Raw genomic sequence first — 57,671 nt, 5'->3', positions numbered from 1 at the left:
AGGACCGTGACGTGCACCTGTGGAGCCTGGCCGATCCGAAGGCTCCGGCGCGGGTGGCGGCCTTCGCGGCGCAGCCGTACACGGTGCAGCGGGCGGTCTTCAGCCAGGACGGGCGGTGGCTGGCGACGGCCGGGCTCGACGGCACCGCCCGGTTGTGGGACGTCGCCACGCCCGCGCGCCCCCGCCACCTAGGCACAATGTCTGGACATGTCGGAGGTGTCCAGTCGGTCGCGCTCAGCCCCGACCGGCGCGCGCTCGCGACGGCCGGCATGGACGGGACGGTCCGGCTGTGGGACGTGCCCGGCACGGGGCGGCCTTCGCTGCGAGCGGTGCTGTCCGGGCACGGGGACCGGGTGCACGCGGTCACGTTCGGGCCCGGCGGGCGCACCCTGCTCACGGCCGGCGAGGATCGTACGGCGCGGTTGTGGCCGACGGATCCTGAGCGGGTGGCGGCGCAGGTGTGCGCGCTCGCCCATCCTCGGGTCACCACTGCCGAGTGGGCGCGGTTCCTTCCTGGGATCGACTATCGGCTGCCGTGCGGGGCGGCCGCTTCCTGACGCCCGGATCTTGCTGAGCTCAGGGCCCTCCTGAGCTCAGGTCCCTTCCCGGTAATCCTGCAACCGGTTGCTAGCCGTTTTGGGCCGCTTCCTGGGCGGATGTCCGGCATACGCCTAGATCACTGCAACTGGTTGGCTTATGCTCTGGGTGTTCCGAGCCGGTAGGGAGCCACCCGTGTCCGACCCCGCCACGCCAGACCCGCCTCCATTCCGGGCACCCGGGATCAACCGCCGCGACGCCATGCGCACCATGGCCGCCTCCGCCCTCGCCACCCCGATCCTCCTCACGGAAGCCACACCAGCCGCCACCCCCGGCCCCTGGGCCCGCGCCAACCGGATAGCCGCCCGCGTACGAGGCCCGAAGTTCCCCCGGCGCCGCTTCGACATCAGGAACTACGGCGCCGTCGGGGACGGGGTGACGGACTGCACGGCGGCCATCCGTACCGCGATCAGAGCCTGCAACCAGGCCGGCGGCGGCCACGTGGACGTGCCGGAGGGACGCTTCCTCACCGGCGCCGTCCACCTGCTGAGCAACGTGGACCTGCACGTCACCGCCGGGGCCACGCTGCTGTTCAGCACCGACCCGAAGGCGTACCTGCCGCTGGTCCTGACCAGGTTCGAGGGCGTCGAGCTGCTCAACTACTCCCCGCTGATCTACGCCTACGGCCGCACCAACGTCGCGGTGACCGGGTCGGGCGTGCTCGACGGGCAGGCCGGCGACGACCACTGGTGGCCGTGGAAGGGTTCAGGCGACTACGGCTGGGAGCCGGGCGAGCCACGCCAGGCGGAGGCGAGGGCGGCACTGTTCGCCCAGGCCGAGCAGGGGGTGCCGGTCGCGCGGCGGACGTACGGGGAGGGCGGCTACCTGCGCCCGTCGTTCATCCAGCCCTACCGCTGCCGGAACGTGCTCATCGACGGCGTCACGATCGTCAACTCGCCGATGTGGGAGATCCATCCCACCCTGTCGGAGAACATCCTGGTACGGAACGTCACGGTCTCCAGCCACGGCCCCAACAACGACGGCTGCAACCCCGAGTCCAGCCGGATGGTCGTCGTCCGCGGCTGCACGTTCGACACCGGCGACGACTGCATCGCGATCAAGTCGGGCCGCAACGCCGACGGCCGCCGGGTGAACGTGCCCAGCGAGCACATCCTGGTCGAGAACTGCACCTTCCGCGACGGGCACGGCGGAATGACGATCGGCAGCGAGATGTCCGGCGGCGTACGCGAGGTGTTCATCAGGGACTGCGCGATGTCCAGCCCCAATCTCGACATCGCGCTGCGCTTCAAGACGAACTCAGTGCGCGGCGGCTTCGTCGAGGGCTTCCACGCCAGGGACCTCGAGATCGGCGAGGTCGGCGGCTCGGTCATCGACATCAACTTCTACTACGAGGAGGGGCCGGGGCACGGGTTCAACCCGGTGGTGGGCGGTATCGACGTGCGGAACGTGACCGTACGGACCGCCAGACGCGCGCTCAACCTGCGCGGGTACGCCGACGCGCCGATCCGCGGCATCACCCTGACCGACGTCGACTTCGGCACCGTCGCCACCGCGAACGTCATCGAGCACGTCGAGAACCTCGTACTCAGAAACGTCACCGCCAACGGCGCCCCCGTCACGGTCTGACACACCCGCCGCCGTCACGACCCGACGCGCGCCCCTCGTCACGCCCTGACATCCGCCCCCGTCACCGCCTGCTCCCCTCCGCCATCCGTACAATCCGGAAGTCCCTGGCCGCACGACGAAAGAGACCTCCGGCATGGCCGTCATCCACCACACCACCCTCACACCGACCAAGCTGGAACTGCTCACCGCCTGGCTCCCCACCCGGCCGTGGTACCGCGGCGGCCAGGCCGGACCCGACCTGGCCAAGGCGGGCGGCTTCCGGCTGGACGACCCCGAGGGCGCGGTCGGCATCGAGTTCATGGTGGTCAACGACAACTCGGACGAGCGGGCGACGGCGTACCTGGTGCCGCTCACGTACCGAGGGGCTCCACTCGACGACGCCGGCCACGCACTCATCGGCACCGCCGAGCACGGGGTGCTGGGCCGGCGCTGGATCTACGACGGGTGCCACGACCCCGTACTGATCGCCGAACTGACGGCTCTGATCGAAGGCCACGTCCAGCCCCAGCACCAGAACACCACCGACACCCCCGACCCGCACGTAACCCGCTCCTACACCGCCACCTCGGCAGAAGCTCCAGCAATCGGCACCACGGACGACGCGGAGGGCACCGTCCTACCCGGCCCGCCCGGCACAACCCTCCGCCTGCACCGCGTCCTCCACGAGGCCGCACCTCTCCCACCGGAGGCAACCGGCCACGTCACCGGCGTCTGGTCGAAGCCGGACGGCACCCAGTCCCACGGCCCGTTCCTCACCGTGCACCCACACAACTGAGCCACCACGGCACCGCCGGCGGGCGGCTCGGCGATCGGCCCCGTGCTCCACACCGTGGATCAGATCTAGCGCTGCTTGAGCCGGGCCGCCTCCTTACGCGCCTCGGCCTGAATGGTCCGCTCGCGCTCCAGCCACTCCGGATTCTCCGCCTTCAACTGCTCAATCTCCGCAGTGGTGAGCGGTTCGGTGATCCCGCCCCTGGCCAGTCCGGAGATGGAGACACCCAGCTTCGCGGCGACGACCTGCTTGGGATGCGGACCGTTACGGCGCAGGTCGGCGAGCCAGGCGGGAGGCGCCGACTGCAACGCGTTCAGCTCGTCCCTGGAGACAAGACCCGCCTGGAACTCGGCGGGAGTGGCGGCGAGCAGCACCCCCAGCTTCTTGGCCGCGGTCTCGGGCTTCATCGTCTGAACGGTCTTAGACTTGGACGAGGTCATGGCGTCGAGGGTAGCCAGTCAGAACAGGTTTCATGACATCGATACCCTGAGCCCATGACTGATGGGGAAACCGGCACCGAGTTCCGGCTGGCCTACGCACCCGGGGTGACCCCCGCGAAATGGGTCAACACCTGGACCGAACGCATACCCGACATCCCCATCACCCTCACCTCGGCCCCAGCCGCCGACCTGGTGCCTCTCCTACGCGATGGCTCCGCCGACGCCGCCTTCGTCCGGCTCCCGATCGACCGCGACGGCCTGAGCGTCATCCCCCTCTACATGGAGACCACGGTCGTCGTCATCCCCAAGGACCACGCGATAGCCGCCGTAGACGAGCTCATCCTCGCCGACCTGGCCGACGAGGACCTGTTCCACCCCCTGGACGACACCCTCGACTGGCCGTCCGTCCCCGGCCAACCGGCCTTCACCCGCCCACCCACCACGGCCAACGCCATCGAACTGGTGGCCTCCGGCACCGGCCTCCTCCTGGTCCCGCAATCCCTGGCCCGCCTCCACCACCGCCGCGACCTCACATACCGCCCGGTCCAGGACGCCCCCCAATCCCAGATAGCCCTGGCCTGGCCTGCGGAAGCCACCACCGACCAGGTAGAGGACTTCATCGGCATAGTCCGCGGCCGCACCCCGAACAGCTCCCGAGGCCGCACCCAACCCACCCCCACCAAGAAAACCCCCAAACCCCAACAATCCACCCGCAAGCCCACCCCCCGCCGCACCCCACCCCCACGCCACAACCGCAAGGGCCGCCAGGGCCGCTAATCCGCTCGCATCCGGCTCCCGACACGTACGGCAGGTGGAAGGGGCGGAACCGGCCTCCCCTCAGTAGCAGCGCCAGTCCCAGTCCCAGTTGTGGGAGTCGTACGCCTCGACGATGACCCGGCGCCCACCAGCAGAGTTCACCTCTCCGAAATACACCGAGATCATCGCCTTCTGCTCGACCCCAGCAATCGTGGCACCGTCATAGTGACGGCGTACCTCCTCCGGCGAGAGCGAGGTCTCCAGCGTGATACGAACCCGATAGTCGCAATAGGAGCCACTGCCTCCCACAAAATTCTTCCCAAAGGTCACATCGCGATCCTGAAGAAACGCTTCCTGGCTACCCGGCGGAAGCGGGTAGGCGGCCACACGCTCATAAAAAGCCTCCAGTCGGGCGTCATCACGCCACACCGGATTCATGACCAGCACAAACAACCCGGCCAGCGGAATGACCACACACGCGGCCACAACCACCCACACGACCCGCACCACGCCTCCCGCGACGTCCGTACGCTCACATCGGGTGCCCGTCTATCGGATCACCGCCACGACCGACACCTCGTACCGATGAACACCCTGATCGGCCGCAAGTCCCACGGCTTCGCCAACTCCCTCGATCCCACCTCCCTGCGACCGCACATGACGGCTCGGGCGGCGGCAGAACGCCCGCACGAGGAGCGGCAGAACGCTCACAGAGAAACCGGCAGAACGCTCACGAGACTAGCGGCAGAACGCTCATGCACGTCCTCCACCTGCGATAATCTAAGGGATCATGACGCACACCGACCTGTACCCGCGACGGAGCCAAGCCATGGCCATCGAAGCGCTGTCAGACACTCGCGTGGTGGTCGTGAACGGTGCTCGGCAGGTCGGCAAGAGCACGTTGGCGGGTCTGATCGCCGACCAGACGAGTGGCGCTCGTCAGCTCTATCTGGACGATCCGGCGACCTTGTCGGCAGCCGGGGATGATCCGGTCGCCTTCGTCCGGCACGACGGACTCCTGCTGATCGACGAGATCCAGCGCGCTCCTCAACTTCTCCTGCCGATCAAGCATGAGGTCGACCGGGACCCACGTGCGGGCCGTTATCTCCTCACCGGTTCCGCGCGCCTGTTGGGACTACGCGATCTCCCCGATGCCTTGCCCGGCCGAACGGAGACCATCGAGATATGGCCACTGTCGCAAGGGGAGATTGACGATGCCCCCGACGGCTTCGTGGATCATGTCTTCACGCACGATCTCGACGCCGCTATGCGCCCCTGTGCCCTTCGTAAGCATGACTACGTCGACAGAGCGCTGCGGGGCGGCTATCCGGAAGCCGTTCGACGGGACCCGGGGCGTCGACGCAACAGGTTCTTCGATTCGTACATCACTGACCTGGTGACCCGGGACGTGCGTCAGATCTCCGATATCGAGCGCCCAGCCGAAATGCGCAGGCTGCTGAGCGTCATCGCCGCCCGCATGGGCGGATTGGCAGTGGTCCAATCAATCGCCGGCGACGTCGGACTTCATCGGGCGACCCTCACACGCTACCTTGACCTCCTTGAATTGGTATTCGTCATCAAGCGAATACCTGCGTGGTCCTCCAATCTCACCCGCCGCGCCATCTCCACTCCCAAATTGATCGTCACGGACAGCGGTCTGGGCGGCCGCCTGATCGGCATGTCATCCGAACGCGCCAGGGATGTCACAGCTCCCGTCGGCCCTTTGCTCGAGAATTTCGCAACCGGCGAGATAGCACGCCAGCTCACCTGGGCCGGCGAGCCCGTCCAACTGTTCCACTACCGAGACCGCGACCAGGTCGAGGTGGACATCGTCCTGGAACACGCGTCCGGCGAAGTGGTCGGAGTGGAGATCAAGGCCGCGGAAACCGTGCGGAGCGACGACTTCCGCGGCCTGCGCCACCTGGCGAACCGGCTCGGAGCAAGATTTCGCGCCGGCATCGTGCTTTACACCGGAGAACAGGCACTGCCCTTCGGCGAAAAACTGCGCGCCCTTCCCATGGCGGCGTTGTGGACGCTCGGGGCCACCACCGGAGACACGTAGAGATCGGACGCGCCCACCCCTCCGATCATCTTGCGATCCGCTACCGCTTCTCAGCCCGGTAGCGTTTGAGGAGCGTCGTGATTCTGTCGTGGTCACGTGCGCCGTTCAGCTCCTCGAGCAGGCTGTCCGGACATAACTCGTAGAGATCGCCCCACCAGCGGCGCGCCTTGTTGTCCCAGATCCGATATCCACCGGAAACACCCCTGGCGACGTAGCGTCTTCTGCCCATAGTCCGGCACCGTGCCAGCTACCAGTGCAAAGAGCAAGAACGAAGATCAGCCGCGCTGCTCAGTGGGCCGGAGCAAGAAACGACGCCTTGAACCTGTGACCGCCCCTGACCACGTTCGATCGGCCGACCACACCGTGTCGCCCATAGGACTGCGGCAATGCGACGACGTGCCAACCCCTGACCGGCGTGTTGGCTCCGCGCACCAGTACGAGCGTGCGACGCTCCCGCCCGGCGCCCAACCCAATACCGAAACCGCCCTTTCGAACCACACGGCCAAACAGCGGGCGCACGCGGGCAGTAGCTTAGGCTCCTCCCACGGGCATAATCGGCATACTGTCCGCACGGTGATCCCGCCTCCCACGTCGGCTCAAGGCACGCCGACCGACGGCGCGGCCCACCGGACGCCAAGCGGCACGCTCATGGCGCGACGACGCTGGTTCAGGAGATACGCATGAACGAAGAGGACAGGACGGTGTTCACGCTTCTCCGCGGACGTCGACCCATCGCCGAGTTGGTGGTCGTCGATGACTACTTCCCCCGTACCTACTGCGAAATCCGCGCCCTTCCCGGCTTCGAAGAGGTCCGCCCCATCTTGGAGAAGGCTTGGGAGATGGTCGGGAGCCAAGCGATAATCCGACCACTCCTCCACATATCGCGCGCGCGATTACTGCGATTACGCTTGCAGCCCAGCTATGGCGGCCCCCGATCAAGCGAGTCATGTTGATCCTCGACGGCGATCGAGCCACACTGCGGTACAGCTACGGACGCTTGGGCGCTTGGCGTCTTCGGCGCTGGCGAAAGCACGTAGACCGCGAGTGAACAAGCGACAGCAACCGCGTTCGTTTTTGATCATCGCACGCATAGTGCACGGGCTGACAGGTCAGTTCTGTGGACAACATTCCGGTGGGCACGCGAGGCCACCGCCATACGAGCCACGAGATCGCTCGTCGTCACTCAATACGCAGTACGGGCACTGCCCCAGCGCAGGAGCCCAGACATACTGGTGCTCTGGACGATTGGGGCACTGCTGCACGACGCGATGCGTGACTCCAACAGGCTCAGGCGCCAACGGATCCATACAAAAAGATTAATAAAACGGCGGTTCGATTAACAGCCACCTTGACCAGGCACGCCGAATGTCGGACGCTTCCCCACCTTGGTCAATGCCTGACCGACCAGCACTACACCGGGATGCGTCCGTGGCGCTGAGGTCGGCGAGGTCCCCTTGACGAAACGGCGTGGCGCGTCAGACCCTCACCAGAAACCTGAAGGCGAACCGGGTCGGAGACCCTTGTCATGCCGCCCACTCTCGTGGGCATCATGGCGCCATGCCGGAGTTCATCAATCCGAGCGGCACATTGCTGACGTCGTTCCTGGCCGCGGTAGCCGAGTTTCGTGCCGACCATGATTATCCGGTCCTCTGGTTCGTCGACGACGTCGACCCGAAGGCTCTGGTGGACCCGGCGGCCTTCGAGGCGTACACCGCGCGCGTCGTCGCCGAGCGGACGTCATCGGGCACCCGCCCCGGATTCGTGCCGATGACCACCCTGTGGTGGATCGACGGCGAACGATTCCTGGGAAGACTGGCCATCCGTCACCGGCTCACTCCGGCGCTGGAACAGTCCGGCGGCCACATCGGCTATGACGTCCGCCCCAGCGCACGCCGCCAGGGCCACGCGACGGCCATGCTCGCCGCGGCGCTGCCGATCGCCCGGTCCCTGGGCATCTCCGAGGCTTTGGTCATGTGTGACAGGACCAACATCGCCTCGCAACGAGTCATCGAAGCCAACGGCGGCCAATTGCTGAACGTCACCGAGCAGAAGCGTCGCTACTGGGTTCCGACCACGAGGTTCGATCCTCACCATCCCAACTAAGGGCGCGGGGTTCGGCTGTGAGTTGTTCGCGCTTCCCGACCCACGAATGTACCCGTCCAGATACTCACCGTCATGGCGTGTGGGCGCAGAATAGGGCTCGCGCGCAACGCATCGGGGGCCAAGGACTGCGCCGCGCATGATGAGGGGGTACGCAGATGAGCGATGCCGAAGTCGCACGAGAAGTGCTGGGCACCTATAAAGCGTTACAGGTCGCCAATCCCATCGGCAAGCCGCCGGACCCGGAGAAAGTAGAAGCCGCGAGAAAGCTCGAGACGAAGATCGCGTTCCGCCAGCCCTCGGACGATCACACCCTGGTCCCGGCCGTGGCGATGAAATGGAAGGAAAGCCCTGAGTACTGGGTCACCGGCGGTGAGATCGTCGCACAGAACCTGAACCGGCCGCTGACGTGCATCCTGTTCGCCCACCTGTGCGTCTACGCGCTCAAAAAGGGCGCGCCGACGTTCACCGTTCCCATCGAGGTCGTCGAACTGAAGAAGGGCGGGTTCGACAACCACTACATTCTCGTCGCCGGCCGGACGACCGGCGCCCTCGGCGACAAGCTCTCCGAATGGAACCAGGACGCCTTCATCATCGACCTTTGGGGCCATAACCAGAATCGCGGCAAGCTGGTGGCCCAGCCTCCCGCCATCATCGTGAGCGACATGGAGGACGCTTCACGTAAGACTGTCGCCACCATTCCAGCCTGGGGCGTCTAGACCCGGGGATCGTCCAGCAGGCGGAATCCGTCAGCGTCGTCCTCCTCCAACCGCTCAACGCTGAAGCGCCGGCCACGCAGTTCGCTGGCGGGCAGGCCGGCCTGCTGGGCGATCCGAGCCGCGGGCACATTCAGCGGCGCCGTGGCCGGGTGCAACGGTGTGACGAGCTCGGCGACGTCACCGACGGTGATGATGATGACGGCTAATACCGCAATGGTGCCGGTCGTAGTAGATCTCGAACTCGACGATGATTGATAAGGAGGGTGGGATCACGGGATTCTGATGCTCCGAGACGTATCCGGGAGCGGTTCCATACCCACCCTCCCTGAGTTGCGGGCACGAAGGCTCTCAGACCAACTCCAACAACCCAGAGTTTAGATCTTGTGGTTTCGGCGCCACAAGGGATGCACCCTGGCCTGCCTGTATGCCGCCGTCCCACCCACAGGCCGGCGCCGGCCGCGGGGCTGCCCCGGCCGCCATCCGGAAGCGATCAGCCCTACGCTGCGCGACCGAACCCGAGACGTACGCGCTGATCTACCGGCACAGCACGCCGGAGGCAGATGGCAAGATCGCTGACGCCGTGGAAAGCGAGATCGCAAAGCCCCGACGCTCAAGCCGAAGAGGTCGCCCAAGATCGCCCGCGTCGGCTGATGGCACGTTGACGGCACGAAGCCCCGTTTCCATGATCGGAGACGGGGCTGATGTCGCAGGTGGGCGGTACTGGGTTCGAACCAGTGACCCCTCGCTTGTAAGGCGAGTGCTCTACCGCTGAGCTAACCGCCCCTGATCGGCACTACACCTTACGACACCAACGGCCCCGGTCGCACATCCACCGCCCACCCGGGCCCCAGTTCAGGCCGTCCCGCCGCGCGCCAGCCCAGCAGGGACGCTCCCAGCATGCCGGCGTCCACCCCGAGGGCGGCGGGGATCAGCGGGGGTGCGTCGCGGAAGGCGAGGCGTTTGATGAGGCGGGTGCGTACCGGGTCGAAGAGGGCCGGTCCGGCTTCGGCGAGGCCGCCGCCCAGGACGATGACGGACGGGTCCAGCAGCAGCGTGTACGTGGCCAGCGCCAGCGACAGGGCCTCCACGGCCTCGTCCCAGACCTCTATGGCGATCGGGTCGTCCGAGGAGACCACCTCTTCGGCCTTCACGCCCTCCAGCCCGGCTCGCTGGCTGTAGCGGCGGCCGACCGAGGCCGCGGACGCGTACGTCTCCAGGCAGCCGAACTGGCCGCACGCGCACTCTTCACCGTCCGGGAAGACCGGCGTGTGGCCGATTTCGCCGGCCCAGCCCGAGGAGCCGCCGTACGGTTCGCCGTTGATGATCGTGGCGCCGGCGATGCCCGTGCCGATGGGCAGGAAGAGGAAGTCGGACAGGCCGCGGCCCGCGCCGAGGATGCTTTCCGCGAGTCCGCCGGTGCGTACGTCGTGGCCGAGCATCACCGGGATGTCCAGGGCGGTGAAGTCGGTGGCGGGGACGTCGCGCCAGCCCAGGTTGGCCGCATAGAGAGCGGCGTTCTCCGACACCAGGCCGGGCACGGCGAGCCCGACTCCGGCGGGGATGCCGTCACCCGAGTCGGCGAGGTGGCCGATGAACTCGGAGATGGCGGTGACGACCGCCTCAGGGCCCTCCGTCCGGGGGGTGGGGCGCCGCTCGCTCAGCAGCACCGCGCCGGACTCGCTGACCAGGCCGCCCTTCATGGACGTGCCACCGACGTCGAGCGCGACGACGAACGAACTCATTGCGGACACGGAAGGAGACGATAGCGCAGCTCAGTAAATGTCCGTCCCAATAGGCTCACGTCCCGAGTAACCGCTTGTGCGTGGATCCCGAGGGTGCAGGCAAGTACACGGGGATCTTGAAAGTGCACGCATGCACGTGGATTCCGAGGGTTCGTGCTTGTGCGTGGATCCCAGTTGGTGCTTGTGCGTGGATCCCAAGGGTGGACGCATGTACGTGGGTTCCGACGGTGCGCGCTTCGCGTGGATCCCAAGGGTGAGCGCATGTGGCTGGGTCCCATGGTGCCCGCCGTCGCCGGTGGACCCGTCCCATGCGTGTACGTCCCTCAGTCGCCCTCACAGCGCCGTACAGCCCCCGTGAGGCCCGTGAGGCGACGAGGACCTAAGCCCGTCCCAGGACCCTGTTGAGCGCCGCCTCGACCTCCGCCGAGAGTCCCGGCGGCGCCGTGACCGGAGCCGGGCCGAGGGTTTCCGAGGAGCGCGCCATCCGCACCGCCCCGCAGGAGCGGCATTCCACCTCTCCCAGCCGGCAGATCAGCGCCGTGGACCCGCACGTCGAGCAGGTGTCGAGGTCGAGGTCGTGCAGCCGTTGACAGTCCGGGCAGATCAGCACCTGAGACTCGTGGCGCACCCCGCGCTGCCACGGGCTGGCGCCGCGCACGGGGTCCGTCTGCCTGGCCCCGCAGCGGTAGCAGGGCATCCTTCCCTCCGAGGTCAAGAAATGTCGGCGAGTGCCTTGATGTAGTCGGCGACGTCACGTGCCGTGGAGATCGGATTGACCACCGACCACCGGATCACGCCCTCGCCGTCGATGATGAAGGTCCCCCGACGAGCAAGCCCCTTCGCCTCATCGAAAACACCGTACGCCTGCGCGACCTGTCCGTGTGGCCAGAAATCGGAGAGCAGCGCGAAGGTGTAACCCTCGCGATCCGCCCAGGCACGGTGGGTGAAGACGGAGTCGACGGACACGGTGAACACCCGCGCCCCGGCGATCGGCTGATCGCGCAGGGCGGACAGTTCGCCTTGACAGATCCCGCTGAATGCGAGCGGGTAGAAGACCAGCACGACGTTTTCGCCCCGGAACTGAGACAGGCTCACCGGGGTGCCGTGCTGGTCCTGCAGCTCGAAATCCGGAGCCAGGGCGCCGACCTCGGCAGGATGTGCGTTCACAGGCACCATCCTGCCGTACGGCGGGCGCCTCGGGCTCCTACCGGCGGCTGCCCTTCGGCGGGACGAGCCTGGTCCCTGACCAGTCGGGTGCGGCGGAGATGCTGCTGGTCTGCGAGAGACCCGCGGTCGTGGAATCCTCCCCGATGTCGCTCGGCTCCACGTGACCGTCGCGACCGGCCTTGGGAGTCAGCAGCCAGATCTGGCCACCGTCGGCGAGTACTCGCATGGCGCTGGTGAGGACGTCGAAGAGGTCCCCGTCGCCGTCGCGCCACCACAGCAGCACGGCGTCGACGACGTCGTAGCTGTCCTCATCCAGCAGCTCGTTGCCGGTCAGGTTCTCGATCGACGAACGAAGCTCGTCATCGACGTCCTCGTCCCAACCGATCTCCTGCACCACCTGACCCGGCTTGAGGCCGAGTCGTTCGGCCAGGCCGCGCTCGCCCTGCGCCTGACCCGCGGTCGCGCTCACGTTTATCCCTCCTGCTTGAGTGGCCCCGCTTATGCGGTTTATCGCTTCGGCACAGTCCACACGCTGTGACCCTCAGTCGTCAACGGTCGCCACGGGTACGGCCGTAGTCGGCCAGAATCAATCAGACAAAAACGACAGGCGAACCTGGCGTTGCGGGTTGTCGACGTTCAGGTCGACGAGTGCGACGGATTGCCAGGTGCCCAGCGCCATTCGCCCGCCCAGCACGGGGATCGTGGCGTACGGCGGGATCAGGGCGGGCATCACGTGCGACCTTCCGTGGCCGCGCGAACCGTGGGCGTGGGCCCAGCGGTCGTCGGCGGGAAGAAGGTCACGCAGCGCCGCCAGCAGATCGTCGTCGCTGCCCGCGCCCAGCTCGAGCACGGCCACGCCGGCCGTGGCGTGCGGCACGAAGACGTGCAGCAAACCGTCCTCGCCCTGGGCCCGGACGAATTTCTCGCATTGTGGCGTGATGTTGTGCACCGTCTCTCGTGAACCGGTCGTCACGGAGATGATTTCTGATCTCACGGGCAAATCCTACTGATGCATCACCACGGCATCAGGACCCGGAAACACCAGCCCGGTGTGCCCGTCGTCGAAGCGCACCACGTATGGAGGCCCGCCGTCGGGGCCCTGGACCTCCGTGATTACTCCGACCCGGTCCCTTTCGCCGACGGTATTGCCATGCACCAGGAGCCGGTCTCCCACCGTCGCGTTCATATCTCCACATTGGTACGCCGAGGGCCCGAGGAAAAGAGGGCGGCGCAAGTTTTGCCCCTCCTGGTGGGTAAGAGAAAAAGATGACCGGATCGTTACGCTGCCGGGAGGTCACGTTTCGGCCTACGCGGCACACGGCGGCCCCGTCCGTGGCCGCCTCCGCGACCCGCGAGGCTCCCGGTCGGTGATGATCAACCCGCCGAGCCGGGCGACAGGTGGCCGACGGTGCCCGGTCGCTCCCTCTTGAAGGGGTACGGGTCTCCGTCCCGCGTCCTGAGCCGTTGAGCGGACCGCTGAAAGCTCACGGGCTCGGGGCGCCGCGGCCGCGTTCAGGGCTGTTCGACCAGGCACGACAGGCCCGCAGGGGGTGGGCACGAGGCAGGGCGGCTAGACTCGCCCGCCGCGGGTGAGAACCATCTTCCGCGGGGAGATCAAGCCTACGGAGGATACATCTCGGACAGCATGCGGATATGAGCGAAATTTCGTTCGTTTTCCTGTCTTGTTAAATTGCTCCCGCGATGTAACCTTTGGTGGCGATTCGTCCTACCATCGGTGGTCTAGGCCATCGGTAAGCCCCCTGCCAGCGGGGACACTCTGGTTACCGGCTAGTAGAGATGCGTTTTCTACGGCTAGCGACCAGGATGGAAGGCGACCCAGACCAGACATCAGTCCATCTCGGAAGGCGAGACCCAGTGGCTTCCGGACGCCAGCGATTCTCGATCATCAGCGACGGCCTACCCAGCCAGCTGCCTGATGTCGACCCCAGCGAGACCAACGAGTGGCTCGAGTCTCTCGACAACGTCGTCAAGACCGAGGGCCGCACCAGAGCCCGCTACCTCATGCTGCGCATGCTGGAACGGGCCCGTGAGCACCAGGTCGGCGTGCCGGGCCTGCGCAGCACCGACTACATCAACACGATCCCGCCGGAGCGCGAGCCGTGGTTCCCCGGTGACGAGCACGTCGAGCGCCGCATCCGCGCCTACATCCGCTGGAACGCGGCCATCATGGTGTCCCGGGCCAACGCCCGCACCAACGTCGGCGGCCACATCGCCACCTACGCCTCGGCCGCCTCGCTCTACGAGGTGGGCTTCAACCACTTCTTCCGCGGCAAGGACCACGGCGAGTCGGGCGACCAGGTCTTCTTCCAGGGCCACGCGGCCCCGGGCATCTACGCGCGCGCGTTCCTCGAGGGCCGCCTCAACGAGGCCCAGCTCGACGCGTTCCGGCAGGAGCTGTCGCAGGGCTTCCACGGCCTGCCCTCCTACCCGCACCCGCGGCTCATGCCCGATTTCTGGGAGTTCCCGACGGTCTCCATGGGCCTGGGCCCGATCGGCGCGATCTACCAGGCGCGGTTCAACCGCTACCTGCTCAACCGCCAGATCAAGGACACGAGCCGCAGCCACGTGTGGGCCTTCCTCGGCGACGGCGAGATGGACGAGCCCGAGTCGCTCGGCGCGATCGGCCTGGCAGCCCGCGAGGAGCTCGACAACCTGACGTTCGTGATCAACTGCAACCTGCAGCGGCTGGACGGCCCGGTACGCGGCAACGGCAAGATCATCCAGGAGCTGGAGTCCTACTTCCGCGGCGCCGGCTGGAACGTGATCAAGGTCGTGTGGGGCCGCGACTGGGACCCGCTGCTCGCGGCCGACGTCGACGGCGTGCTCGTCAACCAGATGAACACCACGCCCGACGGACAGTTCCAGACCTACTCGGTCGAGTCCGGCGGCTACATCCGCGACAACTTCTTCGGCGGCGACCCGCGCCTGCGCAAGATGGTCGAGCACCTGACCGATGACGACATCCGCAAGCTGTCGCGCGGCGGCCACGACTACCGCAAGGTCTACGCGGCCTTCAAGGCGGCCCGCGAGCACGTCGGCCAGCCGACGGTGATCCTCGCCCAGACCATCAAGGGCTGGACGCTGGGCAAGGACTTCGAGGCGCGCAACGCCACGCACCAGATGAAGAAGCTGACCAAGGCCGAGCTCAAGGAGTTCCGCGACCGGCTCTACCTGCCGATCCCGGACTCGGCGCTCGAGGGCGACCTGCCGCCGTACTTCCATCCGGGCGAGAACGACCCCGAGATCCAGTACATGAAGGAGCGCCGCGCCGCGCTCGGCGGCGTGCTGCCCAAGCGGGTCATCCGCGCCAAGCCGGTCAAACTGCCCGGCGACGAGGTCTACGGCACCTTCAGCAAGGGCTCGGGCAAGCAGCAGATCGCCACGACCATGGCGTTCGTCCGCCTGCTGAAGGACCTCATGCGCGACAAGGAGATCGGCCACCGGTTCGTGCCGATCATCCCCGACGAGGCGCGCACGTTCGGTCTCGACGCGATGTTCCCGACGGCCAAGATCTACTCGCCCCACGGGCAGACGTACGAGGCCGTCGACAGGGAGCTGCTGCTGTCGTACAAGGAGGCCACGCAGGGGCAGATCCTGCACGAGGGCATCAGCGAGTCGGGCTCGATGGCCTCGACGATCGCGGCCGGCACCGCCTACGCCACGCACGGCGAGCACATGATCCCGATCTACATCTTCTACTCGATGTTCGGGTGGCAGCGCACCGGCGACCAGATGTGGCAGATGGGCGACCAGATGGGCCGCGGCTTCCTGCTGGGCGCCACCGCGGGCCGCACCACGCTCAACGGCGAGGGCCTGCAGCACGAGGACGGCCACACGCCGCTCATCGCCTCGACCAACCCGGCGGCCGTCTCCTACGACCCGTCCTGGGCCTTCGAGGTCGCCCACATCGTCAAGGACGGCCTGCGCCGCATGTACGGCGACCGGCCCGAAGACGTCTTCTACTACCTGACCGTCTACAACGAGCCCTACCTGCAGCCGGCCCAGCCCGCAGACATCGACGTGCAGGGCCTGCTCAAGGGCCTGTACAAGTTCGCCGACGGCCCCCAGACGCCGGGCCCGAAGGCCAACATCCTATCCTCCGGCGTGGCGGGCCCGTGGGCCATGGAGGCGCAGCGGCTGCTGGCGGAAGACTGGGGTGTGTCGGCCGACGTCTGGTCGGCGACGTCGTGGTCGGAGCTGCGCCGCGACGCCCTGGCGGCGGAGGAGTACAACCTGCTCAACCCCGAGGCCGAGCAGCGCGTGCCCTACGTCACCCAGGTGCTGTCCGGGGCGCGGGGCCCGTTCGTGGGCGTCAGCGACTACATGAAGGCGGTCCAGGACCAGATCGCGCAGTGGGTGCCGGGTGACTGGTCCTCGCTGGGCACCGACGGTTTCGGCCTGTCCGACACGCGCTCGGCGCTGCGCCGCCACTTCCACGTGGACGCGGCCTCGATCACGCTGGCCGTGCTGACCAGCCTGGTCAAGCGGGGCGAGCTCGACAGCGAGGTGCTGCGCGAGGCCATCGCCCGCTACCACCTCAAGAACGGCGTCACCGAGGCGGGCGGCGCCGAGAGCAACGACACCCAGTCGATGGGCGTCTGAGTCATCCGCCGACGGCGCTCCCGCGAATTAATCCGCGGGAGCGCCGTCATATTCGGCCGTCCGGGCCGTTGGGCCTGTGAGGCGGCACGTTCAGGAGGGGTACGTGCCGCCTCACCCCCATATGGTGCGGGGTCACGTATTGTGGGCACTACTTCCCCCTGAAGACATGTGAGGGGAAGTTCGTCATGCGTCGCGTCATAGCCGCCACCCTGCTTCTGGCGGCCGCCGGCTGCTCCACCGCACCGGCCGAGCCCGCCACCGACTCCACGGCGGATCCCAGCAAGATCGCTTGGGGGCCCTGCACCGACATCCAGCGCCCGGACGGCGAGCCGCCGGCCAAGCAGGACGCCTCCGTACGGTGCGGCAAGCTCGCGGTCCCCCTCGACTACGCCAAGCCCGACGGGGAGCAGATCGACCTCGCGCTCATCAAGCTGCCGGCCACCGGCAAGGAGAAGAAGCTGGGCTCGGTGGTGTTCAACTTCGGCGGCCCCGGCGCCTCCGGCGTCGACACGCTCGACCAGGCCGGCAAGGCCCTCACCACGCTGCGCGCCCGCTACGACCTGGTCAGCTTCGACCCGCGCGGCGTCGAGCGCAGCTCCGGCGTGCGCTGCGGCGACGGCGCCGAGATGGACCGGTTCACCTCGCTCGACACGCTGCCGCCGAACGAGGCCACGCACAAGGCGCTGGAGACGGCCAACAAGCAGTTCGCCGACCTCTGCCAGCGGGAGTCCGGCAAGATCCTGCCCTACATCGGCACCGCGAACGCCTCACGCGACATGGACCGCATCCGCGCCGCCCTGGGCGAGGCCAAGCTCAACTACGTCGGCATGTCGTACGGCACCCAGCTCGGCGGCGTCTACGCCACCCAGTTCCCCAAGAACGTGGGCCGCATGGTGCTCGACGCGCCGCTCGACCCCACGGTGACGTTCGAACAGCGCACGATCGCGCAGACGCGCGGCTTCCAGAAGGCGTATGAGAGCTTCCTGCGCGCCTGCGTCAAGAACACCTGCGACATCGGCAAGGACCAGGCCGCCGCCGACGCGAACGTCGGCCGGCTGATGAACCAGCTCACCGGCAAGCCGCTGCAGGTCAACGGCCGCGAGCTGACCCAGGGGCTGGCCGCGACCGGCGTGGCCGCCGCGCTCTACTCCGAGCTGACCTGGCCCTTCCTTGAGCAGGCGCTCAGCGAGGCGCTGCAGGGCCGGGGCGAGGCTCTGATGTACCTGGCCGACTCCTACACCGGCCGGGCCCAGGACGGCACCTACTCCACGCAGATGACCAGCTTCCCCGCCATCACCTGCGTGGACTCCACCGAACGCCCCGACCCGGCCGCGCTGCGGCGCACCGAGGCGGCGGCGCTGAAGATCTCGCCGCTGTTCGGCAGCGAGGGCTCGGGCGGGCTGTGCCGGGTCTGGCCGGCCAAGGGCAGCGACGAAGCCCGGCACGTGGACGCCACCGGGTCCGCGCCGATCCTGGTCGTGGGCGGCAAGGGTGACCCGGCCACCCCGTACGAGTGGGCGCCGAAGCTGACGGCCCAGCTCAAGACCGCGACGCTGGTCACGTACGAGGGCGAGGGGCACGGGGCGTACCTGTCGGGCAGCAAGTGCATCCAGGGGCTGGTGGACTCGTACCTGATCGACGGCAAGGTGCCGGACAAGGGCGCGAGCTGCCCTGCGGCCTAGTCTTGGCGGGGTGACGGACTACAGAGCACAGATCCAGTCGGAGACCGAGCGCCTCGCGGCCCTGGCCGGCGACCTGTCCGTCCCGGTGCCCACGTGCCCGGGATGGACGCTCGCCGAGCTGGTCACGCACGTCGGGCGGCTGCATCGCTGGGCGACGCACATGCTGCGCGGCCAGGTGCGCGAGCGCCTCTGGTCGCGGCAGGTGTCCGACGGCCTGCCCGAGGGCGCCACCGGTGACGCGGCCTGGCTCACCGCCGGCGCCGCCGAGCTGCTGGAGACGCTGGCGAGCACCGACCCGGACACCGAGGTGTGGACGTGGGGCCCGGACAACCGGGCGTCGTGGTGGCCGCGCCGCATGTTCTTCGAATCGCTGGTGCACCGGGCCGACGCCGAGCTCGCGCTCAGCATCGACCCGGAGATCCCGGCGGGAACCGCGATCGACGGCATCGAGGAATTCCTGCACAACCTGCCGTACGCCGCGTGGGTCACCCGGTCACTGGCCGGGCTCGGCCTGGAGGGGGCCACGATCCACCTCCACGCGAGCGACGCGGACGGCGAGTGGACCATCACGCAGGCTCCCGCCGGGAAGATCGAGTGGGCGCGCGGGCACGCCAAGGGCGACGCCGCCGTCAAGGGACCGGTGAGCGACCTGCTGCTTCTCCTCTACGGCCGCCGCTCCCCCGACGCCCTCACCGTGCACGGAGATCGCGAGCTCCTGGACCGCTGGCTGTCCACGGCCTCCCTCTGACCGCACCACACCACCGCTCCACGCCGCCGTCCGGGGGCGCCGTCCACGCCGCCCGCGCCCGATCAACGCGCCACGTAACCGCAGTGAGTCACCGCAGTGAGTCACCGCACCACATCACCCGGCCCGGGCCGCCGGCTCGCGGTGGCGCGATCCGGTGAGGCCCTGGACGCGCCGCCGCTCGGCGATCGGCGGCGTGTCCAGGGCGCGGGTGAGCCGCCTCCGGGACGTGATCCCGTACGCGGCCCTCTCGCCTGCCGGGTTGTTCGCGGGGAAGGCGCCAGCCCCGGCCGGCGAGACAGGTCGTTCACCTGCGCTCGGAGACTCCTGCGGACCTGCCTGAGCCGCCGCGCGGGCAGCCGGGGCCGGTGCCGGCGCCGTCGTCGATCACCGTATGGTCCATCCTCGTCTCTTTGCTTCTCGAACAAGTCAACGATCTAACGCATGGGCGACAACCCTATGTCGGTGTTTTCGAATCTTTAATCGAGCATCGTGCCGTGCACGACCATCTCGGGCACCTCGGAGGCGAAGCCTTCGAGCGGCCGATCGGGGCAGCGTTCGGCGGTGACGGTGGCGGCGGCGATGCGATCGAGCCTGAAGACCCGGACGTCGTCGCGCAGCCGGCACCACGCCACGAGATACCAGAACCCGCCCCTGCCGCCCAGGAACACCCCCGGCTCCACGTCACGCGAGGTCAGCGCGCCCTTGGCATCGGCGTAGTCGAGCCTGAGCACCCGGCGGCGCAGCAGCGCCTCCTCGATGGCACGCGAGATGCCCTCGCCGCCCAGCGGCCTGATCGGCTCGACGCCCTGCTCGGGCGGCAGCTTGACCAGCTGCACCCGCCGGGCCAGCTCTCTGGCCAGATCTCCCTCGGGGCCCGGCATCGCGGCCACCACCTTGCGTAACGCGCTGCGCGCCTGCCGGCCGAACGGCTGGTCGCCGGCCCGGCTGAGCGCCACCGCGATGGCCACCGCCTCGGCCGGGCTGAAGTTGAGCGGGGGCAGGGACATCTTCTTGTCGATCGCGTAACCGCCCTTGCGCCCCGGCTCGGCGTAGATGGGCACGCCCGACTCCTGCAACGCGGTGATGTCGCGCTCGATCGTGCGCACGCTCACCTCGAACCGCGCGGCGAGCTCGCGGGCGGAACGGTGGCGGGGCGCGATGGCGCGCAGGTCTTCGACGAGCGCGTAGAGCCGGTCGGTACGGTTCACAGCCGAGACGCTACGCGCCGCCACCGACAATCGCGGGCCCGCGGACGGCCCCGGGAACACCCCCGTAACCCCGCGGCCACAGGGATCTCACGCTCCGGCGAGTGCCGGCGACCAATTACGGCGGCACACGATTCGCGCCGCCTTTCCCCCAGCGCAAACGAGGCCCCATTTTCCACGAACCCACCCCCGGCCCGCCCCGAGCCCGCACGAGCCGACCGCACGAGCCAGCCACCCGGGACCAACGCCCGGACAAAGCCCGGCCGGTCAGCCCGCGTCACGCTTACCCGTCCACTCGATCAGCCGATCGAGCGGCCACGTGTTGACGATCCGCTCCGCCTCGATCCCGCACCGCGCGGCCCGCTCGCACCCGTTCCGCTGCCAGTCGAGCTGCCCCGGCGCGTGCGCGTCGGAGTCGATCGCGAACACGCACCCCATCTCGTACGCCAGCCGCATCAGCCGCTTGGGCGGGTCCAGCCGGTCCGGCCTGGAGTTGATCTCGACCGCGACCCCGAACCGCCGGCACGCCTCGAAGACCAGCTCCGCCTCGAACTCCGACTCCGGCCGCTTCTCGCCCCGCTTCCCGCCCGCCTGCACGACCCGCCCCGTGCAGTGCCCCAGCACGTCGACCAGGGGGTTCGCCACGGCGGTGACCATCCGCCTGGTCATCTCCTCGCCGCCCATCCTGAGCTTGGAGTGCACGCTGGCCACCACCACGTCGAGCCGTTCCAGCAGCTCGGGCCGCTGGTCCAGGGAGCCGTCCAGGTTGACGTCCACCTCGATCCCGGTCAGGATCCGGAACGGCGCCAGCCGTTCGTTCAGCTTGGCCACCACGTCGAGCTGCCGCTCCAGCCGCTCGGCCGACAGGCCCTTGGCCACGGTCAGGCGGGGCGAGTGGTCGGTCAGCGCCCAGTACTCGTGCCCGAGCGCCATCGCCGCCTCGGCCATCTCCTCGATCGGCGAGCCGCCGTCGGACCAGTCGGAGTGGCTGTGCAGGTCGCCCTTGAGCGCGGCGCGCAGCGCCGCCGTCTCCTCGTCCAGCTCCACCCCGGCAGTTGCCCGCATTCGCCGCAAATACGTTGGAACCTCACCGGCGAGAGCTTCGTTGACCACCAATGCGGTGACCTTGCCGATGCCCGGGAGGTCGCCGAGCCCGCCCGTGCGGGCCAGCCGCCCGAGCTCGCCCTCGGGCAGGTCGGCGACGACCGCCGCGGCCCGGCGGAAGGCACGCACGCGATAGGCGGGCTCTCCGGCGCGCTCCAACAGGAAGGCGATCTCGCGCAGGGCATCAACCGGATCCATGCGCTGATTCTTACCCAAACCGATGACAACAGGCAGGCAGTACGGATTGAACGCGTGCAAGGGCCCCCGATAGGCTCTTGGGCCGACGAAAGCAGGAGCTAGATGGCACCACCGCCCCACGAAGAGGCGTCCCCGCGTAAGTCGTCCAAGGCCGTTCCACTGGCCGTGCTCGGCGTGCTGTCCCTGACGCTGGTCGGCATCTGGGCGATCTCGGAGTCCGACGACGACGACGTCACCGCAGACTGCGTCATGCTCGTAGAAGACGACTTCTCCACCACCACGACCCCCACCCCGACTCCGGCCCTGACCGCCACCGACGCCCCGACCGGCAGCCCCACGCCGACGACCAGCACCTCCGCGCCCCCGTCCGGCAGCTACCAGGTCGTCGACGACGACTACTGCGACGACGACTCCAGCCGCTACTACGGCACCGGCCACTCCCGCGGCGCCTACGTCTGGTACTACGGCGGCACGAGGATCGGCAGCCGCGTCCACCGCGGCACCACCTACCGACCCTCCGACGTGAACATCAGCAGCCGCTCCGGCAAGTCGATCCAGCGCGGCGGGTTCGGCAGCCGCACGAGCAGCGGGAGCTGACGTGCGCCGCGAGCACCACCCGCCCAGGGACGGCTGGGAGAAGACGATCGAGGGCCAGGGCCTGGCCTACCACCGAGCCGCCCACCCCTCCGGGCTGAGCCGGCCCTACTGGGACGAGTCCGTGCACTACGTCTTCTCCATGGAGGAGGTCGAGTCGCTGGAGGAGCAGGTCGAGGAGCTCCACCGCATGTGCCTGGACACCGTCGAGCACGTCGTCTCCACCGGCCGCTTCGCCGACTTCGCCCTGCCCGAATGGGTGTGGGAGGACGTGACGCGCTCGTGGGAGCGCCGCGACCCCCATGTCTACGCTCGCTTCGACCTGCGCTACGACGGCACCGGCCCGGCCAAGCTGCTGGAGTACAACGCCGACACGCCGACGGCGCTGGTGGAGTCGTCCGTCGTGCAGTGGTTCTGGCTGCAGGACGTCTTCCCCGGCGGCGACCAGTGGAACTCGGTGCACGAACGGCTCGTCGAGCGCTGGCGCGAGCTGACCCTGCCGCCCGGCCCCACCTACTTCGCCTTCACCAACATGGACGAGACGGGCGAGGAGGGCATGACGGTCGCCTACCTCCAGGAGACCGCCGAGCAGGCCGGCCTGCCGACGATGGCCATCGCCATGGAGGACATCGGCTGGGACGCGCTCAACCGCCACTTCGCCGACCTGGGCGGGGAGATGATCCGCTCGGTGTTCAAGCTCTATCCGTGGGAGTGGATGCTGGACGACGACTTCGGCCGCCACGCCGTACGCCACTCCACCTGGATCGAGCCCCTGTGGAAGACGCTGCTGTCCAACAAGGCGCTGCTGGCGATTCTCTGGGAGCGCAACCCGGGCCATCCCAACCTGCTGCCCGCCTACCTCGACGGCCCCCGCGAGCTGACCTCGTACATCGCCAAGCCGCTGCTCGGCAGGGAGGGCGCCTCGATGCGCATCGTCACTCCCGAGACGACGCACGAGACGCCCGGCGCCTACGGCCAGGAGGGCTACGTGTTCCAAGGGTTCGAGGCCCTGCCCGCGTTCGAGGGGCAGCGGCCGGTGCTCGGCGCCTGGGTGGTCGCCGACGAGTCCGCCGGGCTCGGCATCAGGGAGACCACCGGGCTCATCACCGACGACACCTCTTCCTTCGTCCCCCATCGCATCGCCGACTGACGTCCACCCCCGTGCACACCTCCCGTGATTGGAACCCGACGTGACCCTTCTCGAAACCCTCGCCCGCGGCGCGGGAGCCATCGCCGCCTACGCCGCCGTCGGCGTGATCCTGATGATCGTCGGCTTCTACGTGATCGACTGGGCCACGCCCGGCAAGCTGAGCGAGGTCATCCGCACCGAGCGCAACCCCAACGCCACGCTGCTGGCCACCTCAGCCCTGGCCGCCGTGGGCCTGATCGTGGCCGCCTCCATCTGGGCCTCGGGCGGCCGGCTGACCGAGGGCCTGGCGGGCACCGCGGTGTTCGGCCTGGTCGGCATCGTGGTCCAGACGGTGGCGATGCTGCTGTTCGATCGGATCGTCGGCATCTCCGTACGCGATCTGGTCCAGGAGCGCGAGCTGCAGCCGGGCGCCCGGCTGCTGGCGGTGACCCATCTCGCGATCGGCCTGATCACCGCCGTGGCCGTGATCTAGCCCTGATCCAGACCGGCGATAACCGCCGTTCCGGTCATCCTGAGGGACCTGGCACTCTAGAGGCGTGACAGACCGGACCAGGGAGGACACCACGCGCAGGCTCGAGCGGGCCATGGGCTCGCTCGGCACGGCGGCGATGGCCCGCATGGACGAGCAGTTGCCGTGGTTCCGCGCCCTCAGCGCCGAGGACCGGTCGTGGGTGGGGCTCGTGGCGCAGGCCGGGATCGCCGCGTTCGTCGAGTGGTTCCAGCAGGCGGGCAGAGACACCCCCAGCATCGAGTTCTTCGGCACCGCGCCACGTGAGCTCAAGCGGTCGATCTCGCTGCAGCAGACCGTCGACATCGTCAGGGTCGTCGTCGAGGTGGTCGAGGCTCAGGCCCACGAGCTGGCCGCCCCCGGCGGCGAGGAGCAGTTGCAGCAGGCCATGCTCCGCTACACGCGCGACGTGGCCTTCGCCGCCGCCCACGTCTACGCCCGCGAGGCCGAGGCCAGGGGCTCGTGGGACGCGCGGCTCGAAGCGCTGATCGTGGACGCCCTCGTCCGCGGCGAGGTGGACGACGGGCTCCACTCCTGGGCCGCCGCGCTCGGCTGGACCTCCTCCCCCGTGGTCGTCATCGCCGGCCACGCGCCCGACGACGACCCGCGCGCGGTCATCGACGGGCTGCGCGAGAAGGGCCGCCGCATCGGCATGGACCTGCTGGCCGGGGTGCAGGCCGACCGGCTGATCGTGATCGTCGGCGGCGCCGGCAGCGTCAACGACGCGGCCAAGCAGGTGGTGGCCCGCTTCGGCGTGGGGCCGATCGTCATCGGCCCCGAGGTGCCCGACCTGCACGCCGCCGCCAGGTCGGCCAGGGCCGCGCTGGCCGGGCTCAAGGCGTCGTGCGGCTGGCCGGACGCGCCCAGGCCGGTGCACGCCGAGGACCTGCTGGCCGAACGGGCGCTCGACGGCGACATCGACGCCAGGGAGCAGCTCATCGAGAACGTCTACCTGCCGCTGGCGGGCACGCCGCTGCTCGACACGCTGGCGACGTACCTGGAGCAGGGCACCTCGCTGGAGGCGACGGCGCGGCTGCTGTTCGTGCACCCCAACACCGTGCGCTACCGGCTCAAGAAGATCACCGAGCTGACCGGCTACCAGCCGACCGAGGGCAGGTCCGCCTTCACTTTGCAGGTGGGCCTCATCCTGGGCCGGCTCTCGGAAAGTGCCGTAACCTGGCATGCTCTAACGTAATGCCGCCGAAATCCCCACTGTAGGGTTCCTACAAATCACCCCGGACAAAGTTCGTACGGATCTCTATCCGCGTGTCGGAGTTCTACAGGGCAAGGTGGATTTTGTGCTTGTACTCGTCGCCCCGGGCCAAGGTGCCCAAACACCGGGCTTCCTGACACCCTGGCTTGAGCTGCCCGGTCTGGCCGACAGACTCGGCGCCTGGTCGGAGGTCGTCGGGCTCGATCTGGTCTCCTACGGCACCACGGCCGACGCCGACGAGATCCGCGACACCGCCGTCGCGCAGCCCCTGCTCGTGGCCGCCGCGCTGGCCTCCGCCGAGGCCCTCGGCGCGGCCCCCGACGTGCTGGCCGGCCACAGCGTCGGCGAGTTCGCCGCCGCCGCCCTGGCCGGGGTGATCACGCCGGAGCAGGCGCTCGGCCTGGTCCGCGACCGGGCCCAGGCCATGGCCAAGGCCGCCGCCGTCACCGAGACCGGGATGACCGCCGTGCTCGGCGGCGTCGAGGAGGAGGTGCTGGCCGCCCTGGAGAAGCACGGGCTGACCCCCGCCAACATCAACGGCGCCGGGCAGATCGTGGCGGGCGGCACGCTGGAGCAGCTGGCGGCGTTCAAGGAGGACCCGCCGGCCCGTGCCCGGCTCATCCCGCTGTCCGTCGCGGGCGCCTTCCACACCTCTCACATGGCTCCGGCCGTGGAGAGCCTGCGCGAGGCCGCCGCCGGCGTCGCGCCCGCCGACCCGGCGATCACGCTGCTGTCCAACGCCGACGGGCAGGCGGTCGCCACCGGCGCCGACTTCGTCCAGCGGCTGGTCAAGCAGGTCAGCAGCCCCGTCCGGTGGGACGCCTGCATGGAGACCATGGCCGGGCTCGGCGTCACGAAGATGATCGAGCTGCTGCCCGGCGGCACACTGACCGGCCTGGCCAGGCGCGGCTTGCGCGGCGTCCAGACCGTGGCGTTGAAGACCCCAGACGACCTCGACGCGGCCAGGGAGCTGATCAAGTGAAGATCCCCGACATCGCCTCCGGCAGCAAGGTGCTGGCGCTCGGCCACTACCAGCCCGCCAACGTGGTCACCAACGACGACCTGGCCAAGACCATGGACACCAACGACGCGTGGATCCAGTCGCGGGTGGGCATCAAGGAGCGCCGGATCGCCCCCGACGGCGAGTCGGTCGAGGACATGGCCACCATCGCCGGAGGCAAGGCGCTGGCCGCCAGCGGCCTGTCCCCCGACGACATCGACCTGGTCATCGTGGCCACCTGCACGCTCGAGAGCCAGATCCCCAACGCCTCCGCCGTCGTGGCGCACCGCCTGGGCATCAACTCGCCCGGCGCGTTCGACGTCAACGCGGCCTGCGCGGGCTTCTGCTACGCGCTCGGCACCGCCAACGCGACCATCCGCGCGGGAGCGGCCAGAAACGCGCTGGTCATTGGCGCGGAGAAGCTGTCGCAGTGGATCGACTGGACCGACAGGTCGACCGCGGTGATCTTCGCCGACGGCGCCGGAGCCGCCGTGGTCGGCCCGTCCGAGACGCCCGGCATCGGCCCCGTGGTCTGGGGCAGCTCCGGCGACAAGTCCGAGGCGATCAGCATCAAGGACCGTCACGACCACCTCTACCAGGAGGGCCAGACGGTCTTCCGGTGGGCGACCACCGCGCTGCACCCGGTCGCGCTCGAGGCCTGCGCCAAGGCGGGCGTGGACCCGTCGGAGCTGGCCGCGTTCGTGCCGCACCAGGCCAACCTGCGCATCATCGAGTCCATCGCCCGTAAACTGGGCGCCGACAAGGCCGTCATCGCCCGTGACATCGTCACCGCGGGCAACACCTCGGCCGCCTCCATCCCGCTGGCGCTCTCGCGCATGCTGGAGCGTGGCGAGGTTCGCTCGGGTGACCTGGCACTGGTGCTCGGGTTCGGCGCGGGTCTGACCTACGCCGGTCAAGTGATCGAGATTCCCTAGAATCCGCTCGCTTCCTTCATGCTTGCGCGGCACCGTCCGCGCAGAACCCAGAAAACCAAAGGAGAACTAGCGACATGGCTGCCACCGAGCAGGACATCCTCGAGGGCCTCGGCAAGATCATCAACGAGATCACGGGCATTCCGGCCTCCGAGGTGACCCCCGAGAAGAACTTCGTGGACGACCTCGACATCGACTCCCTGTCCATGGTCGAGATCGCCGTGGCCGCCCAGGACGAGTTCGGCGTCGAGATCCCCGACGACCAGCTCAAGAACCTGAAGACGGTCAAGGACGTCCTCACCTACATCCAGAACTGATCTCGTCACCACAACTGACCATCTAGCGAGGAGCGCGAAAACGTGAGTGCGAACCGGGTACGTGTCGTCGTCACCGGGCTTGGCGCGACGACGCCCGTCGGTGGAGACGTCACCTCGACCTGGACGGCGCTCCTAGCCGGTCAGTCGGGTGTCGAGACCCTCACCACGGACTGGATCGACACCGTCCCCGTGAAGTTCGCGGGGACGGCCGCGGTCGATCCGGCCGGGGTGCTGCCCCGTCCCGAGGCCCGCCGCCTCGACCGCAGCGAACAGTTCGCCCTGGTCGCCTCCAGGGAGGCCTGGCAGGACGCCGGCGCCCCCGAGGTCGCGCCCGAGCGGCTGGGCGTCGTGGTCTCCAGCGGCATCGGCGGCATCTCGACGACGCTCACGGCGTACGACACCTATCGCGAGCGCGGCTGGAACCGGCTCTCGCCGTTCACCGTGCCGATGCTCATGCCCAACGGCCCGGCCGCCTGGATCGGTCTCGACCTGGGCGCCCAGGCCGGTGTGCACGCCACGGTGTCGGCGTGCGCGTCCGGCGCCGAGGCCATCGGCTACGCGATGGACATGATCAGGGCCGGTCGCGCCGACGTCGTCGTCGCCGGCGGCACCGAGGCCGCCATCCACGGCCTCAACATGGCGGCCTTCGCCGCCGCGCGGGCCATGTCCCAGCGCAACGACGACCCGCAGGGCGCCTCACGCCCGTGGGACCGCGACCGCGACGGATTCGTCCTCGGTGAGGGCGCCGGCATCGTGGTCCTGGAGTCGGAAGAGCACGCCAGGGCGCGCGGCGCGCGCATCTACGCCTACTGCTCGGGCATCGGCTATTCCGCCGACGCCCACCACATCACCCAGCCCGAGCCCGAGGGCCGGGGTCAGATCATGGCGATGACGCAGGCGCTCACCGACGCCGACATCACCGGGCTCGACGTCAAGCACGTCAACGCGCACGCCACCTCGACTCCCGCCGGTGACGTCGGCGAGGTGCAGGCGGTGGCCAAGGCCATCGGCAACCACCCGCTGGTCACCTCGACCAAGTCCATGACCGGCCACCTGCTCGGCGGCGCGGGCGGCATCGAGTCCGTCTTCACGATCAAGGCTCTGCAGGAGCGGATCGTCCCACGCACGATCAACGTCGACAACCTCGACGACGGCATCGACGTGGACCTCGTCTACGGCGCGAATCGCAAGCTGCCGGACGGCGACATCGCCGCGGTCAACAACTCGTTCGGATTCGGCGGGCACAACGTGGCCGTCGTGTTTAAGGGGGCATGAATGACCGTGCTCGACAATCGGGTGGTGAGCGACGGCTCCGAACAGGAGCCCCTCGATCCCCGGCATCCAGTCGTCCGCATGTCGGCGCTCCTCGACGAGGGCTCCCTGCGGCTGATCACTCCTGAGGACAGAAGCGGCGTCTTGGCCGCCATGGGCCGGGTCGAGGGCGTTCCCGTCGTCGTCTTCTGCAGCGACGCGCGCTTCCAGGGCGGCGCGATGGGCAGCGAGGGCTGCGAGCACATCGTGCACGCCTACGACGTGGCGGTCCGCGAGCGGGTGCCGGTCATCGGCATCTGGCACTCCGGCGGCGCGCGCATCCCCGAGGGCGTCGAGTCGCTCCACGCGGTCGGCCGGGTCTTCGCCGCCATGACCAAGGCGTCCGGCGTCGTGCCGCAGATCTCCGTGGTCGTCGGCCCCGCCGCCGGCGGGGCCGCCTACGGGCCCGCGCTCACCGACCTCGTCATCCTGGCCGACTCCGGCCGCATCTTCGTCACCGGTCCCGACGTCGTGCGCAGCGTCACCGGCGAAAACGTCGACAGCGCCTCCCTGGGCGGCCCCGAGCCGCACAGCAAGCGCAGCGGCGTCGTGCACATCGTGACCAAGTCCGAGACCGACGCCTACGTCAGGGCACGCCAGCTCGCCACGCTGCTCGGCCACCAGGGCCGGGTGCGCACGGGCGAGGTGGAGGAGGTCGACTTCTCGACCCTGCTCCCCGAGTCCGCGCGCCGGGCATACGACGTCAAGCCGCTGGTCAACGGCCTGCTCGACGAGCCCGGTCTTGAGCTGCACCCCAAGTGGGCGCCCAACATCGTGACCACGCTCGGCCGGCTCGGCGGCCGGACGGTCGGCGTCATCGCCAACAACCCGATGCGGCTGGGCGGCTGCCTCGACGCCACGTCCGCCGAGAAAGCTGCCCGCTTCGTGCGTATGTGTGACGCTTTCGGGGTGCCGTTGGTTGTCCTCGTGGACGTTCCCGGTTACCTGCCGGGTGTCGGGCAGGAGCACGACGGCGTGGTCCGGCGCGGGGCCAAGCTGCTGCACGCCTTCGCCGAGGCGTCGGTGCCGCGGGTCACGCTGGTCACGCGCAAGGCGTACGGCGGGGCGTACATCGCGATGAACTCCCGCGCCCTCGGCGCGACCAAGGTGTTCGCCTGGCCGACCACCGAGGTGGCGGTCATGGGCGCGGTGGCCGCGGTGCGCATCCTCAAGCGGCGCGAACTCGCCGCCGCACCCGATGACGAGCGGGCCGAGCTGGAGCAGCGCCTGGCCGATGAGCACACCAAGCTCGCCGGCGGGCTGGAGCGGGCGCAGGAGCTGGGGGTCATCGACGAGGTGATCAAGCCCGCGGAGACGCGCGGCGCCATCGCCAAGGTCCTCGCCCAGGCCACCCCCGCCAGGGGCGCCCACGGGAACATCCCGCTGTAACGACACGTCTCGCACCGCTCGGGCCCGCACCTGTTTCACCAGGTGCGGGCCCGTCGGCGTTCAGGGGGTCGGCGCGTACGACATTTTGGGCATAGACGGCGTGTGTCCGGCGCATACGGCATTTCGGGCGCCGCGTGCAGCCAGCGGACTCAGACGGCCGCGTGCAGCCAGCGGACCGGCGCGCCGTCGCCGGCGTACCTGAACGGCTCAAGCTCCTCGTCCCAAGGTCTGCCCAGCATCTTGTCCAGCTCGTCCTCCAGCACGCACCGCCCCTGCGCCGCCATCATCATCGCGGCGCGCAGCCGGTCCTCGGGGATCATGATGTCGCCGGCCACGCCGATGACCGCCGTGAAGGCGCCGAGCGTCGGCGTGTAGGCATGCCGGGAGCCGTCGACGCCGGGTGAGGCGTCTTCGGTGATCTCGAATCTCAGGCGCTGCCAGCCCATGAGGGAGGAGGCGATGCCCGCCGCGATTCCGGCCCGCCCCTCCCACTCCGCCTGTGCGCGCACGACGTTGGGCGCGGCGGGTTGCGGAGTCCACGTCAGGTCTACGGGCACGCCAAGGACACCCGCGACTGCCCATTCGATGTGAGGGCACAGCGCGGGCTGAGCCGAGTGGACGTAAAGGACGCCACGAGCAGACACCGGACCTCCCGTTTCGGTACGAGGTGCGCCTTCCCCAACGGCCTCGTATCGGGATGATCACAAGTGACTAGGGAGAGACTACCGTCGGTCGCAATCCGACACCAGAGGGGGGCCATACCAAGTTGGTGCGGGAGTGGCGGGTGACAGTTCGCCCTCGGCGGAAAGATAACCGCTCATGGAAATGCAATCTGTCGGCGAGGCGTACATCCGCCCAGGTCAGATCCTGACGGACCGGACCTCCCTCGCCGCCGCGTCGCGCTGGACCCAGGCGGTCTCGGAGGCGGACGGAGTCTGCGTCGTCCACCTGACTCCGGGCGCCGACCCCTGCGAGGTCACCGCCGAACTCCGCGACCAGGGCCTGCGGGCCTCCCCCAACCACGTCCTGCGCGGCCAGCCCCTGTTCTTCGGCGGCCCCGCGTCCAGGCCCTTCCCCGCCGAGCCGATCGGCCTCAAACGGTCCAGATCCCGCTCCGACGTCGTCGTGGGCCTGCTCGACACCGGCGTGGCCAAGCACCCGTGGTGGTCCGGCAGCGACTGGTACGCCCGCCTCTCCCCCGAGGACGCGGACGCCGCCGAGGGCTCGCAGGCCGGGCACGGCACGTTCATCGCGGGCCTGCTCACGCGCCTGGCGCCCGGCGCGGCGCTGAGCGTGCACCGGGTGCTGGACGGCGACGGCCTCGGCGACGAGGCGAGCATCGTGCGCGCGCTGAACCGCCTGCGCGAGCACCCCCCGCACGTGCTCAACCTCTCCTTCGGCGGCCACACCTTCGACGACCGGCCGCCGCCCCTGCTGTCGGACGCCATCGCCGGCCTGACGAACACGGTGACCGTCGCCTGCGCCGGCAACACCGCCTCCGACCGGCCGTTCTGGCCCGCCGCGCTGCCGTTCGTGGTAGGCGTGGCGGCCGTGGACGCCACCGAGCGGCACCGCGCGCCCTACTCCGGCTACGGCACCTGGGTGGACGCGTGCGCCAGGGGCGACTGGCTGACCAGCAGCTATCTGGACACGGGCGAGTACGGCGGGTACGCGGCGTGGAGCGGCACGTCGTTCGCGACGGCGCTGGTGGCCGGCACCATCGCCGAGGCCGCCGCCCGCGAGCCGGCCAAGGAGTGGATCAGGCGCGTCCTCGAGTCCGGGGAGACCCGCGAAATTGCCGATCTGGGGGTTCTCTTCCCGGCGAGTCTGTAGAGTTTACGCTCAGTCCCCGGTCAATCACGAGGAGGCATGATCGCCAATCCGTGCCGGTGGAGAGGAGGCCGTATGCGTGATCCCCGCGAGCCCGCGGAGTTGCTGATGGCCGCCGCCGACGGCGACAGATCGGCCTGGGACGAGCTCGAACACCGGTTCGGGCCGCGTATGTGGGCGGTGGCCCGCGCGTGCGGCCTGGACCCGGCGGACGCGGCGGACGCCGTCCAGGGTGCCTGGCTCCGCCTGCTCCAGCATCTCCACGACCTCAGGGATCCGGCGAGGGTGGGCGGCTGGCTCACGACGACCGTGCGGCGCGAGGCCATGCTGATCCTGAGGAAAGAGCGGCCGGGCGCCTCGTCCTTCGAGATCGTCGACGATCCCGACCCCGCCGCGGCCGTCCTGGAGGCCGACGGCCGGCGCACGCTCTGGCAGACGGTCTCCGCCCTGCACGAACCCTGCCGCTCGCTCCTCCAGTTGGTCGCCATCGATCTGGGAAACCAGCAGGTGGCGGCCCGGCTCGGGCTGCCCACGGGCAGCGTCGGCCCGACCAAGGCCCGCTGCCTGGAAAAACTGCGCACTCTGCTCTCACTACAGGAGACAGCGCAATGATCAACGACGAATACTTTTTGGCGGCCCTCCGGCTGAGCTCGGGCAACGATCCGATCCCCGGCCCGGTGTCCGCCGCCGCCCGCGACGCCTATCGGCTCCGGGTCCCACGGGCGGTGACCGCCGCCTACGCCGAGTCCGCCACGATCCGCGGGGTCCGCGACGACGACAGCTCCCATCTGGTGCGCTTCGTCTCGGCCGGGGTCACCTTCGACCTGGAGGTGACGGAGGGCGACGGGCTCATCGACGTGGCCGGGCTCATCTCCCCCTATCCGGGAGAGGGGGCGCTCGTCGATGTCAGATCACCGCACATGACCCTCACCCGACGCATCGGCCAGACCGGCCACTTCGTCGCCACCGGGCTGCCGCCGGGCTGGCTCAGCATCGTGTGCCACCGGCCCGGTCACGCGCCCATCCAGACGGCCTGGGTACGCATCCGGCCCCGCCCCTAGCCCGTTCCCGATCTTGATCTACCGCAGCCGTACGGCCGGGAAGGCCGCGCCCCTTCTCCGTGCCGGCTACCGACCGAGACCGGCATGAGCGACCAACCGGCCCTGTCAGGCGACCTCCCTCCGCTCGTCGCGGCGGCGGAGGCCGCGATGACGCGTTCCCTGGTCGATCCCGACCACGCCCTGCGCACGGCCCGCGTCGTCCTCGCGGCGGCCCGCCGTACCGGATGTGCCGAGGCGGTGGCCGTGGCGCTGCGGGCGATGGCGCTGGCCTCCCGCGAGCTGGGCGACCTCGCCACCGCCGAGCAGCACCTGCGCGAGGCCATCGGCACGCGCGGCGCCCCGCTCCACCGGATCGCGCAGGCCCGGCTGTCCCTCGTCACCGTGCGCACCGAGCGCGGCCACCCGCGGCAGGCGCTCCGCGTGGCCGCTCTGGCCTGGGCCTACCTCCCGCCGCTCGACCGGGCCAAGCTGGACACGCAGCGCGCCGTGGCCCTCGGGCATCTCGGCCGTCACCAGGAGGCCATCGCCGCCTGCGACCGCGCGCTGCGCGCCCTCGTGGAGGCGCCCGGCACGATCGACGACCGCAGGTTCCTGGCGGGCGGGCTGCTCAACCGCGGGCTCATCCACTCCTACCGGGGCGACTGGGACGCCGCGCTGCGCGACCTTTCCGCCTGCCTGCGCATCGCCCACCAGGCCGGGCTGCCGCACCTGGCCCGCCTGTCCGCCGCCAACCTGCCCTTCCTCGCGGTACGCAGGGGCGACCTGGCGGCGGCGTTCAAGCACTACCGCGAGGCCGAGGACACCCTGCTCGGCTTCCCCGAGCGGCTGGCCACCATGCGGGCCGACTTCGCCGGGGCGCTGCTCGCCGCGCACCTGCCGGGCGAGGCCAGGGCCATGCTGAGCCTGGCCGTACCCGATCTGGAGGCGTCGGACGCTCACGTGGCGCTGGCCGAGGCGCGGCTGAAGCTGGCCCAGGTGGAGCTGCTGACCGGGGACCCGCACCGCGCCAGGCAGGTGGCCGAGCAGGCCGCCCGCGAGCTGGCCGGCCAGGAGCGGACGTCGTGGCTGCCGCTGGCCGCGGAGGTCGTCCTGCGCGCGCGGCTGGCCCTCGAACCCGTCACTCCTGAGCTGGTCGCCGCGCTGATCGCGTGCGCGGACGAGCAGGAGGACGGGCAGGAGGACGGGCTCACCCACCGGGCCGGAGCCGCGGCGCTGCGGCTGACGGCGGCCGAGGCGGCGCTCAGCGTCGGCGACCAGGTGACGGCCGTCACGCAGCTCGACCGGCTCACGCGGGACGCCGTGCGCTCGCCGGCGGATACCGGCCGGACGCCTGCCGGGACCCGGCTGACCTCGCTCGCGTCCGAGCCGCAGGCCCGGCACTTCGCGCAGGCGGCGCAGATCCCCGCCCAGGTGCGCCAGCACGCGCTCGCCTTGCAGGCGGCGCTGCGCGAGGACGTCACCGGCGCCTTCCGCGCGGTCCGCGACGGGCTGGCCGAGGTGAGCGGGCAGGTGGAGGCGTTCGATGACCCGTCGCTGCGCGCCCACGCGGCCAGGGCCGGGGAGCGGCTGGCGGCCTACGGGCTGGAGCTGGCGGTACGCGACGGGTGCGCCAAGGAGGTGTTCGAGTGGGCCGAGCGGTGGCGGGCCGTGGCCGCTCCCGCGCACGAGTGCGCCCTGACCGACCCCGACCTCGTCCGCACCGAGCTGGGGGACGGCGTCCTGGTCGAGTACGTGGCCGACCGGGACGCGCTGCTGGCCGTGATCGTGACGGCCGGACGCCTGACACTGCGCCGGCTGGGCGGCGTGCACCAGGTCAAGGAGGCGATCGTCCAGTTGCGGTACGCCCTGCGCCGCCCCGACCGCCCCGGCGACGTCGAAGCCGCGGCCATGGAGCTCGAACGGCTGGTGCTGCGCCCGCTGGCGGCCGAGCTGGGTGACCGGCCGCTGGTGGTGGTGCCGGTGGGCCCGCTGCACACGCTGCCGTGGGCCGCGCTGCCCGGCCTGCGCGAGCGGCCGGTCAACGTGGCCTCCGGGGCGACCGCCTGGCTGCGGGCCCGCCGGTCACGCGGCCCACGCCCGGCCGCGCCGCCGCTGGTCTCGGCCGCGGCCGGCCCGGCCTTGGCCCACGCGCAGGCCGAGGTCGCTCATGTGCTGGCCTGCCATCCCCGCGGGCGGGAGGTGCCGGGACGCATCGCGCCGGTGCTGGAGGCGCTGAGGACGGCGGACGTGGTGCACCTGGCGGCGCACGGCATGTTCCACGCGCGCAGCCCGCTGGTGTCGGGGATCACCCTGGAGGACGGGTCGCTGATGGCGTACGACCTGCTGGAGGTCACGCACTCGGCCCGGCTTGTGGTGCTGTCGGCCTGCAATTCCGGGATGTCGCGTACGCCGATGGAGGGGACGCCGCTGGGGCTGCCCGGGACGTTCCTTGCCAAGGGGGTGTCCTGTGTGATCGCCGGGATGGTGCCGGTCGGGGACGAGACGGCCAAGGCGATGATGAGCGCGTTCCACGAGCTGCTGGCGGCGGGGCAGCCGCCGGACGCGGCGCTGGCGTGCGCGGCGGCGAAGACGGGCGAGTACGGGTTCAGCTGCTTCGGCGCAGGCGACCGGCCCCTGTACTGACGCCCGCGTCGCTGGACGCCTATGTTGTCGGCGGGCTGGCTTGGCGGGTGTCCGGTTCGGCGGGCGTCTCAATCGGTAGGCGTCCGACCTGGAGGGGCGTCCGGGTTGGGCGGGCGTCCGGCCGGGAGCGAGCGTCCTCCCAAGCAGGCGTTCTACCTGGCGGCGGCGTTCGGATGGAGACCCGGAGACCCGGAGTGGTCAGCCGGTGGCGACGGGGCGGGTGGGGTCGGCGACCCAGTTGGACCACGAGCCCACGTACAGAGCCGCGGGCAGGCCCGCCACCTCCATCGCCAGCACCTCGTGCGCGGCCGTCACCCCGGACCCGCAGTAGGCCCCTGCCTCGACGCCCGCGCCGGCACCCAGCGCGGCGAAGCGGGCCCTGAGCGACTCGGGGTCGAGGAAGCGGCCGTCAGAGCCGACGTTGTCCGTGGTGGGGGCGCTGACCGCGCCGGGGACGTGCCCGGCGACCGGATCGACCGGCTCCACCTCGCCCCGGTATCGCTCACCGGCCCTGGCGTCCAGCAGCACGCCGCCCCGCCGGGCCAGGGCCGAAGCCTCGTCGGCGGTCAACGCCGGCATGCCTCCCGGGCGCGCGGTGAAGTCGCCCTCCTCCGGCTGCGGAATCTCCTTGGTGACCGGCAGCCCGGCCTCGATCCAGGCGGGCAGGCCGCCGTCGAGCACGCGTACGTCCTGGTGCCCGAAGTAGCGCAGCGCCCACCAGGCTCTGGCCGCGACGGTGGAGCCGGCGTCGTCGTACACCACGACCGGCCGCCCGTCCGAGACGCCCAGCCGCCGCATCGCGCGCTGGAAGTCCGCCGCCTCCGGCAGCGGGTGCCGCCCGCCGGGGCCGGGAGGGGCGGCGAGGTCGGTGTCGAGGTCGCAGAAGACGGCGCCCTCGATGTGACCCTCGCGGTAGAACTGCTCCCCGGGCGGGCCGCCGAGCCGCCAGCGGACGTCGAGCACCGTCGCGCCGTCGAGCGCGGCGAGTCCGGCCGGGGTGATCAGCGGGCTGGTCACGTGCGTACCTCCAGGAGCGGGACGTGCTGTTCGGCCGCCGTCAGCGAGCCGTGGTAACCGGTGAACAGGGCCTCGAAGGGGTGAGCCGCGGGAGCGGTGAGCGCCAGGCCGCCGTAGGGCACGGCCACAACGTCGCCGATGCGCCCGAGCCACGCGTCGTGCACACGGGGCCCGAACCAGCCCGAATCGACCGCCTCCTGCCTGGACACCACCCACGCCTTGCCGCTCAGCTTCTCACGCCAGGTCTCCAGCACCCGCTCGGCGGCGCCCGGGTGGGCGTAGACGTGTCGCGCCCTGGCCTCACCGCCGAGCAGCGCCACGCCCTCGGCCAGCTCGGGTGTGCCCTCCACGTCGATCTTCTCGGTCGCGTTGACCATGCCGTGGTCGGCGGTGACGTAGAGGCTGGCACCCGGCGGCAGCCCTTCGGCCAGGCGCCGCGCCATGTCGTCGACTATGGCGAGCTGGCGCAGCCACTCCTCGCCGCCCCATCCGACCATGTGGCCGGTGGCGTCGAGGTCGCCGTAGTAGACCGTGACGTGTGCGGGCCGCCGCTCGCGCAGCGCCTCCAGGGCGCGGGCGACGCGGTCGTCCACGGTGTCGGCGGGCAGGTAGCGTACGCCGCGGAAGACGGCCCCGGTCAGGCCGGTGCTCTCGAACTCGGCGGGGGCGACGTAGGCGGGCTCGACCCCGGCACTCGCGGCGCGTTGATAGATGGTCGTCGCCGGCTGCCACTCCTCCGGATCCATGACCAGGCCGTCGGGCAGCTTCCAGCGCAGGCAGTTGAACAGGTGACCGGCGCCCGGCACCGCCAGCAGCATCCCCACCATGCCGTGCTCACCCGGTGTCAGCCCCGTGCCCAGGGTGCACAGGCTCGTGACGGTGGTGGCGGGGAAACCGGCGGTCAGCGTCCTGCTCGGCAGCCCGGCCAGGAACGGGGCGCTCTCGGGGTGGGCCTGGAGCAGCTCGGCTCCCAGGCCGTCGACCAGGAACAGGCACACCCGGTCGGTGGGCTCCAGGGCCAGCGCATTGGGCTCGCGCAGACCGAGGGCGGCCATCAGCGAGCCCGGCACATCCGCCAGCGACCCGCCGCCGTATCCCGGCACCAGCATGCCCCTCAGTGTAGCCCTCCGTGATCGCCACCCCCTGCCGCGCACCCCGGCACCGCATCCGGCCCTCCGCACGGCTCGGCACGGTGCGCCTTCTGCGCGACTCGGCAGAGTGCCAGCCTTCTCTACGCCTGCGCGTCGCGGTTCCGCCGCAATCGTCGCGGTGGGCCCGCTCCCGGTTGGGCCCACGCGAGTGCACGCGGGTGTGCGTGGTGTGCACGGGTGAACGCTGCCCCATGGCTACCTAGGACGCGAGCACCACGACGCCACACCTGGTCAGGGCACCCCTGGACGTCGCAGCGCATCGGGCGTGGCGGCCCTGGGAGACGCGGGCGGCGGGCGGAGGCGGCCCCGCACATCGCGGGCATCCGGTCGAGCGCCCCAGTTCATCGCAGGGCGTCGGGCGGCCCGAGGGGTCGAAGGTGTCGGGTGGGGTGTGGGGGTTGGGTGGTCGGGGTGGCGGGTGTTCGTGGCAGGGCGTGCGGGATCGCGGTGGGGGCGGTCGTGGTGGGGTGGCGGGCGAGCCGTGGGCGGGGGCCGCGTCCGGGGTGAGGGAGGGCTGGGGTCAGGTGGCGGCGCGGGCGGTGGCCTCGGACAGGGCCTTGGCGAAGGCGAGGACGTGGGTGACCGCCTCGGGGCCGTCGGCCGCCTCGCTGACCCTGAGCGACAGGTCGTCGGCGGTGATGGCGCCCGTGTAGCCGTGGTCGGCCTCGCAGTTTTCGTCGCCGCACGTGGCCGGCTCAAGGTCCACATGAGAGATGGCGCCCCAGCCGATGGTGAGCGTCACCTCCGTGGGAGGGACGCCGGGGACGTAGGAGGCGGGGTCGGGCACGACGCGGGTGACGGCGACCGACTGGACGCGGCTCAGCCGCACGGCCTCGGTGGTGGTGGAGGCGTGGGACGCCGAGACGCCCTCGACCGCCGGGTGCTCGTCGGTGTGGCAGACCAGCAGCCGGGTCGTCGTCAGCACCAGGACGGTGACGTGCCGGCGCACCTCCATCGCGGGATCGAAGGTCGCCTCGTGGTGCACCACGAACGCCGTCACGGCCTCCTTGCCCAGCGCGGATTCGACCGCATCGGTGACGAGGTCGGGGTAGTAGCCGCTGCGCTCTATCGCTTCACGCAGGCCCGCGGCTGAGACTCGGGTTTCCCTCATGGGTCCATCCTGCCAGGGCCGGGCAGTACACTCACCCGCCGGACATAACGCTCTATAACACCTTCTGCCGGTGCATCACCGGGCACAGGGTCACCTTCATTTCGCTGGGGCAGCCGAGGCATTCGCTGAGGGCGAATGCTGGGGACGAAGGCTGGGGGCGAATCAGGAGAGCCGGCGAGGGCCGCCGTCCAGCCGGGGTCCCGCCGGGGTGCGCAGGGTGGCGCGGGCGGCGAGGATCATGACGTCCGACTCCCCCACGAGCACCTGGTCCAGGTCCAGGCGGGACACCTCGGGCAGGTCGTGGGCCAGGCGGCCGACGCGTACGAGGACCTCCTCCAGGGCGTCCACCGCCACGGGCGGGTAGCCGTACTCGCCGAACAGCAGCGGCGCGGCGCGTACGGACCTGACCAGCTCCGAGGCGTCCTCACCGGTCAGCGGGGCCAGCCGGAAGCTCTGGTCCTGCAGCAGCCGGGCGGTCACCTCGCCGAGCCCGAACGACACCACGGGCCCGAACGCGGGATCCTCGATCATGCCCACCACGGTCGGCACGGCGGGCTGCGGCGCCATCCGCTGGACGGCCAGCTCCACCCGCTCGCCGGACAGCTCGGCGTAGGCGTGGCGGACCATCTCGGGGCCGGTCAGCCCCAGGCGCACGGTCCCGGCCCGGCGCGAGGCTCCCGGATCGGCCACCTTGACCACCACGGGCCAGCCCAGACGTTCGGCGGCGGCCACCGCCTCTTCCGGCGAGCCCACGACCTCGGCGGGCCACACGGTCAGGCCGTAGCAGGCCAGCAGCTCGGCGGCGTCGATCTCGACGGGCGGCCCTGCCTGCGCGAACCCGCCGGGGCCGGTCTCGTGCCCGGCGGCCGCCCCGGACCGAGCGGCCCGCTCCTGCCCGGCGGGCCGGGTGTCGTCTCGCGCCGATCCGGTCGAGGAGGTGCCGTCCGGCGCGGCCTCGTCACCGGCCGGGGTGGAGAGGGCCTGGTGGACCAGGGTCCTGGCGCGGGTCGTGTCGATGCCGTCCAGCTCGGGCGGCAGGGCCGCGGGCTGGGCGCGCCACGTCGCGTAGCGCACCACGTACGCCAGGGCCCTGACGGCCTCCTCCGGCGCCGCGTATGACGGGATCGAGCCCCGCGACGGCGTGGACTCCGTACCGTGAGCTCCTGAGACGCGCAGCGCCGGATGCATCCCCAGATGTCCCCTGAACGTCGTCAGCACCGGTTTGCCGGCGTCCTTGGCGACCCGCAGCAGCTCGGCCGCCACCTCCTCGGCCCGGCCGGGGATGGGCGGCATGTCGATCACGACGGCCGCGTCCACGTCGGGCGAGGCCAGCTCGCCGGCGAGCGCCGCGCCGAACTCGGACGGCCCGGCGGCGGGCCCCAGGTTGACGGGCGGGCGCGGTTCGAGGCCGGCGGCCACGCAGGCGTCGGCGGCCAGCAGGCCGAGCGCGTCGGAGTTGGTGACGAGCGCGACCCTCGGCCCCGCGGGCAGCGGCTGGTAGGCCAGCAACTGGCCCACGTCGAAGAGCTGGATGAGGTCGTCCACCCTGATCAGCCCGGCCTGGTCGAACAGCGAGCCGATCGCGGAGTCGGGCAGGCCGAGCTCCTCGGCCGAGTGGCCGGAGGGGGTGCCGCCGCTCTTGACCACGACGACGGGCTTGCGACGGGAGATGCGCCTGGCCAGCCGGGTGAACTTGCGCGGGTTTCCGAGCGACTCCAGGTAGAGCAGGATCACCTCGGTGGAGTCGTCCTCCTCCCAGTACTGCAGCAGGTCGTTGCCCGAGACGTCGGCCCTGTTGCCGGCCGAGACGAACGTCGAGATGCCCATGCCGCGCTGCGCCACCCGCTGCAGGAGCGCGGTGCCGAGCGCGCCCGACTGGCTGAAGAAGCCCACCCTCCCCCGGCCAGGCACGGTGGCGGCGAGGGTGGCGTTGAGCCGGACGGAGGGGTCGGTGTTGGCGATGCCGAGGCAGTTGGGGCCCACGACGCGCAGGCCGTAGGAGCGGGCGATGCGGGCCAGCTCGTCCTGGCGGGCGCGTCCTTCCGCGCCCGTCTCACCGAACCCGGAGGAGACCACGACCAGGCCGTGCACGCCCTTCTCCGCGCACTCCTTGACGACGTCGATCACGCCTTCGGCCGGCACCGCGACGACGGCCAGGTCGACCTCGCCGTCGATGGCGCCCACGCTCGGGTACGCCCGCACGCCCGCCACCGCCCGCACCTCCCGGTGCACGGGGTAGACGGGGCCGGTGAAGTCGGCGGCCAGGAGGTTGCGCAGCACGGTCTGGCCCACGCCGCCCGGCTCGCGCGAGGCGCCGATGACCGCGACCGAACCGGGGGTGAGCAGCCTGGCGATCGAGCGGGACTCGGCCCTGTGCTCGCGCGCGGCCGTGACCTCGGCGGAGGTGTCGGTGGGGGTCAGGTCGAGCGTCATGCGTACGACGCCGTCCTCGAACTGGCTCTGGGCCGTGTAGCCGGCCTGGCGCAGCAGCCCCGTCATACGCATGTTGGCGGGCAGCACGTCGGCGATGAAGCGTTCGATGCCGTGCTCGCGTGCCGTGGCGGCCAGGTGTTCGAGCAGGACGGAGGCCACTCCCCTGCCCTGGTGGGCGTCCTCGACGAGGAAGGCCACCTCGGCCTCGCCCGGAGCGGTCCTGTCGTAACGGATCACGGCCACCATCTCGGTGCCGATCGTGGCGATCAGCGCGACCCTGTTGACGTAGTCGACGTTCGTGAACCGCTCGACTTCCCTGTCGGACAGCCGGGGCCTGGGGCCGAAGAAGCGAAAATAGATCGACTCGTCCGACAGTCTGGAGTAGAACGAGCGGAGACGGTCGGCGTCGGCGGGCCTGATCGGGCGGACATGTGCGGTGCCGCCGTCGGCCAGAACGACGTCGGCTTCCCAATGGGCCGGATATTGTGCCTCCACATTCACGAGCGTAAACCTGCATCCCACATGCCAAGACCGGGGGCGCGGTTGGGCAACGCTTGTGCATCGAAGGCGACCCCGTGTCCGGCGTACGCCCCACGGGCAGCCCGGAAGCTGTTAGTTTTGCCGTGGCGTTTCAGCCGTTGGCCAGGCTCGTTCTGAAGGCAGCAAGGTGGTGACATCATGACGCGGGTCGTCGTGGTGGGCGATCTCATGACCGACGCGGTCGCTCGCGCCCGTTATGCACTCGCCCGGGCGAGCGACACCCCGGCGATCGTGACGATGCACGGCGGCGGCTCAGGGGCGAACATCTCGTCCTGGCTCGCCGTGGAGGGCGCCGAGGTGGCCTTCATCGGCCGCAGAGGCGCTGACATCACGGGTCGTAACCGCGACATGGAGCTGATGGGCTACGGCGTCGACGCCCGGCTTGTCATGGATCCTGAGCGTCCGACCGGCACCTGCGTGGTGCTCGTCACGCACAAGGGCGAGCGCACCATGCTGTCCGACCCCGGTGCCAACGCCGCTCTGTCGCCCGAGGACCTGCCGCGTGACCTGTTCACGCAGGGCACCCATCTGCATCTGTCGGGCTACACGCTGATCAACGAGGGCTCGCGCGACGCCGGTCTGTCCGCGCTCGACATGGCCAGGCACAACGGCATGTCGATCTCGGTCGACTGCGCCTCGTCCGCGCCGCTGGACCGTACGGGGGCCGAGCCGTTCCTCGAATGGACCAACGGGGCCAAGCTGCTGTTCGCCAACATCGACCAGGCGAAGGTGCTGACCGGCCGCGACGACGCCGAGTCGGCCGCCAAGGTGCTCACCGCGTGGTTCCCGCAGGTCGTGATCAAGATGAGTGCCGAGGGCGCGTTGTGGTACAGCAACGGCCGCCCCGACCCGGTGCGGGTGGCCGCGGAGCCCGTCGACAAGATCGTCGACGGCACGGGCGCGGGTGACGCGTTCTGCGCCGGCTTCCTGCCGCCATGGCTGGAGGGCAAGCCGCCGCACGAGGCGCTGGCCTCCGGCAACCGGCTCGCGGCCAAGGCGATCATGCATCTGGGCGCTCGGCCGCCGTTCTGACGGTCTTCGACCGGCGCTGTCGTGGAAGATCCGCCTAGCGTGTAGGTGAGGAGCGTGATAACCGGCGTGCGCCCGTTACGTTTCGGCGACCCGGCTTCCATCGGGCCCTACCGGCTGACCGGCTTCCTCGGCGAGGGCGGGCAGGGCAGCGTCTACCTGGCTTCCTCGCCCACGACCGGTGAGCGGGTCGCCGTCAAACTGCTGCACGCCAGGTTCACCGAGGACGAGCGCGCGGTCCGCCGTTTCCTGCGTGAGGCCGATTCGGTGCGGCGGGTGGCGGAGTTCTGCACGGCTCGGGTGCTCGACGTGGGCGAGGCCGACGGGCGACCGTACATCGTCGGCGAGTACGTGGACGGGCCCTCCCTGCAGCGCCACGTGAGCGCGGAAGGGCCCATGCGCGGGCAGGCGCTGATCCGGCTGGCCATCGCGACCGCCACCGCGCTGACCGCGATCCACCGGGCCGGGGTGGTGCACCGCGACTTCAAGCCGGGCAACGTACTGCTCGGGCCGGACGGGCCCCGGGTGATCGACTTCGGCATCGCGCGGGCGCTCGACGTGAGCCAGAGCATGACTTCCAGCGTGGTCGGGACGCCGGCGTTCATGGCGCCCGAACAGTTCCTCGGGGACGCGCAGCCGGCCAGCGACGTGTTCGCGTGGGCGGGGACGATGGTGTTCGCGGCGACGGGGCAGGGGGCGTTCGGGTTCGGGGCGCTGCCGGTGGTGATGCACCGGATCCTGAACGGGGAGCCCGACCTGGCGGGGGTTCCCGAGGCGCTGGCGCCGTTGTTGTGGGCGGCGCTGGCCAAGGACCCTCAGCGGCGGCCTACGGCCGATCAGCTCATGCACGAACTCATCCGCTCCGCGGGCGCGTCACCGGCCGTCCCTGGTGGGCCGGTGGGCGACCACGCCCCCGCGCCGCCGGGTGGGGCGGCGGGCGACGGCTTCGCCACGTCCAGCGGGACGCGCCGGCTCGCCGATCCGGCCGCCTTCACGGCTGTCCCCTTACCGGGGCAGGACTTACCCGGCCAGGAGTTACCGCGCCAGGACCTATTGGGCCAAGGCTTACCGGGCCAGGACTTACCGGTCGGCGGCGGCGCGCCGGGGCGGGGGTGGACGGGGCCGACCGGGCCGGGGCGGCGGGGTCGGCGGGGGTTGTTGATCACGGCGGGCGCGGCGGCGACGGCGGTGGTCGTGGGGCTGGTCGCCTGGATGGTCGTCCAGTTCAACGACCGCACCGCCGCCACCACCACGACGACGCCCGGCCCTGTCGCCTACGGGAGCGCGCTGACCTCCGTCGTACGCCCGTCCGGCAAGAAGGGCGGCACCGTCCGCCTGGCGTCGGCGGTCGCCCTGGATTCCACGGACCCGGCCGACATGTACATGACGCAGTCGTGGAACATGGTCCGCCTCTACGGCCGCGCGCTGACGATGTTCAAGCCGGCCCCGGGCGCGGCGGGGACGCAGATCGTGCCCGACCTGGCCGAATCGCTCGGCAAGCCGAGTGACGGCGGCAAGACCTGGACCTACACACTCCGGCAGGGCCTGAAGTTCGAGGACGGGACGCCGATCACCTCGGCCGACGTCGCGTACGCGGTGCTGCGCAGCATGGACTCCGGTTTCGAGCAGGGCACCAGCTACTTCGACCTCATGCTCGACCTGCCCGCCGGCTACCAGGGCCCCTACAAGTCCCCCACCGCCGTCACCACGTCCGCGATCGAGACGCCGGACGATCGCACGATCGTGTTCCACCTGAAGGAGCCGTTCGCCACGTTCGACCACCTCGTCCAGTTGCCCGAGACGATCCCGGTGCCGAAGGTGAAGGACACGCGCGACGGTTACAAGCTCAAGGTGGTCTCGTCGGGTCCGTACCGGTTCGCCCGGGTCGCGGAGAACTCCGTCGTCCTGGAGCGCAACCCCAACTGGTCACCCGAGTCCGACCCCAACCGCACGGCGCTGCCCGACCGCTTCGAGCTCACCTACGGGATGGACGGGGCCCAGGCGGCCGACCGGTTCAAGGCGGGAGAGGCCGAGGTGGGGCCGCTCGTCCCGGACGGCGAGATCGCGGCGGTGCTCGGCGACCCCGCGCGCAAGGCCCAGGCCGACGCCCCGATCACGACCGTGCGCGTACTGGCGATCAACCCGCAGGTGCCGCCGTTCGACCGGCCCGACTGCCGCCGCGCGGTGGTGCGCGCGCTCGACCTGAACGCCGTGCGGGCGGCCGACCTGCCGCTGGCGGACGAGGTGCCCACGTCGCTGGTGCCACCCACGGTGCCCGGGCAGCACGCGGCCGTCCCCGGGCTGACGGCGGACGGCGACCCGGCCGCCGCCCGGCAGGACCTGGCGAGGTGCGGCAGGGCCGGCGGCTTCCCGGCCAAGTACCTCTACCGCGATCTGCCCCAGGAGGCGGCGGTGGCGCAGGCGGTCAAGGCCGCGCTGGCCGAGGTGGGCATCGAGGTGTCGCTGGAGGCGGCGCCGGTCGCGGAGTTCCACCAGTCCAAGGGCGGCAGCCCTGACTACCTGAAGAAGAACCAGGTGGGGCTCATCGCCAAGGCGTGGATCTACGACTGGCCTGATCCGTACTCGTTCCTGCCCGAGATGGTGGACAGCAGGCGGATCAGGGAGAAGGAGTTCTCGTTCAACGTCAGCGTCCGGCTGCCGACCGTGGACGCGGTCCTGGACCGGGCGACGAGCCAGCTCGACCCGAGGATCAGGGCCGGGCTGTGGGCGGAGGCCGAGCGGCGGGTGGCCGGTGAGGCGGTGCTGGTGCCGCTGACCTGGCGCCGTTCGCTGCTCCTGCGCGGCGCCCAAGCCACCGACCTCCACGTCAGCCCGATCTACGCCGACTACGACCTGACCACCATCGGCGTGAGCACCGCCTCCTGAGGCCTGCACCAGCTCCTGACCCCAGGCACCGGCTCCTGACGCTCGGCACCGCACGACGGCCCACCGCGCCACGGCGCCCGTTCTCAGCGTGACGGCGCGCCGTGGGACGAGGGTCAGCTGGTGACGGCGAGGGCCAGGGGCAGCACGGCGGGAGCGCCCGCGTGGCGGACCAGGGCCGCCGCCAGCGTCATCGTCCAGCCCGTGTCGACCCGGTCGTCCACCAGCAGGACCGGCCCGCCGCAACCGGCGACGGCCGCACCGAGGTCCTTCGGCATGGCCAGCGTGCCCCTGATCGCCTGCACCCGCTTGGCGCTGTTGAACTGCTGCCCCGGCGACCCGGCCCGATAGCCCAGTTCGCCCAAGTATGTCAGCCGCCCCACCTGCGCCAGCCGCTCGGCGAACCCGCGCACGAGCTTGGGTCGCGTCGCCGAAGGAACGTTGACCACGGCGACAGGCCGCGCACCCCAGTCCCAGGCCGACAGAACCTTGATCACGGCGGCGAACATGTCGTCGGCCACCGGCTGGTCGTCCCCGGCGAACAGCTCCCGCAGCCGGTTGCCCCACCCGATGTCGGTCAGCCGCCCGAGCGCCCTGCCGGGCTCGGCGCCCAGCTCGGGCTTGATCCGCCCGGACAGGTCGGACAGGCCGGTCGGCCACTGCCTGCGGGCCTCGATCTCGACGCCGGGCCTGCTCAGGCGTTCGCGGGCGGTCTCGACGGCCTGGGCGGCGATCTCCGGGGAACGGTGGCGGCCGGTGCAGTTGTCGCAGCGCCCGCACGGGGCGGCGGTGTCGTCGTCGAGGTGCCGGCGCAGGTATTGCTCCCTGCACTCGGTCGTGGTCAGGTAGGCGAGCATGGCCTGCTGCTCGGCCCCGCGCTCGGCCGCGATGCGGGCGTAGCGCTCGCCGTCGTAGGCCCACTCCTGCCCGGTGGCCTCCCAGCCGCCCTTGACCCGGCGGACGGCGCCGTCCACGTCGAGCACCTTGAGCATCATCTCCAGGCGGCTGCGGCTCAGGTCGACGGCGGTCTCAAGGGCGGGGGTGGACATGAGGCCGCGCTCTTCCAGAGTCTGCAACGTGGTGCGGACGACGGGCTCGGGCGGGAAGGCCAGCGAGGCGAAATAGGCCCAGATGTCGCGGTCTTCCGTGCCGGGGAGCAGGATCACCTCGGCCCGTTCGACGCCGCGCCCGGCCCGGCCGACCTGCTGGTAGTAGGCGACGGGCGACTGCGGCGCGCCCACGTGGATCACGAAGCCCAGGTCGGGCTTGTCGAAGCCCATCCCGAGCGCGCTCGTGGCCACCAGCGCCTTGATCCGGTTGCCGAGCAGCGCGTCCTCGGCGGCCAGCCGCTCTGACGGCTCGGTCTGGCCAGAATAGGCGGCCACCTCGATCCCCTGTTCGCGCAGGTAACCGGCTATCTCGTGGGCGGCCGCGACGGTGAGGGTGTAAACGATGCCGGAGCCGGGCAGCTCGCGCAGCGTCTGAGCCAGCCAGGCCAGGCGCTGCTCGGCGGTGGGCAGGCGGACGACGCTCAGGTGCAGGCTCTCGCGCTCAAGCGGCCCGCGCAGGACGAGCGTGTCGTCACCGTCGGGCCGCAGCTCGGCGGGCAGGCGCAGCTGCTCGGCCACGTCGCGGGTGACGCGCGCGTTGGCGGTGGCGGTGGTGGCCAGCACCGGGATGCCCGGCGGCAGCTCCGCGAACAGCGTGGACAGCCTGCGGTAGTCGGGGCGGAAGTCGTGACCCCAGTCGGAGATGCAGTGGGCCTCGTCGACCACCACCAGGCCTGCGCTCTCGGCCAGCTCGGGCAGGACGTTGTCGCGGAAGTCGGGGTTGTTCAGCCGCTCGGGGCTGACCAGCAGCACGTCGACCATGCCCTCGGCGACCTGGCCGTAGATCTCCTCCCACGCCTCGGGGTTGGCGGAGTTAATCGTGACGGCGCTGATGCCGGCCCGCTCGGCGGCGGCGATCTGGTTGCGCATGAGCGCCAGCAGCGGCGAGACGATGACCGTGGGGCCCTCGCCGAGCTCGCGCAGCAGCGCGGTGGCGACGAAGTAGACGGCCGACTTGCCCCAGCCGGTGCGCTGCACGACCAGCACCCTGCGGCGGCCGAGCACGAGGGCCTCGATGGCGGCCCACTGGTCGTCGCGGAGGACGGCGTGCTCGCCGGCCAGCGCCCGCAGGCGCTCCTCGGCCTCTTCCCGCAGCATCGCGGCATCGGGGGCTTCAATCATGCCTCTTTGTTACCAGCTCCCCCCGACCAAATACTCCCCAATGGCTGTCGTTGTCGCGGCTTTCTCTCCGCGATGACTGCCTCTACAACCATCTTCATCCTTTACGGCTGCGCGGAGCCGGCCCCACCCGCCGCACGTGGCCGGGCCCCGTCCAGGGGAACGCTCCTCCGGTTCACGGGGCGGGCCGCCGTGACGTGCGCTCTGTGGGCCTCCCGCGTGGTCAACTGATGACCACGCGGACGTCGGCCATGCGTTACCGCATCCGCTTGGTGGGCTGGTTGCCACGCGGGCGGCCCACAATGCGCACGTGACGGCGGCCCGCCTTGTGCGGGTCAGAGGGCGTTTTCCTGGAGGCGCTCAGCCATGTGCGGTGGGTGGCGGTGACGTTGGCCACGCCGTAAAAGATGATGGTTTTGTTAGATCTTGTCGGCATGCTCGGGGAAAGCATTGATCGTGACGCGATGCATCCGGCGGCGCTCGGTGTAGTCGGCGACCGCGTAGTGCTGCGTCGGCCGGTTGTCCCAGAAGGCGAGTGTGCCCGGCCGCCACCGCAGCCGGAGCTGGAACTCCGGCGAGCGGATGTGGTCGATCAGGAACGGCAGCAGCGCCTCGTTCTCCCGGTCGCTCAGCCCGATGAGACGGGTCGTCGAGGCGCGGTTGACGAAGAGCGCCTTGCGGCCGGTCTCCGCGTGCACGCGCACCACGGGACGCACGATGGGCGGCCATTTCGCCTGGATCTCGGCCAGGTCGAACGGATGCCCCTTCGAGATCGCCTTCTTCATCGACATCGTGATGTCGTGCTCGGCGGTCAGTTCGTCGCACAGCCGCTGGATGGGAGGCGAGAGCGTCTCGTACGCCAGGTGGGTGTTGGCCCAGCACGTGTCTCCGCCCACGGAGGGCAGCTGGACGCAGCGCAGCAGTGAGCCCATCGGCGGTGTCGGCTCGAAGGTGTTGTCGCTGTGCCATTCGTCCCCGCCCTCACCCTTGGGCGAGGTCTGGTCGAGGACGTGGATGGGGCTGCTGGAGTCCTTCTTGAAGGCCGGGTGGTTGAGCGTGCCGAAGTTGAGGGCGAACTGCACGTGCTGCTCGTCGTCGATGTGCTGGTCGCGGAAGAACAGCACGTGGTGCTTGAGCCACCCCTCCCGCAGGGTGACGACCTCCTCCTGCGACAGCGGCTTGCGCAGATCGACCCCGGTGACCTCGGCGCCGATGTGCTTGGTCACGGGATGAAACTCGATCATGACGCCTCCGTAATCAGGGGGAACCCATGAGCAGAACGGTAAGACCAAGCAATTGCTTGGTCAAGCTCGCCGCCGCGCATCGAACACGTTTGCGATAAACGAGGGAAGGCCGCTAGGATCCGTACGTGACCAGCGGGCCGTATCCTCGAAGACAGACAGATCGTTACGGTTCTCCCCGCCTCGGCCGGTCGAGGCTTGAGCGACACTATGGATACGCCACTGGAGCCCTGGCTCATGCCATCATCTCCAGGGGCGGACACGTCGCGATCCCTGCCGATCCGTGGCCGCACGCGCTTCTGTCGACGCCCCACACGCCGATCTGACGCTTGTCCAGCGGGCTGACGGCTACGGTTACTGCTCGAGTACAGAAGGAGGATGCGCTTCCCCTCGGCGCGACGGCCGAGGCAGCCGCGCAGCACAAGATGGCCCGACGCACGACTGCACCCCCACCTGAGGATTTCGAGGAGCGGATCGTCGACATCGACGTCTCCTCCGAAATGCGCGCGAGCTACCTCGAGTACGCCTACTCGGTGATCTATCAGCGCGCCCTGCCCGACGCGCGCGACGGCCTCAAGCCGGTGCAGCGGCGCATCCTCTACTCGATGAGTGAGATGGGCCTGCGCCCCGACCGCGGCCACGTCAAGTCCTCGCGCGTCGTCGGCGACGTGATGGGCAAGCTGCATCCCCACGGCGACAGCGCGATCTACGACGCCCTGGTGCGCCTGGCGCAGCCGTTCTCGATGCGCCTGCCGCTGGTCGACGGCCACGGCAACTTCGGCTCGCCCGACGACCTGCCCGCCGCCATGCGTTACACCGAGGCCAGGCTGGCCCCGGCGGCGATGCTCATGGTCGACTCGCTCGACGAGGACACCGTCGACTTCAAGCCCAACTACGACGGCCAGGAGACCGAGCCGGTCGTCATGCCGTCGGCGTTCCCCAACCTGCTGGTCAACGGCACGAGCGGCATCGCGGTCGGCATGGCCACCAACATGGCGCCGCACAACCTGACCGAGGTCGTGGCCGCCGCCCGCCACCTGATCAAGAAGCCGGACGCCACGCTCGACGAGCTGATGAAATACGTCCCCGGCCCCGACCTGCCGACGGGCGGCTCCATCATCGGGCTGCAGGGGGTGCGCGACGCCTACGAGACCGGTCGTGGCACGTTCCGCATGCGCGCCAAGTGCGAGATCGAGCAGATCACGCCGCGGCGCAAGGGCATCATCGTCACCGAGCTCCCCTACAACGTCGGCCCCGAGCGCGTGGTCACCAAGATCAAGGAGCTGGTGACCAGCAAGAAGCTCCAGGGCATCGCCGACCTCAAAGACCTCACCGACCGGCACAAGGGCCTGCGACTGGTCATCGAGATCAAAAACGGCTTCATCCCCGAGGCGGTGCTGGAGGAGCTCTACCGGCTGACGCCGATGGAGGAGACGTTCGGCATCAACAACGTCACCCTCGTCGACGGCGAGCCGCGCACGCTCGGGCTGCGTGAGCTGCTGCAGGTCTATGTGGACCACCGGCTGGAGGTCGTGCGGCGTAGGTCGGAGTACAGGCGGCGCAAGCGTGAAGAGCGCCTGCACCTGGTCGACGGCCTGATCATCGCGCTGCTCAACATCGACGAGGTCATCCAGGTCATCCGTTCCTCGGACGACTCCGCGCAGGCGCGGGCCCGGCTGATGGAGGTGTTCGACCTCACCGACATCCAGGCCGCCTACATCCTCGAAACGCCGCTGCGCCGCCTGACCCGCTACGACAAGCTGGAGCTCGACCGCGAGAAGGAGACGCTGAGCGACGAGATCGCCAAGCTCACCGAGATCCTCTCCTCCGAGACCAAACTGCGCCAGGTCGTCTCGGGCGAGCTGGCCGAGGTGGCCAAGAAATACGGCACGCCGCGCCGCACCGTCCTGCTGGAGGCGCCCGGCGTCGCCCGCACCCCGGTGACGTCGCTGCAGGTGGCCGACGACCCGTGCCTGGCCATGCTCTCCTCGACCGGCCTGCTGGCCCGCACCCCCGACGCCACGCCGCTGCCCGGCGAGGGCGACCGGACCGCCCACGACGTGCTGGTCAGCGTCGTGCGCACGTCCGTACGCGGCGAGGTCGGCGTGGTCACCTCGCTGGGCCGGCTGATCCGCGTCCAGGTCGTCGACCTGCCGACGCTGCCGCCCTCGGCCAACCCGCCGTCGTTGTCGGGCGGGCATCCGGTGTCCGAATACGTGTCCCTGCAGCCCGACGAGAAGGTGATCGGGCTCGGCTCCCTCGACCCCGACGGGCCCGGCCTCGCGCTCGGCACCGCGCAGGGCGTGGTCAAGCGGGTGGTGCCCGACTATCCGGCCAACCGCGACGACTTCGAAGTGATCACCCTCAAGGACGGCGACACCGTGGTGGGGGCCGTCGAGCTGGTGTCCGAGGCCCATGACCTGGTGTTCATCTCCTCCGACGCCCAGCTGCTGCGCTTCTCCGCCGCTCTCGTACGCCCCCAGGGCCGGCCCGCGGGTGGCATGGCCGGCATCCGGCTCGACGACGGCGCCCGGGTGATCTGGTTCGGCGTGGTCGACCCCGAGCGTCCCGCCCAGGTGGTCACCGTGGCCGGCTCCTCCACGGCGCTGCCCGGCACCCAGGTGGGCGGCGGCAAGGTGTCCGACTACGCCGAGTTCCCCGCCAAGGGGCGGGCCACGGGTGGCGTGCGGGCCCAGCGTTTCCTCAAGGGCGAGGACGAGCTGCTGCTGGCCTGGGCCGGCCCGGCTCCGGCCAAGGCGGTCTCGGCGGTGGGCAAGCCGGTGCCGCTGCCGGAGGAGATCGGCCGCCGCGACGGCTCCGGAGTCCGGCTCACCCACACGATCGGCGCCATCGGCGGCGCCCTCGCCTCCGGCCCCGAGGCATTGCCAGGCGGGGCCTCGTCTGAGGTGACCAGCGCGGACGAGTCATCCACCGACGAATGACCCTTCCCGCCGACCACCCCATCGGCGGCTGACCACGTGGACCCGCGGGTCCGGCCCGAATGTGCGGGTCCGGCGCGAACCGAACCAGGCGCCCGGGCCCGCAGAGGCCGGATCCGCGAGATCCGGATTCACAGGTGACCGGTCCCGCAGGATTCAGGCCGGCAGGAACTCGAACCCGCAGGCCGCCGGTCCCGCAGGATTCAGGTCAGCGGAAGGTCGAACCCGCGGGCCGCCGGTCCCGCAGGGTTCGGGCTGACAGGAGGTCGAGCCCCGCCGACCAGCGCGGCAGCCCACCTGACAAAGCTCACCGACCGGCGAGCCCGGCCCACACCCCGCGCAACCCCACCGACCGATGGCCGGCCCCGCCGTGGAAGCGGGACCGGCCACTCCCCCGGGCCGGGAGCAGTCCCCTTCGCCCAGCCCGGTGGCACCAGTCAGACCGGCCCGGCAACCCAGAGCAGACCGGCCCAAAGTTCCGAGTCCGGACCAGCCCAAGAGCCCAGGCCGAATCGGTCCGGCGACCCGGAGCAGACCAACCCGGTGACCCGAAGCAGACCGGCACAAAACCCGAGTCACCCCAGCCGGTGGTCCAGGTCGAACCCGTCCAACGACCCAGCTCAGTCGCGGCAGAGGCAGAACGGGTGGCCGGCCGGGTCGAGGAAGACGCGGAAGTCGTCCTCCTCGCTGGGCTGGTGCGCGTGCTTGGTCGCGCCGATCTTGATCACCTGGGCCTCGGCCTCGTCCAGGTCGTCGACCGTCACGTCGAGGTGGAACTGCTGCGGGCGGTCCGGGTCCGGCCAGGCGGGCGGCTGGTGGTCGGGCGCGAGCTGGAACGCCAGCCTCTTGGGCGGCCCGCCGTCGCTGACCACGACCCAGTCGTCCTCCACCGAGGTGACCGGCCAGCCCAGCAAGGCGGCGTAGAAGTCCGCCAGAGCCCGTGGATCCGGACAGTCCACCACAACGGTTCGGAACTTCGCGATACCGCCCATTACTCTGAACCCCTCTCAGACGAGAATGGATGCCATGGCTGCCAACTCGTTCATGGTCCCGCTCGGCACTCCCGCGCCCGCCTTCGACCTGACCGCCATCAGCGGCGGCAGCGTCTCACTCGAAGACCTCAAGGGTTCTCCCGCCACTCTCGTGGCGTTCCTGTCGAACCACTGCCCGTACGTGCGGCACATCGAGGCCGGCCTCGGCGCGCTGGCCGGGGACTACGGCGCCAGACTGTCGATCGTGGCCATCTGCAGCAATGACAGCGTGAACTACCCCGACGACGACCCGACACACCTGGCGGAGCAGGCGGCGCGGGCGGGGTTCTCGTTCCCGTATCTGCTGGACGACACCCAGGAGGTGGCCAAGGCCTACCGGGCGACCTGCACGCCGGACTTCTTCCTTTACGACGGAGATTTCCGGCTCGCCTACCGCGGCGAGTTCGACGGCTCCAGGCCGGGCAACGACGTGCCGGTCACCGGCGAGTCGCTGCGGGCCGCCATCGACGCCCTGCTCGACGGCGAGCCGATGCCGGAGCAGCAGCGCCCGTCACTCGGCTGCGGCATCAAGTGGAAGCCGGGTAACGAACCCGGGTGAACCGGTGATCTCCATTCACCTCATCACGTACCGCCGCGTTCCCTATGATCATGGAAACGAAGTCCCGGGCAGGTCGCCGACGACGCGAATGGAGACCGAGATGGCCGCACGATGGACCGCGTTACCCGCCCTGGCCACGGTGAGCCTGCTCGCCGCCGGCTGCGTCAACCCGAACACGGGCACCTCGAACGCGGACGGCGGCCCGTCGTCGAGCGCCTCCGCCGCGACCTCGCCGGGGACGTCGGGCGGGGCCAAGCGGATCGGCTTCTTCGGCTTCGCCAAGGCCAACTCCTTCTCGGCCGCCACGTTCGCCGGCGTCGAGGAGTACGCGAAGGCGAACGGCGCCACCGCGGAGTTCCTCGACTCGAACTTCGACGCCCAGGCCCAGGTGCGCCAACTCCAGGACGCCGTGACGGCCAAGCGGTTCGAGGTGTTCGTCGTCCAGGCCAACGACGGGGCGGCCGTGGTGCCGGCGATCCGCTCCGCCGTGCAGGCCGGGATCACCGTCGTCGTGCAGTTCACCCCCGTCGGCACCCGCTACGACACCGCCGACCCTCAGGTGGACGGCACGATCACGCTGATCGACGTGCCCACGCTGAACGGCGAGGGCCTCGGCGAGCTGGCGATCCAGGCGTGCGCGAGCAAGAAACTGGACCCCTGCGAGGTCGGCTACCTGGAAGGGCTCAAGGCGCTGCCGCTGGACAACGCCCGCACCCAGGCCGCCGTGGCCAAGCTGAAGGCCGCGCCGGGCGTCGAGGTGAAGGCCCAGCTCGAAGGCGGTTACACGCAGGAGAGCGGGCGCAAGGCGATGCAGGACGTGCTGCAGAAGAACCCCGGCATCGACGTGATCATCGGCGCGTCGCAGGCCATCCTCGGGGCCGAGGCGGTGGCGAAGGGCAAGGACATCATGTATGTCGCCAACGGCGCCTCCCGCCAGACCGTCCAGGCGGTGCGCGAGGGACGCTGGTTCGGCGCGTACTACCTGCCCGTCAAGACCCTCGGCGCCAAGGCGGCTGAGCTGGGGCTGCGTAAGGCGCGTGGCGAGCAGGTGCCCGCCACGAACCTCGCGACGGACGTCCAGCCCGGCACGAGCATGGGGACCAAGGACGCGCTGGCCCAGGTGAGCGGCGAATACGACGAATGACGGCCAGGTCGCTGCGGGACCACGGGATCGTCCTGGCGGTCGCGGTCCTGGTGGTGGCGCTCTCCCTGGCCACCGACACGTTCCTGAGCGCGGGGAACCTGGTCAACCTGCTGGACCAGGCCGTGGTCGTCGGCCTGCTGGCGTGCGGGATGACGGTGTGCGTGATCTGCGGCGTCTTCGACCTGTCCGCCAGTGCGGTGCTCGCCGTGAGCGCCATCGTGGCGGTGCTCGTCACCGAGCACGCCGGGGTGCCCGCGGGGTACGCCGCCGCCGTGGTGACCGGCGGCCTGCTCGGCACCCTGAACGGCGTGGTCGTGGTGCTGTCGCGGGTGCACTCGTTCATCGCCACGCTCGCGCTCAGCATCGTGCACCGCGGCCTCGCGCTCGTCATCACCGGCGGCGCGATCGTCTATCCGGGGGCGGCCCTGCTGGAGTCCTTCCAGTCGCTGAGCTGGCCCACCGTGCTGGGCGGCGTCACCGCCTCCTCCCTGCTGCTGGTGGTGGTGGCCGTGGTCACGTCGCTGCTGCTGGCCCGCACCACGTTCGGCCGCCGCGTGTACGCCGTGGGCGGCAACCCCACGGCGGCCTGGCTGGCCGGGATCGGCGTGCGTTCCGTGCGCGTGGGCGCGTTCGCGATCAGCGGCCTGTGCGCCGGGCTGGCCGGGCTGGTGCTGGCGGCGCGCGGCGGCTCGGCGCAGCCGGACATGGGCACGCTGCTGGAACTGACGGCCATCGCGGCGACCGTGATCGGCGGCACGAGCATCCTCGGCGGGCAGGGGGCGATCTGGCGCGGCATGGTGGGCGTGCTGATCCTCACGTTGATCGGCAACGGCTTCAACCTGCTCGGCTGGAACTCCACCTACCGCCCGGTCGTCGAGGGCCTGCTCATCCTGGCCGCCGTGAGCGTTGATCATGCTTTGAGAGCTCGACGATCTTAACGAAAGATCGAAAACTGGGTCACATGAGCGTTACGATCTGTTCTGAGCAGTTTGCGGTGTGGATCTGAAGGGCCGGCATGACCAACCCCTCGCGCGTTCCCGTGGGCATCAACCCCAGTGTTCCCAACGCGGCGCGCATGTATGACTACTACCTCGGCGGCAAGGACAATTTCGCGGCCGACCGCGAGGCAGCCGAGAAGATCATGGCCTTGGGCCCGAGCAGGGAGATCTGCCTGGCCAACCGGCGTTTTCTGGGCCGCGCCGTCCGCCACGTCGCCGGTCTGGGCATCGACCAGTTCATCGACCTCGGCACCGGCCTGCCCAATCAGAACAACGTGCACGAGGTCGCCCGCACCGTCCACCCGGAAGCGCACGTCCTGTATGTGGACTACGACCCGGTGGTGATCGTCCACGGCCGCGCCCTGCTGGCCGGCACGGACGCGAACATCACCATGCTGGACGCCGACGTCCGCAACCCCGGCTCGATCCTCGACGCCCCCGAGACGAAACGGCTGATCGACTTCACGAGGCCGGTCGGCGTGGTCTTCCTCGGCGTGCTGCACTGCCTGACCGACCGCGAGGACCCGTGGGACGTGGTGGCGACCTTCCGCGACCGCCTGGCCCCCGGCAGCGCCCTGATCGTCTCCCACCTCACCGACGACGCCCATCCCGAGGTGGGCGAGGCGGCGCGGGAGGTGTACGACGACGTGGACGCGCCCCTGATCCACCGCAGCCGGGAACAGGTCACCCGCATGTTCGACGGCTTCGACCTGGTCGAGCCGGGGGTGACGCACGTGGCGGACTGGCGCCCTGAGGAGGCGTGGGAGACGGAGCTCGCGGGCAGCGAGTGGTGGTACGTGGGCGTCGGCCTCAAGCCGTAGAACCCCGGATGGGCGCCCGTACGGAAGCGCGTACGGGCGCCCGCGCTCAGGGCGCGGCGGTGATGGCGGCGGGCAGGGCGAGCAGCAGTTCGTGCGGTTCGCCACCCTCCCAGAGGCGGATCAGCTTGGTCCCCGCCTCCCCCGGGTCGAACTGCTCGCACCCCAGCGGACCGAAGCACCCGGCCTCGTCCAGCATGAGGATCAGCGGGTCGTCGTCGGGGAGGCTGGCCGCGTAGGCGGCGGTGTCGAGCAGTGCCAGGGCGCACTTGGCGTTGCGGCCGTCGTCCCTGGACTCCACACGGTCGAGGCGGCGCCGGGCCTGGCCCCGGAGATACGCGGCTAGCGATTCTGACCTGCTCACGACTAACCTTCTCTGGTCACGTACATACGGCTACGACATCATCACTCAAAGTGAGTGCGTATCGGGGGACGTTCGCGAAGTTCAGCCAGTCGCCACCCCGGAAGGGGCCGACTCCAAGTCGTACGGGAGTATTTGTGCCATGAGTGCGTTCGACGACCTGTACAGCGCAAACGCGAAGTTCGCCGAGAGTTTCGGAAGCTCTGGTCTCACCGGCCGGGCGGCACGCGGGCTGGCCGTTGTGACCTGCATGGACTCACGCATCGACCCCCTGGGCCTGCTCGGCCTCCAACCCGGGGACGCCAAAATCCTGCGCAACGCCGGTGCGAGGGTGACGGACGACGTGCTGCGTACTCTGGTGCTCGCCGTCTACGTGCTCGGGGTGAACCGGGTGCTCATCATGCCGCACACGGACTGCGGCATGGCCAAGGTGACGGACGCGGAGGTGCACGCGCTGACCCGCGACCACGGGGTGGACACCAGGAGCCTGGAGTTCCACACGGTGCCCGACCAGAACGAGGCGCTGAAGCACGACCTCACCCGCATCCGCACGACCCCGTTCCTGCCCCGGGACATGCCGGTGTCCGGCGGCATCTACGACGTCCACACCGGCCGCCTGACCCCGTCCCCCCACTGACCCACCCTGGAGGCACCGACTCGCGGACTCGCGGACTCGCGGACTCGCGGACTCGCGGACTCGCGGACTCGCGGACTCGCGGACTCGCGGACTCGCGGACTCGCGGACTCGCGGACTCGCGG

The 57,671-nt window shown here is 70.3% G+C and carries 51 protein-coding genes and 1 tRNA gene (1 of these 52 only partly in view); 31 read left to right on the top strand and 21 right to left on the bottom strand.

Features of this window, described 5'->3' with window-relative positions; all coding sequences use genetic code 11:
• The 3 genes from AB0C27_RS15690 to AB0C27_RS15680 form a co-directional block, all read left to right on the top strand.
• Nucleotides 1–557: the end of a hypothetical protein gene (locus AB0C27_RS15690; protein WP_357843733.1), read on the top strand. Its footprint begins 3,361 nt before the window's first position; 557 of the gene's 3,918 nt are visible here — the last part of the coding sequence; the start codon falls outside the window, past its left edge; it ends in the stop codon at nt 555–557.
• A 175-nt stretch (nt 558–732) separates the two neighbouring features.
• Nucleotides 733–2,184, top strand: coding sequence for a glycoside hydrolase family 28 protein (locus AB0C27_RS15685; RefSeq protein ID WP_357843730.1), 1,452 nt, complete (start codon nt 733–735; stop codon nt 2,182–2,184).
• 133 nt (nt 2,185–2,317) lie between these two features.
• Complete coding sequence (locus tag AB0C27_RS15680; protein ID WP_357843727.1) at nt 2,318–2,959, top strand: 1,4-alpha-glucan branching protein; 642 nt, start codon at nt 2,318–2,320, stop codon at nt 2,957–2,959.
• Nucleotides 2,960–3,024: 65 nt separating this feature from the next.
• On the opposite strand, the gene AB0C27_RS15675 is transcribed toward AB0C27_RS15680, so the two are convergent.
• Nucleotides 3,025–3,396 carry a DUF5997 family protein gene (locus AB0C27_RS15675; RefSeq protein ID WP_357843725.1) on the bottom strand — a complete coding sequence of 124 codons (372 nt, stop codon included), beginning with the start codon at nt 3,394–3,396 and terminating at the stop codon, nt 3,025–3,027.
• Nucleotides 3,397–3,450: 54 nt separating this feature from the next.
• On the opposite strand from AB0C27_RS15675, the gene AB0C27_RS15670 reads away from it, so the two are divergent.
• Nucleotides 3,451–4,173: a LysR family substrate-binding domain-containing protein gene (locus tag AB0C27_RS15670; RefSeq protein ID WP_357843722.1), complete on the top strand. Its 723-nt coding sequence runs from the start codon at nt 3,451–3,453 to the stop codon at nt 4,171–4,173.
• A gap of 60 nt (nt 4,174–4,233) precedes the next feature.
• On the opposite strand, the gene AB0C27_RS15665 is transcribed toward AB0C27_RS15670, so the two are convergent.
• Entirely contained in the window at nt 4,234–4,662 is a 429-nt protein-coding gene (locus tag AB0C27_RS15665; protein WP_357843720.1) for a hypothetical protein, read from the bottom strand.
• 319 nt (nt 4,663–4,981) lie between these two features.
• On the opposite strand from AB0C27_RS15665, the gene AB0C27_RS15660 reads away from it, so the two are divergent.
• The 3 genes from AB0C27_RS15660 (at nt 4,982) to AB0C27_RS15650 (ending at nt 9,033) form a co-directional block, all read left to right on the top strand.
• A complete protein-coding gene (locus AB0C27_RS15660) occupies nt 4,982–6,214 on the top strand; it encodes an ATP-binding protein (RefSeq protein ID WP_357843717.1) in 1,233 nt (410 codons plus the stop codon).
• A gap of 1,557 nt (nt 6,215–7,771) precedes the next feature.
• The gene (locus AB0C27_RS15655) at nt 7,772–8,317 is read left to right on the top strand and encodes a GNAT family N-acetyltransferase (RefSeq protein WP_357843714.1); all 546 of its coding nucleotides are present in this window, start codon (nt 7,772–7,774) and stop codon (nt 8,315–8,317) included.
• A 155-nt stretch (nt 8,318–8,472) separates the two neighbouring features.
• Nucleotides 8,473–9,033 carry a hypothetical protein gene (locus AB0C27_RS15650; protein WP_357843711.1) on the top strand — a complete coding sequence of 187 codons (561 nt, stop codon included), beginning with the start codon at nt 8,473–8,475 and terminating at the stop codon, nt 9,031–9,033.
• Here AB0C27_RS15650 and AB0C27_RS15645 read toward each other — a convergent pair.
• From AB0C27_RS15645 to AB0C27_RS15610, 8 genes are all read right to left on the bottom strand, one after another.
• Complete coding sequence (locus AB0C27_RS15645) at nt 9,030–9,161, bottom strand: hypothetical protein (protein ID WP_357843707.1); 132 nt, start codon at nt 9,159–9,161, stop codon at nt 9,030–9,032. The genes AB0C27_RS15650 and AB0C27_RS15645 overlap by 4 nt on opposite strands.
• 583 nt (nt 9,162–9,744) lie before the next feature.
• A tRNA-Val gene (locus AB0C27_RS15640) sits at nt 9,745–9,816 on the bottom strand.
• Nucleotides 9,817–9,833: 17 nt separating this feature from the next.
• Nucleotides 9,834–10,775, bottom strand: coding sequence for an ROK family protein (locus AB0C27_RS15635; protein WP_357845271.1), 942 nt, complete (start codon nt 10,773–10,775; stop codon nt 9,834–9,836).
• Nucleotides 10,776–11,154: 379 nt separating this feature from the next.
• A complete protein-coding gene (locus AB0C27_RS15630; RefSeq protein WP_106233884.1) occupies nt 11,155–11,472 on the bottom strand; it encodes a hypothetical protein in 318 nt (105 codons plus the stop codon).
• Nucleotides 11,473–11,486: 14 nt separating this feature from the next.
• Nucleotides 11,487–11,951: a peroxiredoxin gene (locus AB0C27_RS15625; RefSeq protein ID WP_357843704.1), complete on the bottom strand. Its 465-nt coding sequence runs from the start codon at nt 11,949–11,951 to the stop codon at nt 11,487–11,489.
• A 28-nt stretch (nt 11,952–11,979) separates the two neighbouring features.
• Nucleotides 11,980–12,411, bottom strand: coding sequence for a DUF3052 domain-containing protein (locus AB0C27_RS15620; protein ID WP_346111814.1), 432 nt, complete (start codon nt 12,409–12,411; stop codon nt 11,980–11,982).
• Between the two features lie 117 nt (nt 12,412–12,528).
• Nucleotides 12,529–12,936, bottom strand: a complete 408-nt coding sequence (locus AB0C27_RS15615) for a secondary thiamine-phosphate synthase enzyme YjbQ (protein WP_346111813.1) — start codon at nt 12,934–12,936, stop codon at nt 12,529–12,531.
• 9 nt (nt 12,937–12,945) lie between these two features.
• On the bottom strand, nt 12,946–13,128 hold the full coding sequence (locus AB0C27_RS15610; protein ID WP_346111812.1) for a DUF1918 domain-containing protein: 183 nt from the start codon (nt 13,126–13,128) through the stop codon (nt 12,946–12,948).
• Between the two features lie 689 nt (nt 13,129–13,817).
• Here AB0C27_RS15610 and aceE point away from each other — a divergent pair.
• The 3 genes from aceE to AB0C27_RS15595 all read left to right on the top strand — a co-directional run bounded on the left by aceE (nt 13,818) and on the right by AB0C27_RS15595 (nt 18,995).
• Entirely contained in the window at nt 13,818–16,565 is a 2,748-nt protein-coding gene (gene aceE, locus AB0C27_RS15605; RefSeq protein WP_357843700.1) for a pyruvate dehydrogenase (acetyl-transferring), homodimeric type, read from the top strand.
• 185 nt (nt 16,566–16,750) lie between these two features.
• Nucleotides 16,751–18,247 (top strand): alpha/beta hydrolase, encoded by a 1,497-nt coding sequence (locus tag AB0C27_RS15600; protein WP_357843697.1) that lies wholly within the window; start codon nt 16,751–16,753, stop codon nt 18,245–18,247.
• A gap of 10 nt (nt 18,248–18,257) precedes the next feature.
• Nucleotides 18,258–18,995 (top strand): maleylpyruvate isomerase family mycothiol-dependent enzyme, encoded by a 738-nt coding sequence (locus AB0C27_RS15595; RefSeq protein WP_357843694.1) that lies wholly within the window; start codon nt 18,258–18,260, stop codon nt 18,993–18,995.
• Nucleotides 18,996–19,471: 476 nt separating this feature from the next.
• On the opposite strand, the gene AB0C27_RS15590 is transcribed toward AB0C27_RS15595, so the two are convergent.
• Nucleotides 19,472–20,203 (bottom strand): YafY family protein, encoded by a 732-nt coding sequence (locus AB0C27_RS15590; protein ID WP_346111808.1) that lies wholly within the window; start codon nt 20,201–20,203, stop codon nt 19,472–19,474.
• 264 nt (nt 20,204–20,467) lie between these two features.
• The gene (locus AB0C27_RS15585; protein WP_357843690.1) at nt 20,468–21,502 is read right to left on the bottom strand and encodes a PHP domain-containing protein; all 1,035 of its coding nucleotides are present in this window, start codon (nt 21,500–21,502) and stop codon (nt 20,468–20,470) included.
• 102 nt (nt 21,503–21,604) lie between these two features.
• Here AB0C27_RS15585 and AB0C27_RS15580 point away from each other — a divergent pair, with 102 nt between their 5' ends.
• The 9 genes from AB0C27_RS15580 to AB0C27_RS15540 all read left to right on the top strand — a co-directional run bounded on the left by AB0C27_RS15580 (nt 21,605) and on the right by AB0C27_RS15540 (nt 29,916).
• Nucleotides 21,605–22,099: a hypothetical protein gene (locus tag AB0C27_RS15580; protein WP_357843687.1), complete on the top strand. Its 495-nt coding sequence runs from the start codon at nt 21,605–21,607 to the stop codon at nt 22,097–22,099.
• Between the two features lies 1 nt (nt 22,100).
• Nucleotides 22,101–23,246 carry a glutathionylspermidine synthase family protein gene (locus AB0C27_RS15575; protein ID WP_357843684.1) on the top strand — a complete coding sequence of 382 codons (1,146 nt, stop codon included), beginning with the start codon at nt 22,101–22,103 and terminating at the stop codon, nt 23,244–23,246.
• A gap of 40 nt (nt 23,247–23,286) precedes the next feature.
• Complete coding sequence (locus tag AB0C27_RS15570) at nt 23,287–23,718, top strand: DUF350 domain-containing protein (RefSeq protein ID WP_357843682.1); 432 nt, start codon at nt 23,287–23,289, stop codon at nt 23,716–23,718.
• A 112-nt stretch (nt 23,719–23,830) separates the two neighbouring features.
• Nucleotides 23,831–24,949 carry a helix-turn-helix domain-containing protein gene (locus tag AB0C27_RS15565; RefSeq protein ID WP_357845269.1) on the top strand — a complete coding sequence of 373 codons (1,119 nt, stop codon included), beginning with the start codon at nt 23,831–23,833 and terminating at the stop codon, nt 24,947–24,949.
• Nucleotides 24,950–25,052: 103 nt separating this feature from the next.
• On the top strand, nt 25,053–25,949 hold the full coding sequence (locus AB0C27_RS15560) for an ACP S-malonyltransferase (protein ID WP_357843679.1): 897 nt from the start codon (nt 25,053–25,055) through the stop codon (nt 25,947–25,949).
• Entirely contained in the window at nt 25,946–26,902 is a 957-nt protein-coding gene (locus AB0C27_RS15555; protein ID WP_357843676.1) for a beta-ketoacyl-ACP synthase III, read from the top strand. The genes AB0C27_RS15560 and AB0C27_RS15555 overlap by 4 nt, the downstream gene beginning before the upstream one ends.
• Nucleotides 26,903–26,976: 74 nt before the next feature.
• Nucleotides 26,977–27,216 carry an acyl carrier protein gene (locus AB0C27_RS15550; protein ID WP_106233862.1) on the top strand — a complete coding sequence of 80 codons (240 nt, stop codon included), beginning with the start codon at nt 26,977–26,979 and terminating at the stop codon, nt 27,214–27,216.
• A 42-nt stretch (nt 27,217–27,258) separates the two neighbouring features.
• Complete coding sequence (fabF, locus tag AB0C27_RS15545; protein ID WP_357843672.1) at nt 27,259–28,491, top strand: beta-ketoacyl-ACP synthase II; 1,233 nt, start codon at nt 27,259–27,261, stop codon at nt 28,489–28,491.
• Nucleotides 28,492–29,916, top strand: coding sequence for a carboxyl transferase domain-containing protein (locus tag AB0C27_RS15540; RefSeq protein ID WP_357843670.1), 1,425 nt, complete (start codon nt 28,492–28,494; stop codon nt 29,914–29,916). It begins immediately after the preceding gene.
• Between the two features lie 149 nt (nt 29,917–30,065).
• On the opposite strand, the gene AB0C27_RS15535 is transcribed toward AB0C27_RS15540, so the two are convergent.
• Nucleotides 30,066–30,560: a DUF3145 domain-containing protein gene (locus AB0C27_RS15535; RefSeq protein WP_357843667.1), complete on the bottom strand. Its 495-nt coding sequence runs from the start codon at nt 30,558–30,560 to the stop codon at nt 30,066–30,068.
• A 175-nt stretch (nt 30,561–30,735) separates the two neighbouring features.
• On the opposite strand from AB0C27_RS15535, the gene AB0C27_RS15530 reads away from it, so the two are divergent.
• The 4 genes from AB0C27_RS15530 (at nt 30,736) to AB0C27_RS15515 (ending at nt 35,429) form a co-directional block, all read left to right on the top strand.
• A complete protein-coding gene (locus AB0C27_RS15530) occupies nt 30,736–31,749 on the top strand; it encodes a S8/S53 family peptidase (RefSeq protein ID WP_357843664.1) in 1,014 nt (337 codons plus the stop codon).
• A gap of 72 nt (nt 31,750–31,821) precedes the next feature.
• Complete coding sequence (locus AB0C27_RS15525; RefSeq protein ID WP_357843661.1) at nt 31,822–32,358, top strand: sigma-70 family RNA polymerase sigma factor; 537 nt, start codon at nt 31,822–31,824, stop codon at nt 32,356–32,358.
• Nucleotides 32,355–32,807, top strand: coding sequence for a hypothetical protein (locus tag AB0C27_RS15520; RefSeq protein ID WP_357843658.1), 453 nt, complete (start codon nt 32,355–32,357; stop codon nt 32,805–32,807). The genes AB0C27_RS15525 and AB0C27_RS15520 overlap by 4 nt, the downstream gene beginning before the upstream one ends.
• Before the next feature lie 84 nt (nt 32,808–32,891).
• On the top strand, nt 32,892–35,429 hold the full coding sequence (locus tag AB0C27_RS15515) for a CHAT domain-containing tetratricopeptide repeat protein (RefSeq protein WP_357843655.1): 2,538 nt from the start codon (nt 32,892–32,894) through the stop codon (nt 35,427–35,429).
• A gap of 198 nt (nt 35,430–35,627) precedes the next feature.
• Here the strand turns inward: AB0C27_RS15515 and AB0C27_RS15510 are convergent, their stop codons facing one another.
• The 4 genes from AB0C27_RS15510 to AB0C27_RS15495 all read right to left on the bottom strand — a co-directional run bounded on the left by AB0C27_RS15510 (nt 35,628) and on the right by AB0C27_RS15495 (nt 41,636).
• Nucleotides 35,628–36,446: a sulfurtransferase gene (locus AB0C27_RS15510; RefSeq protein WP_357843652.1), complete on the bottom strand. Its 819-nt coding sequence runs from the start codon at nt 36,444–36,446 to the stop codon at nt 35,628–35,630.
• Complete coding sequence (locus AB0C27_RS15505; protein ID WP_357843649.1) at nt 36,443–37,555, bottom strand: nucleotide pyrophosphatase/phosphodiesterase family protein; 1,113 nt, start codon at nt 37,553–37,555, stop codon at nt 36,443–36,445. The genes AB0C27_RS15510 and AB0C27_RS15505 overlap by 4 nt, the downstream gene beginning before the upstream one ends.
• 562 nt (nt 37,556–38,117) lie before the next feature.
• Nucleotides 38,118–38,708, bottom strand: coding sequence for a DUF5998 family protein (locus AB0C27_RS15500; RefSeq protein ID WP_346111983.1), 591 nt, complete (start codon nt 38,706–38,708; stop codon nt 38,118–38,120).
• 162 nt (nt 38,709–38,870) lie between these two features.
• The gene (locus AB0C27_RS15495) at nt 38,871–41,636 is read right to left on the bottom strand and encodes a GNAT family N-acetyltransferase (protein WP_357843645.1); all 2,766 of its coding nucleotides are present in this window, start codon (nt 41,634–41,636) and stop codon (nt 38,871–38,873) included.
• A 183-nt stretch (nt 41,637–41,819) separates the two neighbouring features.
• Here AB0C27_RS15495 and AB0C27_RS15490 point away from each other — a divergent pair, with 183 nt between their 5' ends.
• Complete coding sequence (locus AB0C27_RS15490) at nt 41,820–42,713, top strand: sugar kinase (protein WP_357843642.1); 894 nt, start codon at nt 41,820–41,822, stop codon at nt 42,711–42,713.
• A 66-nt stretch (nt 42,714–42,779) separates the two neighbouring features.
• Nucleotides 42,780–45,596 carry an ABC transporter substrate-binding protein gene (locus AB0C27_RS15485; RefSeq protein ID WP_357843640.1) on the top strand — a complete coding sequence of 939 codons (2,817 nt, stop codon included), beginning with the start codon at nt 42,780–42,782 and terminating at the stop codon, nt 45,594–45,596.
• 113 nt (nt 45,597–45,709) lie between these two features.
• Here the strand turns inward: AB0C27_RS15485 and AB0C27_RS15480 are convergent, their stop codons facing one another.
• Both AB0C27_RS15480 and AB0C27_RS15475 read right to left on the bottom strand, forming a co-directional pair.
• Entirely contained in the window at nt 45,710–47,824 is a 2,115-nt protein-coding gene (locus AB0C27_RS15480) for a RecQ family ATP-dependent DNA helicase (RefSeq protein ID WP_357843638.1), read from the bottom strand.
• Nucleotides 47,825–48,240: 416 nt separating this feature from the next.
• Nucleotides 48,241–49,065, bottom strand: a complete 825-nt coding sequence (locus tag AB0C27_RS15475; protein WP_357843636.1) for a TauD/TfdA family dioxygenase — start codon at nt 49,063–49,065, stop codon at nt 48,241–48,243.
• A 422-nt stretch (nt 49,066–49,487) separates the two neighbouring features.
• Between AB0C27_RS15475 and AB0C27_RS15470 the strand changes: the two genes are divergently transcribed.
• A complete protein-coding gene (locus tag AB0C27_RS15470; protein WP_357843634.1) occupies nt 49,488–52,004 on the top strand; it encodes a DNA topoisomerase IV subunit A in 2,517 nt (838 codons plus the stop codon).
• A gap of 617 nt (nt 52,005–52,621) precedes the next feature.
• Here AB0C27_RS15470 and AB0C27_RS15465 read toward each other — a convergent pair.
• Nucleotides 52,622–52,993, bottom strand: coding sequence for a VOC family protein (locus AB0C27_RS15465; RefSeq protein ID WP_357843631.1), 372 nt, complete (start codon nt 52,991–52,993; stop codon nt 52,622–52,624).
• 34 nt (nt 52,994–53,027) lie between these two features.
• Between AB0C27_RS15465 and AB0C27_RS15460 the strand changes: the two genes are divergently transcribed.
• The 4 genes from AB0C27_RS15460 (at nt 53,028) to AB0C27_RS15445 (ending at nt 56,554) form a co-directional block, all read left to right on the top strand.
• Entirely contained in the window at nt 53,028–53,591 is a 564-nt protein-coding gene (locus AB0C27_RS15460) for a thioredoxin family protein (RefSeq protein WP_357843628.1), read from the top strand.
• 100 nt (nt 53,592–53,691) lie between these two features.
• Nucleotides 53,692–54,735 (top strand): sugar ABC transporter substrate-binding protein, encoded by a 1,044-nt coding sequence (locus tag AB0C27_RS15455; RefSeq protein ID WP_357843625.1) that lies wholly within the window; start codon nt 53,692–53,694, stop codon nt 54,733–54,735.
• Nucleotides 54,732–55,673, top strand: coding sequence for an ABC transporter permease (locus tag AB0C27_RS15450; RefSeq protein ID WP_357843622.1), 942 nt, complete (start codon nt 54,732–54,734; stop codon nt 55,671–55,673). Before AB0C27_RS15455 ends, AB0C27_RS15450 begins: the two co-directional genes overlap by 4 nt.
• Before the next feature lie 77 nt (nt 55,674–55,750).
• Nucleotides 55,751–56,554 (top strand): SAM-dependent methyltransferase, encoded by an 804-nt coding sequence (locus tag AB0C27_RS15445; protein WP_357843619.1) that lies wholly within the window; start codon nt 55,751–55,753, stop codon nt 56,552–56,554.
• A gap of 46 nt (nt 56,555–56,600) precedes the next feature.
• Here AB0C27_RS15445 and AB0C27_RS15440 read toward each other — a convergent pair whose 3' ends face one another.
• Entirely contained in the window at nt 56,601–56,915 is a 315-nt protein-coding gene (locus AB0C27_RS15440) for a hypothetical protein (protein WP_346111996.1), read from the bottom strand.
• A gap of 139 nt (nt 56,916–57,054) precedes the next feature.
• Here AB0C27_RS15440 and AB0C27_RS15435 point away from each other — a divergent pair, with 139 nt between their 5' ends.
• Entirely contained in the window at nt 57,055–57,549 is a 495-nt protein-coding gene (locus tag AB0C27_RS15435; RefSeq protein WP_357843616.1) for a carbonic anhydrase, read from the top strand.
• The last annotated feature ends 122 nt before the right edge of the window (nt 57,550–57,671 follow it).

It is taken from the genome of Nonomuraea sp. NPDC048882 (genome assembly GCF_040649755.1).
In the GTDB taxonomy this organism is placed as follows: domain Bacteria; phylum Actinomycetota; class Actinomycetes; order Streptosporangiales; family Streptosporangiaceae; genus Nonomuraea; species Nonomuraea maheshkhaliensis.
The sequence above is the reverse complement of the archived record's forward strand: the minus strand, read 5'-3'. Positions and strand labels throughout refer to the sequence as shown.

Bases quoted from the DNA above. Each gene is read 5' to 3' on its own strand.
- AB0C27_RS15680 (WP_357843727.1), top strand. From the start codon at position 2,318: ATGGCCGTCATCCACCACACCACCCTCACACCGACCAAGCTGGAACTG.
- AB0C27_RS15675 (WP_357843725.1), bottom strand. From the start codon at position 3,396: ATGACCTCGTCCAAGTCTAAGACCGTTCAGACGATGAAGCCCGAGACC.
- AB0C27_RS15670 (WP_357843722.1), top strand. From the start codon at position 3,451: ATGACTGATGGGGAAACCGGCACCGAGTTCCGGCTGGCCTACGCACCC.
- AB0C27_RS15660 (WP_357843717.1), top strand. From the start codon at position 4,982: ATGGCCATCGAAGCGCTGTCAGACACTCGCGTGGTGGTCGTGAACGGT.
- AB0C27_RS15655 (WP_357843714.1), top strand. From the start codon at position 7,772: ATGCCGGAGTTCATCAATCCGAGCGGCACATTGCTGACGTCGTTCCTG.
- AB0C27_RS15650 (WP_357843711.1), top strand. From the start codon at position 8,473: ATGAGCGATGCCGAAGTCGCACGAGAAGTGCTGGGCACCTATAAAGCG.
- AB0C27_RS15635 (WP_357845271.1), bottom strand. From the start codon at position 10,775: ATGAGTTCGTTCGTCGTCGCGCTCGACGTCGGTGGCACGTCCATGAAG.
- AB0C27_RS15630 (WP_106233884.1), bottom strand. From the start codon at position 11,472: ATGCCCTGCTACCGCTGCGGGGCCAGGCAGACGGACCCCGTGCGCGGC.
- AB0C27_RS15625 (WP_357843704.1), bottom strand. From the start codon at position 11,951: ATGGTGCCTGTGAACGCACATCCTGCCGAGGTCGGCGCCCTGGCTCCG.
- AB0C27_RS15610 (WP_346111812.1), bottom strand. From the start codon at position 13,128: ATGAACGCGACGGTGGGAGACCGGCTCCTGGTGCATGGCAATACCGTC.
- AB0C27_RS15600 (WP_357843697.1), top strand. From the start codon at position 16,751: ATGCGTCGCGTCATAGCCGCCACCCTGCTTCTGGCGGCCGCCGGCTGC.
- AB0C27_RS15585 (WP_357843690.1), bottom strand. From the start codon at position 21,502: ATGGATCCGGTTGATGCCCTGCGCGAGATCGCCTTCCTGTTGGAGCGC.
- AB0C27_RS15580 (WP_357843687.1), top strand. From the start codon at position 21,605: ATGGCACCACCGCCCCACGAAGAGGCGTCCCCGCGTAAGTCGTCCAAG.
- AB0C27_RS15565 (WP_357845269.1), top strand. From the start codon at position 23,831: ATGGGCTCGCTCGGCACGGCGGCGATGGCCCGCATGGACGAGCAGTTG.
- AB0C27_RS15550 (WP_106233862.1), top strand. From the start codon at position 26,977: ATGGCTGCCACCGAGCAGGACATCCTCGAGGGCCTCGGCAAGATCATC.
- AB0C27_RS15540 (WP_357843670.1), top strand. From the start codon at position 28,492: ATGACCGTGCTCGACAATCGGGTGGTGAGCGACGGCTCCGAACAGGAG.
- AB0C27_RS15530 (WP_357843664.1), top strand. From the start codon at position 30,736: ATGGAAATGCAATCTGTCGGCGAGGCGTACATCCGCCCAGGTCAGATC.
- AB0C27_RS15525 (WP_357843661.1), top strand. From the start codon at position 31,822: ATGCGTGATCCCCGCGAGCCCGCGGAGTTGCTGATGGCCGCCGCCGAC.
- AB0C27_RS15520 (WP_357843658.1), top strand. From the start codon at position 32,355: ATGATCAACGACGAATACTTTTTGGCGGCCCTCCGGCTGAGCTCGGGC.
- AB0C27_RS15515 (WP_357843655.1), top strand. From the start codon at position 32,892: ATGAGCGACCAACCGGCCCTGTCAGGCGACCTCCCTCCGCTCGTCGCG.
- AB0C27_RS15505 (WP_357843649.1), bottom strand. From the start codon at position 37,555: ATGCTGGTGCCGGGATACGGCGGCGGGTCGCTGGCGGATGTGCCGGGC.
- AB0C27_RS15500 (WP_346111983.1), bottom strand. From the start codon at position 38,708: ATGAGGGAAACCCGAGTCTCAGCCGCGGGCCTGCGTGAAGCGATAGAG.
- AB0C27_RS15490 (WP_357843642.1), top strand. From the start codon at position 41,820: ATGACGCGGGTCGTCGTGGTGGGCGATCTCATGACCGACGCGGTCGCT.
- AB0C27_RS15480 (WP_357843638.1), bottom strand. From the start codon at position 47,824: ATGATTGAAGCCCCCGATGCCGCGATGCTGCGGGAAGAGGCCGAGGAG.
- AB0C27_RS15475 (WP_357843636.1), bottom strand. From the start codon at position 49,065: ATGATCGAGTTTCATCCCGTGACCAAGCACATCGGCGCCGAGGTCACC.
- AB0C27_RS15470 (WP_357843634.1), top strand. From the start codon at position 49,488: ATGGCCCGACGCACGACTGCACCCCCACCTGAGGATTTCGAGGAGCGG.
- AB0C27_RS15465 (WP_357843631.1), bottom strand. From the start codon at position 52,993: ATGGGCGGTATCGCGAAGTTCCGAACCGTTGTGGTGGACTGTCCGGAT.
- AB0C27_RS15460 (WP_357843628.1), top strand. From the start codon at position 53,028: ATGGCTGCCAACTCGTTCATGGTCCCGCTCGGCACTCCCGCGCCCGCC.
- AB0C27_RS15455 (WP_357843625.1), top strand. From the start codon at position 53,692: ATGGCCGCACGATGGACCGCGTTACCCGCCCTGGCCACGGTGAGCCTG.
- AB0C27_RS15450 (WP_357843622.1), top strand. From the start codon at position 54,732: ATGACGGCCAGGTCGCTGCGGGACCACGGGATCGTCCTGGCGGTCGCG.
- AB0C27_RS15445 (WP_357843619.1), top strand. From the start codon at position 55,751: ATGACCAACCCCTCGCGCGTTCCCGTGGGCATCAACCCCAGTGTTCCC.
- AB0C27_RS15435 (WP_357843616.1), top strand. From the start codon at position 57,055: ATGAGTGCGTTCGACGACCTGTACAGCGCAAACGCGAAGTTCGCCGAG.